Annotated in this window: 42 protein-coding genes, 1 tRNA gene and 2 pseudogenes; 27 read left to right on the top strand and 18 right to left on the bottom strand. The window is 62.5% G+C overall.

Annotated features, from left to right (window positions below; all coding sequences use genetic code 11):
• Positions 1-1,089, bottom strand: a protein-coding gene (locus tag AOQ71_RS04755) for an IS3 family transposase (RefSeq protein WP_157083384.1) whose coding sequence is annotated in 2 segments (ribosomal slippage) — positions 1-843 and positions 843-1,089 — 1,090 coding nt annotated over the 2 segments. Because the reading frame shifts where the segments join, the coding sequence is not laid out codon by codon here. This gene is flagged as partial in the annotation.
• Between the two features lie 728 nt (positions 1,090-1,817).
• Between AOQ71_RS04755 and AOQ71_RS04770 the strand changes: the two genes are divergently transcribed.
• Together AOQ71_RS04770 and AOQ71_RS04775 are read left to right on the top strand one after the other, a co-directional pair.
• A complete protein-coding gene (locus AOQ71_RS04770; protein ID WP_057742578.1) occupies positions 1,818-2,564 on the top strand; it encodes a DUF2971 domain-containing protein in 747 nt (248 codons plus the stop codon).
• 235 nt (positions 2,565-2,799) lie between these two features.
• Positions 2,800-3,984: a type IV secretory system conjugative DNA transfer family protein gene (locus tag AOQ71_RS04775; protein WP_057742581.1), complete on the top strand. Its 1,185-nt coding sequence runs from the start codon at positions 2,800-2,802 to the stop codon at positions 3,982-3,984.
• Positions 3,985-5,015: 1,031 nt separating this feature from the next.
• Here the strand turns inward: AOQ71_RS04775 and AOQ71_RS50145 are convergent.
• The 3 genes from AOQ71_RS50145 to AOQ71_RS42590 form a co-directional block, all read right to left on the bottom strand.
• Entirely contained in the window at positions 5,016-5,222 is a 207-nt protein-coding gene (locus tag AOQ71_RS50145; RefSeq protein WP_205668199.1) for a DUF3768 domain-containing protein, read from the bottom strand.
• Complete coding sequence (locus AOQ71_RS44795) at positions 5,209-6,813, bottom strand: DUF4145 domain-containing protein (protein ID WP_162268318.1); 1,605 nt, start codon at positions 6,811-6,813, stop codon at positions 5,209-5,211. Before AOQ71_RS44795 ends, AOQ71_RS50145 begins: the two co-directional genes overlap by 14 nt.
• Before the next feature lie 740 nt (positions 6,814-7,553).
• Positions 7,554-7,682 (bottom strand): DUF3606 domain-containing protein, encoded by a 129-nt coding sequence (locus AOQ71_RS42590; protein WP_430648604.1) that lies wholly within the window; start codon positions 7,680-7,682, stop codon positions 7,554-7,556.
• Positions 7,683-7,707: 25 nt separating this feature from the next.
• On the opposite strand from AOQ71_RS42590, the gene AOQ71_RS50150 reads away from it, so the two are divergent.
• Positions 7,708-8,022 (top strand): hypothetical protein, encoded by a 315-nt coding sequence (locus AOQ71_RS50150; RefSeq protein ID WP_430648605.1) that lies wholly within the window; start codon positions 7,708-7,710, stop codon positions 8,020-8,022.
• A gap of 58 nt (positions 8,023-8,080) precedes the next feature.
• On the opposite strand, the pseudogene AOQ71_RS50155 reads toward AOQ71_RS50150, so the two are convergent.
• The 4 genes and pseudogenes from AOQ71_RS50155 to AOQ71_RS47195 form a co-directional block, all read right to left on the bottom strand.
• Positions 8,081-8,443: pseudogene (locus AOQ71_RS50155) on the bottom strand (ATP-dependent DNA ligase); the annotation flags it as partial.
• Positions 8,355-8,543, bottom strand: coding sequence for a hypothetical protein (locus tag AOQ71_RS47190; protein ID WP_245316717.1), 189 nt, complete (start codon positions 8,541-8,543; stop codon positions 8,355-8,357). The gene AOQ71_RS47190 and the pseudogene AOQ71_RS50155, both read right to left, overlap by 89 nt.
• A 99-nt stretch (positions 8,544-8,642) precedes the next feature.
• A complete protein-coding gene (locus AOQ71_RS42605; RefSeq protein WP_083513943.1) occupies positions 8,643-8,849 on the bottom strand; it encodes a hypothetical protein in 207 nt (68 codons plus the stop codon).
• Positions 8,843-9,262 carry a hypothetical protein gene (locus tag AOQ71_RS47195; protein WP_245316718.1) on the bottom strand — a complete coding sequence of 140 codons (420 nt, stop codon included), beginning with the start codon at positions 9,260-9,262 and terminating at the stop codon, positions 8,843-8,845. The genes AOQ71_RS42605 and AOQ71_RS47195 overlap by 7 nt, the downstream gene beginning before the upstream one ends.
• A 220-nt stretch (positions 9,263-9,482) precedes the next feature.
• Between AOQ71_RS47195 and AOQ71_RS04805 the strand changes: the two genes are divergently transcribed.
• The 4 genes and pseudogenes from AOQ71_RS04805 (at position 9,483) to rpiB (ending at position 11,024) form a co-directional block, all read left to right on the top strand.
• Positions 9,483-9,869: a hypothetical protein gene (locus AOQ71_RS04805; RefSeq protein WP_157083382.1), complete on the top strand. Its 387-nt coding sequence runs from the start codon at positions 9,483-9,485 to the stop codon at positions 9,867-9,869.
• Between the two features lie 103 nt (positions 9,870-9,972).
• Positions 9,973-10,257, top strand: a pseudogene (locus AOQ71_RS04810) (transposase); the annotation flags it as partial.
• A 226-nt stretch (positions 10,258-10,483) separates the two neighbouring features.
• Positions 10,484-10,557 (top strand) — tRNA-Gly (locus tag AOQ71_RS04815).
• Between the two features lie 17 nt (positions 10,558-10,574).
• The gene (rpiB, locus tag AOQ71_RS04820) at positions 10,575-11,024 is read left to right on the top strand and encodes a ribose 5-phosphate isomerase B (protein WP_057742600.1); all 450 of its coding nucleotides are present in this window, start codon (positions 10,575-10,577) and stop codon (positions 11,022-11,024) included.
• 7 nt (positions 11,025-11,031) lie between these two features.
• Here rpiB and AOQ71_RS04825 read toward each other — a convergent pair whose 3' ends face one another.
• Positions 11,032-12,027, bottom strand: a complete 996-nt coding sequence (locus AOQ71_RS04825; RefSeq protein WP_057742653.1) for an alpha/beta fold hydrolase — start codon at positions 12,025-12,027, stop codon at positions 11,032-11,034.
• A 175-nt stretch (positions 12,028-12,202) separates the two neighbouring features.
• On the opposite strand from AOQ71_RS04825, the gene AOQ71_RS47205 reads away from it, so the two are divergent.
• The 11 genes from AOQ71_RS47205 to AOQ71_RS04880 form a co-directional block, all read left to right on the top strand.
• Positions 12,203-12,439 (top strand): helix-turn-helix domain-containing protein (locus AOQ71_RS47205; RefSeq protein WP_245316716.1); only part of this gene is annotated, 237 nt, incomplete at its 3' end.
• Between the two features lie 331 nt (positions 12,440-12,770).
• Positions 12,771-13,283: a GNAT family N-acetyltransferase gene (locus AOQ71_RS04835; protein WP_162268319.1), complete on the top strand. Its 513-nt coding sequence runs from the start codon at positions 12,771-12,773 to the stop codon at positions 13,281-13,283.
• 2 nt (positions 13,284-13,285) lie between these two features.
• On the top strand, positions 13,286-13,747 hold the full coding sequence (locus AOQ71_RS04840; RefSeq protein ID WP_057742659.1) for a GNAT family N-acetyltransferase: 462 nt from the start codon (positions 13,286-13,288) through the stop codon (positions 13,745-13,747).
• Positions 13,748-13,899: 152 nt separating this feature from the next.
• Positions 13,900-14,946: a LacI family DNA-binding transcriptional regulator gene (locus tag AOQ71_RS04845; RefSeq protein WP_057742603.1), complete on the top strand. Its 1,047-nt coding sequence runs from the start codon at positions 13,900-13,902 to the stop codon at positions 14,944-14,946.
• A 138-nt stretch (positions 14,947-15,084) separates the two neighbouring features.
• Positions 15,085-16,542: a xylulokinase gene (gene xylB / locus AOQ71_RS04850; protein ID WP_057742605.1), complete on the top strand. Its 1,458-nt coding sequence runs from the start codon at positions 15,085-15,087 to the stop codon at positions 16,540-16,542.
• Positions 16,539-17,861, top strand: a complete 1,323-nt coding sequence (gene xylA / locus AOQ71_RS04855) for a xylose isomerase (protein WP_057742607.1) — start codon at positions 16,539-16,541, stop codon at positions 17,859-17,861. Before xylB ends, xylA begins: the two co-directional genes overlap by 4 nt.
• A gap of 13 nt (positions 17,862-17,874) precedes the next feature.
• A complete protein-coding gene (locus tag AOQ71_RS04860) occupies positions 17,875-18,636 on the top strand; it encodes an ATP-binding cassette domain-containing protein (protein ID WP_057742609.1) in 762 nt (253 codons plus the stop codon).
• Entirely contained in the window at positions 18,636-19,706 is a 1,071-nt protein-coding gene (locus AOQ71_RS04865) for an ABC transporter permease (RefSeq protein WP_057742612.1), read from the top strand. Before AOQ71_RS04860 ends, AOQ71_RS04865 begins: the two co-directional genes overlap by 1 nt.
• A gap of 101 nt (positions 19,707-19,807) precedes the next feature.
• Positions 19,808-20,740 (top strand): sugar-binding protein, encoded by a 933-nt coding sequence (locus AOQ71_RS04870; RefSeq protein WP_057742614.1) that lies wholly within the window; start codon positions 19,808-19,810, stop codon positions 20,738-20,740.
• A 206-nt stretch (positions 20,741-20,946) separates the two neighbouring features.
• The gene (locus AOQ71_RS04875) at positions 20,947-21,927 is read left to right on the top strand and encodes an aldo/keto reductase (protein ID WP_057742661.1); all 981 of its coding nucleotides are present in this window, start codon (positions 20,947-20,949) and stop codon (positions 21,925-21,927) included.
• A 3-nt stretch (positions 21,928-21,930) separates the two neighbouring features.
• On the top strand, positions 21,931-22,776 hold the full coding sequence (locus AOQ71_RS04880; RefSeq protein ID WP_057742616.1) for an amidohydrolase family protein: 846 nt from the start codon (positions 21,931-21,933) through the stop codon (positions 22,774-22,776).
• A 101-nt stretch (positions 22,777-22,877) separates the two neighbouring features.
• On the opposite strand, the gene AOQ71_RS04885 is transcribed toward AOQ71_RS04880, so the two are convergent.
• The 3 genes from AOQ71_RS04885 to AOQ71_RS04895 all read right to left on the bottom strand — a co-directional run bounded on the left by AOQ71_RS04885 (position 22,878) and on the right by AOQ71_RS04895 (position 25,537).
• On the bottom strand, positions 22,878-23,243 hold the full coding sequence (locus AOQ71_RS04885) for a nuclear transport factor 2 family protein (RefSeq protein WP_057742618.1): 366 nt from the start codon (positions 23,241-23,243) through the stop codon (positions 22,878-22,880).
• 153 nt (positions 23,244-23,396) lie between these two features.
• Positions 23,397-23,747 (bottom strand): RidA family protein, encoded by a 351-nt coding sequence (locus tag AOQ71_RS04890; protein WP_057742620.1) that lies wholly within the window; start codon positions 23,745-23,747, stop codon positions 23,397-23,399.
• Between the two features lie 119 nt (positions 23,748-23,866).
• The gene (locus AOQ71_RS04895) at positions 23,867-25,537 is read right to left on the bottom strand and encodes an FAD-binding dehydrogenase (protein ID WP_057742622.1); all 1,671 of its coding nucleotides are present in this window, start codon (positions 25,535-25,537) and stop codon (positions 23,867-23,869) included.
• A gap of 251 nt (positions 25,538-25,788) precedes the next feature.
• On the opposite strand from AOQ71_RS04895, the gene AOQ71_RS04900 reads away from it, so the two are divergent.
• The 5 genes from AOQ71_RS04900 (at position 25,789) to AOQ71_RS04920 (ending at position 30,109) form a co-directional block, all read left to right on the top strand.
• The gene (locus tag AOQ71_RS04900) at positions 25,789-26,259 is read left to right on the top strand and encodes a hypothetical protein (protein ID WP_057742624.1); all 471 of its coding nucleotides are present in this window, start codon (positions 25,789-25,791) and stop codon (positions 26,257-26,259) included.
• Between the two features lie 206 nt (positions 26,260-26,465).
• Complete coding sequence (locus tag AOQ71_RS04905; RefSeq protein ID WP_057742626.1) at positions 26,466-26,660, top strand: hypothetical protein; 195 nt, start codon at positions 26,466-26,468, stop codon at positions 26,658-26,660.
• Positions 26,661-26,684: 24 nt separating this feature from the next.
• Positions 26,685-27,275, top strand: a complete 591-nt coding sequence (locus AOQ71_RS04910; RefSeq protein WP_057742628.1) for an SCO family protein — start codon at positions 26,685-26,687, stop codon at positions 27,273-27,275.
• 103 nt (positions 27,276-27,378) lie between these two features.
• Positions 27,379-28,314 (top strand): ABC transporter substrate-binding protein, encoded by a 936-nt coding sequence (locus AOQ71_RS04915; RefSeq protein WP_057742663.1) that lies wholly within the window; start codon positions 27,379-27,381, stop codon positions 28,312-28,314.
• A gap of 151 nt (positions 28,315-28,465) precedes the next feature.
• Positions 28,466-30,109 carry a lysine--tRNA ligase gene (locus AOQ71_RS04920; RefSeq protein ID WP_057742631.1) on the top strand — a complete coding sequence of 548 codons (1,644 nt, stop codon included), beginning with the start codon at positions 28,466-28,468 and terminating at the stop codon, positions 30,107-30,109.
• Between the two features lie 263 nt (positions 30,110-30,372).
• On the opposite strand, the gene AOQ71_RS04925 is transcribed toward AOQ71_RS04920, so the two are convergent.
• The gene (locus tag AOQ71_RS04925; protein WP_083513948.1) at positions 30,373-31,026 is read right to left on the bottom strand and encodes a S24 family peptidase; all 654 of its coding nucleotides are present in this window, start codon (positions 31,024-31,026) and stop codon (positions 30,373-30,375) included.
• Between the two features lie 307 nt (positions 31,027-31,333).
• Here AOQ71_RS04925 and AOQ71_RS04930 point away from each other — a divergent pair, with 307 nt between their 5' ends.
• Positions 31,334-31,678, top strand: coding sequence for a DUF952 domain-containing protein (locus tag AOQ71_RS04930; RefSeq protein ID WP_057742634.1), 345 nt, complete (start codon positions 31,334-31,336; stop codon positions 31,676-31,678).
• The gene (locus AOQ71_RS04935; protein ID WP_057742636.1) at positions 31,675-32,772 is read left to right on the top strand and encodes a quinone-dependent dihydroorotate dehydrogenase; all 1,098 of its coding nucleotides are present in this window, start codon (positions 31,675-31,677) and stop codon (positions 32,770-32,772) included. Before AOQ71_RS04930 ends, AOQ71_RS04935 begins: the two co-directional genes overlap by 4 nt.
• A gap of 17 nt (positions 32,773-32,789) precedes the next feature.
• Here the strand turns inward: AOQ71_RS04935 and AOQ71_RS04940 are convergent, their stop codons facing one another.
• The 4 genes from AOQ71_RS04940 to AOQ71_RS04955 form a co-directional block, all read right to left on the bottom strand.
• Entirely contained in the window at positions 32,790-34,115 is a 1,326-nt protein-coding gene (locus AOQ71_RS04940; protein WP_057742638.1) for an MATE family efflux transporter, read from the bottom strand.
• A gap of 84 nt (positions 34,116-34,199) precedes the next feature.
• Positions 34,200-34,502 (bottom strand): DUF6460 domain-containing protein, encoded by a 303-nt coding sequence (locus tag AOQ71_RS04945; RefSeq protein ID WP_057742640.1) that lies wholly within the window; start codon positions 34,500-34,502, stop codon positions 34,200-34,202.
• Positions 34,503-34,573: 71 nt separating this feature from the next.
• On the bottom strand, positions 34,574-36,262 hold the full coding sequence (locus AOQ71_RS04950; RefSeq protein ID WP_057742642.1) for an ATP-dependent DNA ligase: 1,689 nt from the start codon (positions 36,260-36,262) through the stop codon (positions 34,574-34,576).
• Positions 36,259-37,296 carry a ligase-associated DNA damage response exonuclease gene (locus AOQ71_RS04955; protein ID WP_057742668.1) on the bottom strand — a complete coding sequence of 346 codons (1,038 nt, stop codon included), beginning with the start codon at positions 37,294-37,296 and terminating at the stop codon, positions 36,259-36,261. Before AOQ71_RS04955 ends, AOQ71_RS04950 begins: the two co-directional genes overlap by 4 nt.
• A 133-nt stretch (positions 37,297-37,429) precedes the next feature.
• Between AOQ71_RS04955 and AOQ71_RS04960 the strand changes: the two genes are divergently transcribed.
• Together AOQ71_RS04960 and AOQ71_RS04965 are read left to right on the top strand one after the other, a co-directional pair.
• A complete protein-coding gene (locus AOQ71_RS04960; protein WP_057742645.1) occupies positions 37,430-38,356 on the top strand; it encodes a class I SAM-dependent DNA methyltransferase in 927 nt (308 codons plus the stop codon).
• A 114-nt stretch (positions 38,357-38,470) separates the two neighbouring features.
• On the top strand, positions 38,471-39,700 hold the full coding sequence (locus AOQ71_RS04965) for an ABC transporter substrate-binding protein (protein WP_057742648.1): 1,230 nt from the start codon (positions 38,471-38,473) through the stop codon (positions 39,698-39,700).
• Positions 39,701-39,828: 128 nt separating this feature from the next.
• Here AOQ71_RS04965 and AOQ71_RS04970 read toward each other — a convergent pair whose 3' ends face one another.
• Positions 39,829-41,160 carry an IS1182 family transposase gene (locus AOQ71_RS04970; RefSeq protein WP_057742559.1) on the bottom strand — a complete coding sequence of 444 codons (1,332 nt, stop codon included), beginning with the start codon at positions 41,158-41,160 and terminating at the stop codon, positions 39,829-39,831.
• Between the last annotated feature and the right edge of the window lie 79 nt (positions 41,161-41,239).

Raw genomic sequence — 41,239 nt, forward strand, 5'->3', positions numbered from 1 at the left:
CCCGCCGCGGATGGCAGGTGGTGGCGAACTCGGATGGCGTCCTCCATCCGAGCCGTGAGTGTGGTCGTGTGTCGTTGTAATCCGCGCGCCAGCATCCGAGCGCGACGCGGGCCTGGGCCAGCGAGGTGAACAACGTCTCGTTCAACAATTCATCTCGCAGCCGGCCGTTGAAGCTCTCGATGAAGGCGTTCTGCATGGGCTTGCCGGGCGCGATGTAGTGCCAAGCGACGCGGCTCTGATCGGCCCACGTCAGAATGGCGTTGCTGGTGAGTTCGGTGCCGTTGTCGCTGACCACCATCTTCGGCTTGCCGCGCTCAATCATCAGCCGGTCCAGCTCCCGCGCAACGCGGGTGCCCGAGAGCGAGGTGTCGGCCACCAGCGCCAGGCACTCGCGGGTGCAATCGTCGACCACGGTCAGAATGCGGAAGCGACGGCCGTCGGTGAGCTGATCCGACACGAAGTCGAGCGACCAACGATCGTTGAGGGCCATCGGCGCCATCATCGGTGCCCTGGTCCCGATTGCCCGCTTGCGGCCACCACGGCGGCGTACCGCGAGCCTCTCTTCCCGGTAGAGCCGGAAGAGCTTCTTGTGGTTGACCAGATAGCCCTCCCGCTTGAGCAGCACGTGCAGGCGTCGATAACCGAAGCGACGGCGCTCCTGGGCGATCGCCCTCATGCGCTGGCGAAGGTCGGCTTCGTCCGCCCGGGTCGTCTGGTATCTCATGGTCATGCGGCAGCAGCCGATGGCTTTACACGCCCGCCGTTCGCTCATCCCGTGGGCATCCACGAGATGCGCGACAGCTTTCCGCTTGGCCGCGGGCGTCACCATTTCTTTCCCAAGAGGTCCTTCAACGCCGCATTGTCCAGCATGGAGTCGGCCAGCAACCGTTTCAGCCGCGTGTTCTCGTCCTCCAGCGTCTTCAGCCGCTTGGCCTCCGACACCTCCAGCCCACCGAACTTGGCCTTCCATTTGTAGATGCTGGCGTCGCTGACGCCATGCTTGCGGCAAAGTTCGGCGACCGACACGCCGGCCTCATGTTCCCTCAAAATCCCGATGATCTGTTCTTCCGTAAAGCGGCTGCGCTTCATGCTCTGGTCCTTGTCGTGGGCCAGAACGAACTTCAAACTGGATTAAGCCCGTGGGGCAAGGCCATAGCCTACGACCGAAGCCGAAGAGGACGCACTACGTGACTGCTTCCTGCAAAAGGCGACTTCCATTTTAGGTCACATCCCCGGGCGCAACGAGGAGGAAAAGCAGCGAATTGAGCGAGCGAAGCAATTTACGATCTTCGCTTCAACTCACCCTGATACTGGCACAGATTTTATGGTCGTTCGAGAGACGAACGGCATGATCCTTCTCCGGCTTTATCACAACAGACTGGAACTCCTGCAGGAGGGAGCCGAACGGATTCTCGAACTGCTGGGCGCTGACCGAGTAAGGGGAAAGCTTGGTACCCTTAGTGTTTCTCGGGGAATCGAAGTTTACGAGCATGGACTTGCGACTCCTACGATAAAGGGCAAGGTGGTTGATAACAGACTCCGATACGCTCTCCGGCACGCACGCAAAGATCAATTTTTGTTAGTTGGAGCCGCAGTCCTTGCGACGGTTGCGCTGTCGTTGGACTATCAAGGCGTCTTCTCGCAGTATCATAGTCTACAAGGGCACGTCGACAGATTTACCACGGCGATGATAACGGCATGCGTAGTCTCGTCGTAGTCAATATTCCATCTAATGATGAGTGCAACTCCACCAATCGAATGGTCGTTGCATTACGACGCGAACTAGAATCGGCGGCCACGAATAGGAGGAAGCTTCAATGAAGCTGTACAAGTATGTTTCGATGGACGCAGCACTCCAAATTGCTCGGAGCAATACAATTGGTTTTTCACGTCCAGAATTCTTCAACGATCCTTTCGATCTTCCCTTGGTATCCCTGGAGCCTACCAGCAACCCCATCGAGGAAGCGTTCGCACGGGTTCGCGCCGACGCCAAAAGCTTCATCTGGGGGCAACACACCGCGATATTGTCTTTGACCAGAGCGGCAACTAATCCGTTGATGTGGGCCCACTATGCGGACGCGCATCGTGGCGTCGCGATTGGGATTGACACGAGTGTGGCCGGCCTCTGTGAGGTTGCCAGCAACATGATTCCGGCGCACTACGGCAGCGTAATCTACACGCGACATCGGCCAGGCGGCCCCTTTCAATCGGCCTTCCGAGAGCCGGTGATAGTCGGTGAGACGTTTCACTTCGTAGAAAGCCACTTTGAAAAATGGCAGCGATTGTTTTTGGTCAAACCTATCGATTGGGCGTATGAAGAGGAGGTTCGGGTCGTAAAATGTATTCGCGGAGCGAACGGCAACGAGTGTCAGATCAAAAGCGGCACGTTCTCGGTTATCAAGACGAGTGGTCGCGAACTACACGCTTTTCATCTTCCGCAAGACGCGATTGTCGAAATTTACATCGGGATACGAGCGGATGAGTCGAAGGTTTCGCAGCTTCGCCAATTCTGTCCAGGAATGGAAGTCTATCGTGGACGGGCAGACTCGGAGCGTTACGGATAGATCTGCTGATCTGTCCCGTGCCGTATCTCGGGGGAACAGAACGCATGCGATTGTCCGCCCGCCTCGTCACCCGAGACCCGGACATGCACGCAGGTCCCGGATCGCGGGGCGGAACGTCGAAAGAACAAAGGTCTGGGCCAATACTCGAGGCGATTTCCGCAAGCACGAATCATTCGACTCAGTGTGGCACGTCCACACCTCTCGGGTTGTTGAGTGATTGTCCGATGATAGAGAAATGCACTCGCCCAATCTCACGCACTTCGCACGCACCGATTTTCACGGCCACGAGAGGGTTTTCGGTATCAAGAACGAAGACCGCTTTTCACATATCTACATCATCGGCAAGACGGGCACCGGCAAATCAACATTGATGGAGACCATGGCGCTCCAGGATATAGTACGCGGACACGGGCTAGCGCTCATTGATCCGCACGGCGATCTGGTGGAACGCATCGTAGCTCAGGTGCCGGCGAGACGTGCTTCAGATGTGATCTATCTGAACGCTGGCGACCCATCGCAGCCATATGGATACAATCCACTACGTCGCGTTCGTGAAGATCGAATCGCTCTTGCCGCTTCCGGCTTCATCGAAGTCTTCAGGAAGATGTGGCCGGAGGCGTGGGGCGTACGCATGGAGCACATCCTGCGCAACGTGCTCATGGCGCTCCTAGAGCAACCTCACGCGACGATGCACGATGTTTTGCGCGTCTTGTCGGATCGAAAGTTCCGTACAGAGATTGCCCACAAGCTGAAGAACGAGACGGTTCGGGCCTTTTTCCTCAATGAATTCGAGCGCTTCTCCTTCGGTTACCGTGCCGATGGCACAGCGCCGATCCAGAATAAGGTGGGGGCCTTTCTCGCCGATCCCGTACTCAACCAGCTTCTGACCGCTCCCAAGCATGATCTCCACGTCCGCCAGATCATGGATGAGGGCAGGGTGCTGCTGGTAAACCTAGCCAAGGGACGGATCGGCGAGGACAGCTCGTCGCTTCTGGGCGGCTTGCTGGTCACGACGATTGGGCTTGCCGCCTTCAGCCGAGCAGAATTGCCAGCGCATGAGCGACGAGACTTCTACATCTACGTCGATGAGTTTCAAAATTTTACGACGCTCGCTGTCGCGAACATGTTCGCAGAGCTCCGCAAGTATCGGGTCGGCTTCACAGTCGCTCACCAATATCTTCATCAGCTTGAACCGGACGTGCGCCACGCTGTGCTCGGAAATGCTGGCACGATTATCAGTTTCCGAGTGGGTTCGGAGGATGCAACGTACCTGGCGCGGGAGTTTCAGGAGCGACTTGAGGAGATCGATGTGTTGCAACTTCCCAACTATCGCATCTACCTGAAACTCATGATCGACGGGACGCCGTCGCGCCCTTTCAGCGCTGTTACATTAGGTCGAGGCTATCGAGCAGAAATCTGAGCAACTGTCCATGATTGGTGCCGATCGCGTGGGCGCCGTCATGCCAGCAGTCCATGCTGCGCCGTCTCCAATGAAATAGCCTGGCGCGCGCCGCCACTTAGAAATTGAAAACACAAAAATTGAGAAAGAAAAGTTCGAGGCTTCTCGATTAGGCGCTCAATTTATCCGGACTGCGGCGCGCAAAGCTCACGCGCTCAACAACTGCTTGGCGAGGAAGATCAATTGCTTACAAGTCTTATAAGTCCCGTGAATGACGGTTCTCGCGTCCCCGCCGTCCTTCCCCCTCCCAAGGCCTTGGAAACCTATGAGCGGCAAAGGTTGTTTCATATTTGAGAAAATCGCGGGGCCGGGGTTCAAGTTGCCTTCCAGTGTGGGTTCAAGAACCCACCCCCTGCCTGTCGGACGGCTCTGCCGGACGACGGGCAGGGGGATAGTCGGGTTCGCCAGAACCCAGCTACCGAAGGACACAAACCCTTCGGGTCCCAACACCGACCCGGCCATCGCAGATGGAAGGAAGAAAAACAAACAACAAAAACCATCAAAGTCGTGCTGAAAATGGTGACGGAGCAAAGCAGGCAAAACCTTGAAATGCCGAGGCTGCTTCGACCGCAGCCCTGGATCGTATCCCTAGAGACGGTCTAAAGGGGTGTCTACAGGGATGTGTCTAGGGGCACGCCTGCGTAGAGGCCCGCATCAACATGCGCACTATTTCGTAGCCACCACAATAAGTTTCGCCTTCAACCATTCAAATGGCAGAAGTCGGGGAGCGGCTTGCAAATAGGAATGTTTGATAGAGGACCATTCACATGCGCGGAACTGGCGATCAAGAGGCCACTTAGTGTAGAGCCACTGCGCGGTTGCATCGTAGTTCGACCGTTTACAGGATTGATGAACGTTATCAGCCGGGTCAGGAACACGAAGGACTTGTTGGGCGTAAGGATCATTGGTTTTCCCGCTCTTTTTCATATTTTGGATGGTGAGCAGGGATGAGCCGCTGCGTCGAGTGGGAGGCGGTCACTTCTTGCTCAATATTATTCGTCAGCAAGAATAATGGTAAGAACGCGTGTAGTCTTTTCTGGATTTCCCGGATCGGCCGATCCGAACTCGCAGAGCACGTCGTAGAGTGTAGTAGTCGATCTTCCAAACGTCTCTCCCCGACTGTGAGGCTGCCAAACGCCTCTGGGCTTGACATTGGTCGGACCTAACATCGGCTTGCGTTCGCAGCTACTCAAACTCATTTGCTAATTTCTTCTGGATATCAGGAAATGCTGCATCAAAAAGGCTGCGGAGCCAGAGCGAGAAAAAACCGCGGCGTGGCGCAGGCAACTTCCCTTCTTCTTGAAGGACTTCATACGACACCCGTTCACGCGTTTCAGGATCCATGTCTTTCCAAAATATCCCGCCTCCCCGTAGCTCGACCTTATGTCTGAATTCTGCGTCGCGAATACGGCGACGCAGATCGTCGGTGTTGCCGATATGCGCTCCAATCACATTAACGGCTTCTATTTGAGCATCTTCGAGACTAAATACTCGTTCACCGACTTTGCGTACCTGCTTGGTACCAGTCGCTGCTTCAAGAGCGACTTCACGCTTCAAATCGAGATCGTTGGAAATCGTCGCTGCGAGTACGCTCATGATTTTTTCGCGGTTTTCATCGATCGCGTTGAGGACATTGGTCGATCGCTCGCCCGTGAGATTGTTTCTCGATTTCCACCGTTCGCTCCATCCTGGCGTGAGATATTCAAGCAGTTTCTTCTTTTCACTTTCGGATTTGTCCCGCAGCGACGGCACTTCATCAATCTGCTTTCCTATTTTTGCCTGCACCGACTCACGCAACTCGAGGTAATAATCGCTTTGTCGCACATCGTGATTGGCGCGACTCGCGTTTAATATTTTTGTGAGTTCCGCATCGCTCATGTGCATAAAGACTTTGTCCATATGGATCTTGATGACCTCAGCTGCTCTCGCAGGCGTCATGCTGTTGCCGAGGAACGTGAGCGCAGGATCGTTCTTCAAAAAATATTTGAGATCTTCTGGGGTCGTGCGATCTTGTATTTCTTTGAGAAAAAGCAAGCGCTGTTGGAATTCGAGCCGGTACTGACGAAGCTCCTGATGATCCTGGCCCGTCATAGAAGATGGATCGTACTGCCATTCCATGAATTTGTTCACGAGTTCACGGCCTCTCGTCCCGGCCGCCTCCACCATGATGCCGAATTGTTCCTGCATCTTGGGATCTGCTAGGATTTCCTGCATCGTGGGAGGCTCCCCCAAATCCGGGCGCGGCTGGGCGGTCAATCTCACCGTTTGGGGCGATTGCCATGCGAAAGGACTCTTCACATTGGATTTTCGATCGGATAGAGGGCGCTCCTCAATAGGTGGGGGGTCATTGGGCCGGTGCAACTCGCCGATTTCGCCTTCGGCGTATTGCTCGTAAACCCAATCCGCCAGCAGATGCGCATAGTCTTGTATTCTTTTTGCGTTGCTGGTCGTTACCAGATGCTTAGTCAGTGGATTTGGATGTGCTGCTGCGTTGCCTGATTCGCGAATCCTATGGAGCATTTCCAGGTGATGCTCAGAAACGTCTACTTTGAATTCGCGCAGTCGATCTATGCGGAACAGGAGTGGTCCTTTTCCCTCGTCCTCACCTGGACGCAGAGCCCGAATAAGGTGTCGCCGTTCCAAAAATGCTAAGAGATGCTCTACGAATTGTCGAAATTCGAGCAGGCAATATTTTGGACTGCCGTTGTTGAGCTGACACTCTGCGTCTTTTCCCGCCGTTGCCAAGTGTTCATCTAATGACGCCAGACGGTCAAAAACGTTGCCCGACATTGCAGCACACATTGCAGCACCGCGAGGCTGTGGTGATCAATAATCTGAGAGAATGGACGTTCCGTCAAGACGAATTGCCGCCAACTCAATCGTAACTCTTGAGTTCACGGCGGATGCGAAGGAAAACCCCCGGCGCGAAGTCGGGGGCTTTGATGCAGGACCGCTAACTACATCGTTCATAAAACTTCCGTCTCGCACGATCCAGTATCTCTTCGCCGAGAGTCTCCATAGACGACGTAATCGGATGGCGCCAAGGATACTGTCGGTTAGCAGACGCAAAAATTACCTTGAATAGTTCAGCAGCTATCCGATCAGCAATTTCGTCGGCCTGCCGATCTGAGATATCAAGAATGATGCGTGTCATGAGCCCTCCTGCTCGTCCAAACTCTCCGGACTATTCCGAAAAGCCTTTTTTTGGGTTGGTGAGCTAGGGGCCCCTTTCGAGCATAACGCTCATGGACGGGCATGTCGTGGAAGGAAGTCGGCTAAGTCAACTAGAGCGAGTGTATCATGGTACCACAATCTGTCAAGGTGGGTCGATTTGCGCCGAATTGCAGTTGGTCATGTGCGCCTGTGGAATCGGATTAAGCGCCGCACAATTGGCCTCCACCGATATGACGTGCGGCTATCCGGCGGTGTAGTCGAGAGCTGCCGATCGAGGCTCCAGAAATCGCGAGCATACTGCGCGCTCTCTGTTACACCGCCAATTCTTTGCGGACGGCAGCGGCCGAATGCCAACCTTATCGACAGCTCGTTGCAGCTCTTCCTTCGATACACCGAGTCTCCTTGGTCCAGTACTTGACCTCGTAGTCCTCGTGCATGTTGATCTTGCTGCGGTCGGCTCGGCCTTTCTTTGTCACACTATCCATGGCGCGTCTCCCGTAGAGGAAAAACGTGTTTTCGTTTCGTCTGCTGCTGGTAAGCGGCAATCGCTTGGTTGGCGAGCATCAACCTCCGATGTTCACCCCTGCGAAGCTGCTGCTGGATCGCGTCGAGGAGGATGCTCGCGGACGCATCTCGGTCCCCGAGCTCACCCGACCTTTCCAGGAAGCTCCACGCAATCAGGAAAGACTCTCCCACGTTGCCTTGGGCTTCTTGATCGGTCGAGTAAGTCTAGACGTCGCCGTGACGACCGTATCGAGTTGCTTGCGGATCTGGCTCGAGACCGTGCGGGACCAGCCGGTGCCGACTTTTCCCATGTATACGTGATGCCCTCGTATTTCAGTTTCGCAGCATGCTCAAAAAACTGCTGTCCGGGGCCGACCAGGTGTTCACTATAGATTGCGGGCGCTTCGAGCCCGTGGATATCGAACAGCTCTTTCAAGATCCGCTTGCGCTCGGCCTGCGGCAGTTTGCGAAGGTCTGTGCCGTCGAGCCAGAGGAGGTCGAACGCGCAATGCAGCAAACGGTCCTGGTCGCCCTTGGCGAGGTCTGCTTGCAGCTCTGAGAAGTTAGTGCGGCCTTCATGGACGACCACGACTTCTCCGTCGATGATCGCCTGACCGGGAATGGCGAAGGCGCCGGCAATGACAGAAAAGCGCTTAATCCAGTTTAACCCGGTGCGTGAAGGCCTTGGCTTGGTCGTAGTCGAGGTGAAGCTGAACACGATAGCCGTCGTACTTGATTTCATGGAGCCACTGGTCGCCCGAAGGTGCCTTGCTCTTGAGCGTGGCAAGCTGAGGTTTGATGAACCCCGGCATTGCCGAATGTGCTTTGGTACGCTTTACCACAACGCAACTCACAGAAGCCCGGCGCCTGGGTAACCTCGGACGGACCCGAGGCTTCCTGCCGTTTCGACCATCAACCTAGTTCATTGCACAAGGCAACTCCTAGCCGATACTATGCGGCTTGTTCCAGAAGAACTGCCGATTACCGAGAGCAGCTTCTGCGTATTGGTCGATTGCAACCGTGATGGCCTGAACGTGCATCGCGCACCAACCCTCAAACGGAGCGAGGCGGCGGACATGAGCCAACGCCTTCACGAACTCGGAATGATCCTCGCTGTCTGAAAAGTATGACGGTCGCTCGTTCACCATTTCCGGCCTCCCAACACCTTACCCTTTACTGGGCCGGGCTCGGCCTTTCTCAACTCATCGCGCTGGAGGCAAAGTCGCTCCACCTTCTCCAGCATGCGCTGCAGCAGGATCTCAGCCGAGGCGGTTGCTATACCTGCTCGCTGGAGCTGGAGGATTTCCTTGCGCTGGCGGCCTATCTGCGTGCGCATGTGCTCGATTTCCGAGCGGATGAATTCGAGGGTCGGCATTCTTGGCTCAGCAGGTGGCGTATCGTCATAAGAACAAAATGAGAACTTAGAGTCAATCGGATAGAAACCTATACCCATTGCGCCGAGTTTAAACATCGGAGCAGGTTCCACAGATGGATCGCCGCGATGCGTTGCCGTTTCAGACAAAAGATGTCGCTCAAGGCCCGACGTGACCTTGAAGCTCAACAGCTTCGCGACGAAGCCAAGTCGTGTCCGCCGGGGCACAAGCGAGACAGTCTGCTTAGACAGGGCCGGCAATATGAGGTCACGTCTCACATAACCGAGTGGCTACTGTCGCCAGGACTGCAACCGCCAAGGTGAGGCGATCTCGATGAGGCCAAACAGTTAATTTGCCATTTCGAAGATTCGACGAGCGTGACACACGTCGTGTGCGAGGGGCATACACATGCGCGCAAAATGGGTGCAATCCGTAGCAGGGCTAGTCTTCGATGCAGTGTTGGCAAGCGGCATACTTGCCTCGTTTATCGCGATCGTTGTCTTTATGGTTTCGGCACTAGACGCGCACAACGCTGATTTGAAGAAGGTTGCGGCGATCTTTCTGGTTTTTGCTGGAATTCTGTACGCACTCCGCCACTTCCGGCGCCGGGCATACGGCTTTGCCGAAGTTGGGTTCGCTCTCGGCTTCTTTGCGTATGCCCTCCTCACAATGACTAAGCCCACCGAACTCATGAACTTAATGTTTCAATGTGCCGCGGCGGTCTATGTAGTCGTCTGTGAACAAGGCCCTAAGCGATTGAGCGGGAGTCTGTTTTCCGGTTGTGGCGGCATCTGAGATTGCAGGGATTAGGGGCTCGAGCCTCCCAAACCCTGCAATTTCATTTGTGGATTCCCCTTCGCTGCGGACCATGATTCTGTGGCGCATCGGAGGGCGAACGATGCGGCCGAAGAAGCACAAGCCGACGGGCTCGAATGACCTGTTCCGGGCCAGGCTGGACCAGATCATCAATATGAAGCACGAGCTGGTTCAGCTCGCCGGCAAGGTCGATTGGGACTGGATCGACGGCGAGATCGCGCCGCTCTATAGCGAGAACGGTCGGCCGGGGATTGCGACCCGCTTCGTGATCGGGCTGCTGCTGCTCAAGCACATTTACGGCCTGTCCGATGAGGGGGTGTGCGAGCGTTGGGTCCACGACCCGTATTTCCAATTCTTCACCGGCGAGTATGTAGCTATCCGTGGCTTCGACAATGTCGCGCTCTTTCATAAGAACCGATCGGTGGCCAAAAAGGTGCCTGTCGCAGCCCAGCCGTGCACAGCCTCGGATGCTGATTGCAAAACGTGATCCGGTTTGCTCTAACTACTGCCACGCAGAGACCGACGATGACCGTGCCAAAACCGTGCCGCGGTAATTCGATCGAGGCGGAAAAGACAAGCAATCTCAAGGGATTGCGGGCGTAGTTCAATGGTAGAACGGCAGCTTCCCAAGCTGCATACGAGGGTTCGATTCCCTTCGCCCGCTCCAATCACCCGGGACAGCAAATGGCCGACGAGGACGAAAGCACGCGCTTGGTCGCGATTGCCTGTGATCACGGGGGCTTTGCTCTCAAGGAAGCGCTGAAGTCCGCGCTATCAGATGTGACGTGGCTGGACCTCGGCACCGACAGCGCGGCGTCCGTCGACTATCCCGATTTCGCCCACAAGCTGGCCGACGCGATCAGGGACGGCAAGGCCAGGCGCGGCGTCCTGATCTGCGGGTCGGGCATCGGCATTTCCATCGCCGCCAACCGGCACGCCCATATCCGTTGCGCGCTCGCGCATGATGTCACCGGCGCACGGCTCTGCCGACAGCATAATGACGCGAATGTTCTGGCGCTGGGCGGCCGCACGACCGGCGAGGTGGTCGCAAAGGAATGTGTCGAAGCGTTCCTGGGGACGGCGTTCGAGGGCGGGCGCCATCAAAAGCGCATCGACAAGCTCGGGACCTGCTAGCGACCGCTCAACCCGGCAAGCTGCGCAGGAAGTCGACCAGCGCCGCGTTCACTTCGGCGGGCCGCTCCTGCTGCGTCCAGTGTCCGCAGCCCGGCAGCATTTTGATCTCGCGCAGCTGTGGCACCCATTGCTTCATGTTGGCGAGATGCTCGGCCGCACCGGGGAAGGCGATCACCATGTCGAGGTCGCCGGCCATGAACAGCGTGGGCACTGTTACCTTGACGCCCTCGAACGCGCCCATCAGCTCCCAGTTGCGGTCGATGTTGCGGTAGTAGTTGAGCGGCCCGCGAAAACCGCTGCGGGCGAATTCGGCGGCGTAATAATCGAGGTCGGCGGCGCTCAGCCACGACGGCAACGGCACCGGCACTTTCGGCAGCATGCCGTCCTTGCGCGAGACCATGCCGACGCCTCTTGACGTCTGTCCGCTCGCGGCCGCCATGGCGCGAATGGCGGTGGCGCCCTCGCCGGAGCCGCCGAACAGCATCGCGGCGAGCGTCTTGCGCGTATCAGCCTCGAACTCCGCTTCGGCGACCCCGGGCTGCTGAAAGTACAGTTGATAGAACTGGGCTTCCTCGGTCTGCGGCATCACGCTGGTCGGTCGCACCTCGCTGCGCGGGCGATACGGCACGCTGAGAATGGCAGCGGCGCGAAAGCGGTCGGGGCGCAGCCGCGCCGCGTGCCAGGCGATCCCCGCACCCCAGTCATGGCCGACGATGATGGCGCTCTTTGCCGCGAACGCATCGAGCGCGCCGACGAGATCGCCGATCATGTGGAAGATCGTGTACTGGTCGATCGCCTCGGGCTTGTCGCTCTTGCCGTAACCGCGCATGTCGGGCGCGACGGCGTGGTAGCCGGCCGCCGCCACCGCCTCGAGCTGATGACGCCAGGAATACCAGCTTTCCGGAAAGCCGTGGCAGAGCAGCACCAGCGGCCCCTCGCCCTGTTCGGCGATGTTGAGGTTGATGCCGTTGGCCTTGATGATCCGCTGCGTCGGTCCGCTCATGTCGTCGCCTCCCCGCTGCATGGTTGTTGGGCGCATCCTAAACGTTACTGCCCGGCGCGCAAAGATTCCAATATATTAGCCTCTCGCCCGCGGCACGCCCCGCTCCTCCGCCCTAAGCTCTCCCCTGTCCGGCGGATGCGGTCCCTGTGCCGGGCGATGTTCGGATCGGAAGGCCATGGACCAGCAAAAACTCGATCGCGCGATCGGTCGCCGCTTGAAGACTCTGAGGATGCAGGCAGGGATGACGTTGAACGAGCTCGCCAGCCGAGCCGGCGTCAGCCGGGCCATGATCGGTCGGGTGGAGCGGGCGCAGAGCAGCGCGACGGCGGCGCTGCTCAACAAGCTTTGCGCGGCGCTCGATGTCTCGCTGAGCGACGTCGTTGCACTCTCGGAGAAGCCGCCGGAGCGGCTGNCCAGCCGCTATGGCGCGATCCCGATAGCGGCTACCGGCGCCGACATGCCTCGCCCGTCGATGCGGCGAGCGGCATCGAGATCATCGTCGTCGACATGCCGGCCGGCGCGCGGGTGCCGTACAGCCCCTGGGGCCGCAACGCCTTCACCCAGCAGCTCTTGATGCTGGAGGGCGCGGTCTGCGTGCATATCGACGCCAAGACGGTGCGCCTGCGCGAGGGCGACTGCCTCGACTTCGACGTCATGCGCGCGGTGACGTTCGAGAACGAAACCAAGCAGGATGCCCGCTACGTCATCATCACCAGGCGCGGCACATCTTACGGGAAAATGTGATGCCGCTGATCATACGGGACGCCACGCTGGAGGATGCCGCGGACATCCTCGCCATCTACAATTTCGCCGCGATCAACACCACGGCGGTCTGGACCGACGGGCCGGCCGATCTCTCTTCGCGGCGCGAATGGATCCGCGCAAGGCAGCAGGCGGGCTATCCCGTGCTGGTCGCGATGAAGGGCAGGGATGTCGTCGGCTTCGCCTCGTTCGGCGATTTCCGTCCCTTCCCCGGCTATCGCCACACCGTCGAGAATTCGGTCTATGTCGATGAGCGCCATCACCGCGCCGGCATTGGCCGCAGCCTGCTGGCCGCGCTGATCGAGCGCGCTGCGGCGATGAACAAGCACGCCATGATCGCCGGGATCGAGGCCCTCAATGCCGGCTCGATCGGCCTGCACGCCTCGCTCGGCTTTGTCGAGGTCGCCCGCATGCCGGAGGTCGGCTGCAAGTTCGGCCGCTGGCTCGATCTCGTCTTCATGCAGAAGACGCTTGCAACTGACGTGAGGCCATGACGATGCAGATCCGTACCGGCGATACTTTTGACCCGCGCGTCGTCGCATTGCTCGACCATCACGTTACGGCAGCGCGGGCGCAGACCGCTCCGGGCAGCGCGCACGCGCTCGATCTCGCCGGGCTTCGTGCCAACGACGTCGCGTTCTGGACCGGCTGGGACGGCGAGACGCTGGTTGCGACCGGCGCGCTGAAGACGCTCTCGGCAGAGCACGGCGAGGTGAAGTCGATGCATACGCTGCAGACCACGCGCCGCCGCGGCTTTGGTGGGGAGATGCTCCGCCACATCATCGCCGAGGCGCGCAGGCGCGGCATGACACGGCTGAGCCTGGAGACCGGCTCCTGGGACTATTTCAAGCCGGCGCACGCGCTCTACCGGGCCCACGGCTTCGTGCCTTGCGCCCCGTTCGAGGGCTATGTCGAGGACCGCAACAGTCTCTTCCTCGCGCTGGATCTCGGCGCATAGAACCTTCTCAAGCGAAATGGCTAACGGTTGGCGCAATAAGGCGCGTCAAAACAAAGAGCTAGGCGAAGTCCTGCGCAACCGGCGCTCGAAAATGGCGTCCTGCCCCTCAAAATGAGTTGCGCCCCTCAAAACGCCTCTGCTAGCCTTCAGCCATGGCTGAAGAGACCGCATCCGCCGCGCTGACGCTGAAGGACATCGCCCGCGAGGCCGGTGTCAGCCTCGCTACGGTCGACCGCGTCTTGCATAACCGTCCGGGCGTGCGGCCGGACACGGTCCGGCGCGTCCAGGAGATCATCGCGCGCAACGCCTTCCAGCCGCATGTGGCCGCGGCCGAGCTCGCCCGGGGCCGCGCCCGCCGGTTTGCCTTCGTGATGCCTGTCGGCGCCAACCCGTTCATGCTGCAGATCAAGGCCTATCTGGGCGAGATGTCGGCGTGGCTCTCTGCCCGCCGCCTCGCCGTTGAGATGGTCATCACCGACGTGTTCGACCCGTCGGTGCTGGCGGCCTCGCTGGAGGAGCTTGCCGGCAGCGAGTATGACGGCGTCGCGGTCGTCGCACTCGACCATCCGAGCGTGCGCGCCGCCATCAATGATCTCGTCGACGGTGGCATCAAGGTCGTGACGCTGGTGTCCGACGTGCCCTCGTCGCGCCGCCACCACTATGTCGGCATCGACAATATCGCCGCGGGCCGCACCGCGGGTGCGCTGATCGGAAGGCTGGTCGGCCAAAGATCCGGCAAGATCGCCATCATCGCGGGCTCGCAGGGCCTGCGCGACCATGCGGAGCGCATTTTCGGCTTCAATCAGGTGATGGCGTCGGAGTTTTCGCACCTCGACATCCTGCCTTTGCTCGAGGGGCGCGACGAGGACGACCGCTCTCAGCAGCTGATCTCGCGGCTGCTCGGCAGGCACCCCGATATCATCGGCCTCTACAATGTCGGCGCCGGCACGCAGGGCGTGGCCACCGCTCTGACCGAGGCAGGTCGCGACAAGCAGATCGTCTTTATCGCTCACGACCTCACGGCGATGACGCGCAGATTGTTGCTGCAGGGCACGCTGGATGTCGCGATCTCGCAGAATCCGGGGCACGAGGCGCGCGCCGCCGTGCGCGTGCTGCTGTCGCTGGCGCGGAACGAGCCGATCTTGAGTGAACAGGAGAAGATTCGCATCGACATCCTGATGCGGGACAATCTGCCGTAACCGAAAGGGCGCGGCGGTCGTGTGTTGAAATGAGTGATTGCGGCAAGCGCGACGTCAGATCGCGCACCGCGGCAGCGTGATCCGGAAAGCAATGGTTGTCCGGACGAAGCACGCTCAAAACGAAGAGGAGGGACGCGTTTGTTTATCGGATTGGACATCGGCACGTCCGGTGTGAAAGCGGTGCTTGTGAACGAGGCCGGCGCGGTTGTCGCGACGGCCGCGCGCGAGCTTGCGCTGTCGCATCCGCAGCCGCTGTGGTCCGAGCAGGATCCGGATTCCTGGGTCGAGGCCGCCATCGGCGCCGTCGACGATCTTGCCGCCGCTCGTCCCGGTGATGTCGCCGCCGCGCGCGGCATCGGCCTGTCAGGCCAGATGCATGGCGCCACGCTGCTTGACACCGATGGACGCCCGCTGCGGCCCGCGATCCTCTGGAACGATGGCCGTTCGCATGCTGAATGCGTCGAGCTCGAGCGCCGCTGCTCCTCGCTGCATGCTATCGCCGGAAATCTGGCGATGCCCGGCTTCACCGCGCCAAAGCTGCTCTGGGTCGCGCGGCACGAGCCGCAGGTCTTCAAGCGCGTTGCCAAGGTGCTGCTGCCGAAGGCCTATGTCCGCTACCGGCTGACCGGCGAGATGGTCGAGGACATGTCGGATGCATCAGGCACGCTCTGGCTCGATGTCGGCCAGCGCCGCTGGTCCGCGGAGCTGCTGCAGGCCACCGGGCTCGATCTGCACCACATGCCGCGCCTGGTCGAGGGCAGCGAGGCGAGCGCAACGCTCGCGGGCGAGTTCGCGCAGCGCTGGGGCATGGCAAAGAATGTCGTCGTTGCCGGTGGCGCCGGCGACAATGCTGCGAGTGCGATCGGGCTCGGCGCGATCGCACCAGGCGATGCCTTCCTGTCGCTCGGAACCTCCGGTGTCATCTTCCGCGTCACCGACAAATTTGCGCCGGCGCCGGCCCTCGCCGTGCACGCCTTCTGTCATGCGCTGCCCGGCCTCTGGCACCAGATGGGCGTGATGCTCTCGGCCGCCGCTTCGCTGGCCTGGCTCTCCGGCGTGATGGCGACACCGACAGCCTCGTTGCTCGCGCCGCTCGGCGACGCCGTAACCGGGCCAGGCCCGGTGAAGTTTCTGCCCTATCTCGATGGCGAGCGCACGCCGCACAATGATGCAGCCGCGGCCGGCGCTTTCATCGGTCTGCGCGGCGCCACCGGGCGCGACGCAATCGTGCAGGCGGTGCTCGAAGGCGTCGCCTTTGCCGCGCGCGACAATCTTGCCGCGCTCGGCAGTGCCAGCTCGGCGATCTCTGAAGTTGATCTCGTCGGCGGCGGCTCCCGCTCGGCGTTGTGGGCGCAGATCTGCGCCGACGTGCTCGGCATTGCCGTGCATCGCGTCGAGGAGGGTGAGGTCGGCGCCGCGCTCGGCGCTGCCCGGCTCGGCCGGCTCGCCGCTAGGGGCGAAAATCCCGCGCAGGTCTGCACGCGTCCGCGGCGCCTTGCGACGTCAACACCCAACCCGTCGCGCGCTGCGGCCTATGACGAGGCCTATCAGCAGTGGCGCAAGCTCTACCCCGCGTTGAAGGAGTTTTCACTGTGAACGCGTTACCAAAATTCTTCGGCGCCGCCGACCCCGTCGCCTATGGCGGCAAGGACGCCAAGAACCCTATGGCCTTCCGCTGGTATGACAAGGACCGCGTCGTCCGCGGCAAGCGGCTCGAGGATCATCTGCGCTTTGCGGTCTGCTATTGGCATTCGTTCTGCTGGCCCGGCGGCGATCCCTTCGGCGGCGAGACCTTCCTGCGTCCATGGCATCACGGCTCCGACGCCATGGCGATGGCGCGCGCCAAGGCCGACATCGCCTTCGAGCTGTTCCGACTGCTCGACGTGCCCTTCTTCACGTTCCACGACGTCGATGCCGCGCCCGAAGGCTTAACGCTCGCCGAATCCGTCGCCAACCTCAATGCGATCGGCGACATCTTCGAGAAGAAGATGGCCTCGGCCAAGGTGCGGCTGCTGTGGGGCACCGCGAACCTGTTCACGCACCGCCGCTACATGGCGGGCGCGGCGACCAATCCCGATCCTGACGTCTTCACCTATGCCGCCGGACAGGTCCGCGCCGCGCTGGAGGTGACGAACCGGCTCGGCGGGCAGAACTACGTGCTGTGGGGCGGCCGCGAAGGCTACGAGACCCTGCTCAACACCGATCTCAGGCGCGAGCTCGACCAGCTGGGCCGCTTCGTCTCGCTTGTCGTCGAGCACAAGCACAAGATCGGCTTCAAGGGCCCGCTTCTGATCGAGCCCAAGCCGAAGGAGCCGACCAAGCATCAATATGATTTCGACGTCGCCACCTGCTACGGCTTCCTGCAGCGCTACGACTTGCTCAAGGACGTCAAGCTCAACATCGAGCAGAACCACGCCATCCTCGCCGGCCATTCCTTCCAGCACGAGGTGGCCCTGGCCCAGGCGCTCGGCGTGTTCGGCTCGCTCGACATCAACAGGGGCGACGATCTGCTCGGCTGGGATACCGACCAGTTCGCCATGAACGTGCCGGAGCTGGCACTGGTGTTCCACGACATGATCAGGGGCGGCGGCTTCACCACCGGCGGTCTCAATTTCGATGCAAAGATCAGGCGTCAATCGATCGACCCTGATGATCTCATCCACGCCCATCTCGGCTCGATGGACGCCTGCGCACGGGCGCTGCTCGCAGCAGTCGACATGCTCGACGCCGAGGCGCTCACCGGGCCGCTCGCCGAGCGTTATGCGGGATGGACCGATAGCGAAGGGCAGGCGATCATGGCAGGCAAGCGATCGCTGGCCGATCTCTCTGATCGCGCGCTTGCCCCCGGTTTCGATCCGCAGCCGCGGTCGGGCCGTCAGGAATATCTCGAATCTCTCGTCAACCGGTACGTCTGAGCGAGGCCCGAGCATGACAACTTCTTCGACAAGCCAGCCGGTGCTGGAATTGACCGGGATCGGCAAGGAGTTCGGCGCGATCCGCGCGCTGCATGGCGTCAACATGCATGTCCATCCCGGCGAAGTGGTCGGCCTGATGGGCGACAACGGCGCCGGCAAGTCGACGCTGGTCAAGATCATCGCCGGCAATTTCCGCCCGACTCATGGCGAGATCCGCTTCGACGGCCATCCCGTCCACTTCAGCCGCCCGGTCGATGCCCGCGCGGTGGGCATCGAGGTCGTCTATCAGGACCTCGCGCTCGCCGACAATCTGTCGGCCGCGGCGAACGTCTTTCTCGGCCGCGAGCTCAAGCGCAAATTCGGACCCATCGCGCTGCTCGATCACAAGGCGATGGCGTCGCGCGCGCTGGAGCTGTTCGGCGAGCTGCGCTCGGAAACCCGGCCGCATGATCTGGTCAAGCAGATGTCCGGCGGCCAGCGTCAGGCGGTGGCGATCGCGCGCACACGCCTCTCCAACGCCAAGCTGGTGATGATGGACGAGCCGACCGCCGCGATCTCCGTGCGCCAGGTCGAGCAAGTGCTGAGCCTGATCCACCGTCTGAAGGAGCAGGGCGTCGCGGTGATGCTGATCTCCCACCGCATGCCCGACGTGTTCGCCGTGTGCGATCGCGTGATCGTCATGCGCCGCGGCGAGAAGCGGGCCGACAAGCCGATCCACGACACGTCCCCCGAGGAAGTCACCGCCCTTATCACCGGCGCGAAGGAGGCGGCGTAATGTCCGTACCCATGGAAAACCCGATCTCCTTCACCAATGTCGGCCGCAGCAAATGGTGGCACCGGGGCATCTTTGCCTCGCAGACCGGCTACGTGCTGCTGGCGCTGGTGGTGCTGATGATCGTGATGCGTTTTGCCAGCCCTTACTTCTTTACCGAGGGCAACATGCAGAACGTGGCGAAGAACTTTTCCTTCATCGCCATCGCCACGCTCGGAATCACCTTCGTCATCATCACCGGCGGCATTGATCTCTCCGTCGGCTCGATGATGTGTTTTTCCGCGATGATCACCTCCATGGTCATGGTCGAGCTGTCGGCGCCGGGATCGTATTTCGTCCACATGGCAGCCGATGGCAAGACGGTCGTCGCCAATGTGCCCGGATTGATCCTGCTGATCTCGGTGCTTGCCGGGCTGTTCACCGCGTTCATAGTCGGGATTTTCAACGGCTTCTGCATTGCGGTGCTCGGGCTGTCGCCCTTCGTCACCACGCTCGGCATGCTCTCGATCGTGCGAGGGCTGGCTTATGTCGTCTCGAACGGCCGTGGCAGCTTTCCGGGCGGGCCCGATGCCGATTTGTTCTACGCGTTGACCTCGGGTGACGTGTACGGCGTGCCCGCGCCCTTCATCTACCTGGTGATCCTCGCGGTCGTGATGGCGGTTGTGCTGCATCACACGAGTTTCGGCCGCCACGTCTTCGCGCTCGGCGGCAACGAGAAGGCGGCGGAGTTGACTGGTATTCCGGTCGTGCGCGTGAAGATCCAGGTCTATGTGATCTGCGCGCTCGCCGCCGGTCTGCAAGGCATCATCATCTCGGGCTGGCTGGGATCCGCGCCCGCGAACATGGCGACGTCCTACGAGCTCAACGTCATCGCCGCCGCCGTTATCGGTGGCGCCAATCTTGCCGGCGGCCTCGGCGGACCGCTCGGCGCCATCGTCGGCTGCGTGCTGCTGGAGGTGATCCGCAACGGCCTCGTGCTCGCGCAGGTCAACTCCTACTGGCAGCAGACGCTGGTGGGCGTGATCATCATTCTTGCCGTGCTGGTCGATCGCATCCGCTCGCGCATGACTTAACACTTAACCAGTTACTCCGGCAGGACAACGAAAGATCGTCTATCCGCCTGCCGGGGCATCACATCACAAATGGATAGGCATCAAAGTGTGGAGGGAATGGTATGAAGAAGCTTCTGTTGGCTGGCGTGACCATCGCGATGATGGCGACCCCGGCAATTGCCCAGACCTACAAGTTCGCCGTCGTTCCCAAGGCGATGAACAACCCGTTCTTCGACGTGGCGCGTGACGGCTGCCTGAAGCGCGCCAAGGAACTCGGCAATGTCGAGTGCATCTACAAGGGGCCGATCGAGCACGAGCCGGCGACGCAGGCGCAGATCATCCAGGACTTCATCACCCAGAAGGTGGATGGGCTCGCGATCTCGGTTGCCGACGTCGCGTCGATGACCAAGTCGATTGAGGCTGCGACCGCGGCAGGCATCCCCGTCATCACGTTTGACGCGGACGCGCCGGGCTCCAAGCGCATCGCCTATATCGGCACCAACAACAAGGACTTCGGGTTGGCGCTCGGCAAGCAATTGCTGCAGCTTCGGCCCGAGGGCGGCAAATATGCCATGGTCTCCGGTGGTCCGGGCGCCAAGAACCTCGCCGAACGTGTCGATGGTGTCCGCGAGGCGTTGAAGGGCTCGAAGTGGGTCGAGGTGCAGGGTTCGCCGACCTTCTGCAACGACGATTCCACGCTCGCGGTCCAGCAGATGTCCGACCTGCGCACCGCGACGCCCGATCTCGCCGCGATCGTTCCGGTCGGCGGCTGGCCGATGTTCGCGCCTGAGGGCTTCAAGGCCTTCGTTAACAAGAACAAGAAGGACATCGACAGCGGCAAGCTGACGCTCGTCGTTGCCGATACGCTGAAGATGCAGCTCGAGTTGCTGCGCGACGGCTACTCCAACGCGCTCACCGGCCAGCGCCCGTTCGAAATGGGCGAGAAGTCGATGGACACGTTGCTCGCGATCAAGAAGGGCCAGAAGGTTCCGGAAGTGATCTACACCGGCCTCGACCTCGTGACCAAGGATAACGTCGCTCAATTGTTGAAGTAGGAACGTTACCAGCCCAACGTTCCTGCGCTGACCACCCTCTCTCCTTGTGGGAGAGGGTGGCTTCGCGTAGCGAAGCCGGGTGAGGGGTTCTCTCCGCGAGTCCCGCTCGTGTGATATGCGCCGAGAGAACCCCTCGTCCGCCTTGCCTTCGGCAAGGCACCTTCTCCCACAGGGGGAGAAGGAAGGGAGCCCGCAAGGTGAATAAGATGAAAAAAGCGCGGCTAGCTGACAATCTCGAAGTCACGTCAATCGGCCTTGGCTCGGCGCCGCTCGGCGGCCTGTTCTCGGCGGTCAGCGATGCGGACGCGGAGGCCACCGTCGCAAAGGCCTGGTCGCTCGGTGTCCGCTTCTTCGATACCGCGCCGCTTTATGGCTTCGGCCTCGCGGAACGCCGTTTGGGTGCTTTCCTGCGGCAACAGCAGCGCGAGTCCTATGTGATCTCGACCAAGGTCGGCCGCCTGCTGCGCGCGTCTGACAGTACGACCGTCGAGGACGATCATTTCAAGGACGCACCCAGCTTGCGGCCGCGATTTGATTTCAGCTATGACGGCGTGATGCGCTCGGTGGAGGAAAGCCTAGAGCGCCTCGGGCTCGATCGCGTCGACGTCCTGCTCGTGCACGATCCCGACGATCACTATGATGCCGCCGTCAGCGGCGCCTTCCGCGCGCTGATACGTCTGCGCGGCGACGGCACCGTGAAAGCGATCGGTTCCGGCATGAACCAGTGCGAGATGCTGACGCGTTTTGCCGAAGCCGTCCCGGTCGATTGCTTCCTGCTCGCCGGCCGCTACACGCTGCTCGACCAGGGCGCGCTGGATGCGCTGTTCCCGATCTGCACTGCGAAGAATATCCGCATCCTGCTCGGCGGCATCTACAACAGCGGCATTCTGGCCAATCCGCACACGGGCGCGAAGTTCAACTATGAGGACGCCGACGCGGCCCTCGTGGCGCGCGCGCTCGAGCTCGACCAGCTCTGCCGCAAGCATGGCACCGAGCTGAAGGCCGCCGCGCTCCAGTTCGGCATGGCCCATCCGGCCGTGACCGTTGCCGTGATGGGCGCGCGCAACGCGAGCGAGGTCGCCGACAATATCGCGATGTCGGAGCGCACGGTGCCGCAGGCCTTCTGGCGGGAGCTGCGCGCCAGGAATCTCGTCGACCCGCGGGCGCCACTGCCGGGCGGAGCGTGAGTCATGGTCATCGACGCCCACCAGCATTTCTGGGATCCCGCGCGCGCCGACTATCCCTGGATGATGGCGCCTGAGCTGGCGCCGATCCGCCGCGCCTTCGGTCCCGCCGATCTCGCGCCGCTGCTGCAGGCGAACGGCATCGATGCAAGCATCGTGGTGCAGTGCCGCTCGTCGCTCGCGGAGACCGAGGAATTCTTGGCGACCGCGCATGCCACGCCCTCCGTCATCGGCGTCGTCGGCTGGGCCGACCTGACCGACGCCGCGCTCGGCGATGCGCTCGATCGCCTGCGCACCTTGCCGGGCGGCGCCAAGCTGGTCGGCATCCGCCACCAGGTTCATGACGAGGCCGATCCCGAATGGCTGCTCCGCACTGAGGTCCAGCGCGGATTGGCGGAAATCTTCGCCCGTGATCTCGCCTACGACTTCCTCGTCCGCACCCGCGAGCTGCCCGCCGCGATCGCAACCGCAAAAGCCTTTCCGCAAGCCCGCTTCGTGCTCGACCACGCTGCAAAGCCGCCGATCGCAGCTGGCGGCAGCGCCGAATGGTCCGAGCGCATCGCGCAGCTCGCAGCCTGCGACAATGTCTGGTGCAAGGTCTCGGGTCTCGCGACCGAAGCAAAGTGGGACGATTGGGACGCCGAGCGGCTGTTTCCGTATCTCCGGCACGTCGCGAATTGTTTTGGCGAGGATCGCCTGATCTTCGGCTCGGATTGGCCGGTGTGCCTGCTCGCCGGCAGCTACAGCGAGATCAAGAGCGCGCTGGAAGCGTGCTTGGCGAAGCTCGGGCCAAGCGTGCGCGAGAAGGCGTTCGGGGTGAATGCCAAGGCTGCGTATCGGCTCGCAGGATAAGCCGAGCGCAAGCCAAACAGCAGGTGTCGTCCCGGCCTGGTGCGCAATTGCGCAACTAGGCCGGGACGACCACTGAGTTTGAGGCGGCGCTTACATCCCCTTCACGCCCCCGCGGGCACCTGATCCAGGAATCCCGTGATGCTCTTGATCCGCCCGTCCTTCAGCACGGCGAAATCCGTCCCCTTGATCGGGCTGTCGACGCCGTCAGGGCCGAGCCCCCACGAAAATCGGACATGGTCGCCGTAGCCGTTGGGCTCGCCGATCAGGCTGAACTTGAAGTCAGGAAAGCGCTGCTGCACGCCTGATATCAAGGCGTCGATGCCGTCCCTGCCATCGCCCTTCATCAGCGGATCGACATAGCTCGCATCCGCCGTCCAGTTTTCACTGAGCAATTCGCGCCGGCGATTTTGCCCGCGCTCGTTCCAGAGATCGATATAGCGGCGGGCGATGGTGATGGGGTCGGTCATGGTGCTCTCCTGCGATGGGGCCGCTTGGTTCGGCTGACCTGACTATCGAAGGTTCGCGCGCAGGGATCGATTACCTCGGAGATCATGTGCCCGTAAAAAAAAAGAGCGCGATGGGTCTCATCGCGCTCCTGTCGCATGTTGGGGCCGCGAAAATTACTTCGCCGCCGTCACCATGATCTCGACGGTGTACTGCGGCGCCGCGAGCTTGGCTTCGACGGTGGCGCGGGCCGGGGTGTTGCCGGGCGACACCCAGCCGTCCCACACCGCGTTCATTTCCTGGAACGTCTTCATGTCGGTGATGTAGATCGTGGCCGACAGCAGCTTCGACTTGTCGGTGCCGGCCTTGGCAAGGTGGCCGTCGATGGTCTTCAGGATGTCCTGGGTCTGCTTGGTCACGCTTTCGCCGGCCGCATTGCTGGCGACGACGCCGGCGAGATAGACGGTGTCGCCGTGCACGACCACCTGGCTCATGCGCGGGCCGGTTTCAAAACGCTGGATGCTCATTTGCGGAATCTCCTTCAGGGAATGGCGGCCCTGTCTAGCCCAGCCCCTCAAGCTGAGCCACCCCGGGCACGCATGCGTTGCCGGCGGCGCATGCATCCTCGATGACGCATGCGTCCTGCCTATCCCAGCGCTTTCGCTGCCGCACGCCCGGCATTGCGGCCGGAGAACAGGCAGCCGCCGAGGAAGGTGCCTTCCAGCGAGCGATAGCCGTGCACGCCGCCGCCGCCGAAGCCTGCGGCTTCGCCGACCGCATACAATCCGGGAATGACGCTGCCCTCGGCGCCGAACACGCGCGAGTCGAGGTCGGTCTCGAAGCCGCCCAGTGTCTTGCGGGTGAGAATGTTGAGCTTCACCGCGATCAGCGGTCCCTGCGCGGGATCGAGAATCCGGTGCGGGGGCGCGGTGCGAATCAGCCTGTCGCCGATGTAGCGCCGCGCATTGTGGATGTTCATCACCTGCGCGTCCTTGACGTAAGGGTTGGCGATCTCGCGGTCGCGCGCCTCGATCTGCATCCTGACGTGCGCGAGCTTGAGCAGATCGTTGCCGGCGAGCTTGTTCATGGCGGCGACGAGGTCCTCGATTCGGTCGCGCACGATGAAGTCGACACCGTGGCTCTTGAACGCCTCCACCGGTGCCGGCGCGCCCTTGTTGGTGGCGCGGCGCAAGGTCATGCGCCAGCTTTTGCCCGTGAGGTCGGGGTTCTGCTCCGAGCCCGACAGCGCAAATTCCTTCTTGATGATGGCCTGCGTCAGGACGAACCAGGAATAATCATACCCCGTCGACATGATGTATTTGAGCTGGCCGAGCGTATCCGAGCCGGGAAACAGCGGCGCCGGCAGTCGCGTGCCGGTGGCGTCGAACCACATCGAGGAGGGCCCGGGCAGGATGCGGATGCCGTGGCGCGGCCAGATTGGTGACCAGTTCTGGATGCCCTCGACGTAGTGCCACATGCGGTCGCGGTTGATCAGCCGCGCGCCTGTCTTCTCGGTGATGCCGATCATGCGGCCGTCGACATGCTCCGGCACCCCTGAAATCATGAACTTCGGGGGATCGCCGAGCCGCCTGGGCCAGTTCGCCCGCACCAGATCATGATTGCCGCCGATGCCGCCGGAGGCGACGATCACGGCCTGCGCCTTCAACGCGAATTCGCCGACGATAGCGCGCGACGAGCTCTTGCCGCGCTCGACATTGGTCGCTTCGAGGATCGCGCCGCTGACGCCGTCAACGGTACCGTTGGTGATCGACAGCGCATCGACGCGATGGCGGAACCTGAAGATCAGCCGCCCGCTCTTGGCGGCCTCGCGCGCGCGGCGCTCGAACGGCTCGACGATGCCGGGGCCCGTGCCCCAGGTGACGTGAAAGCGCGGCACCGAATTGCCGTGGCCCATCGCGTCATAGCCGCCGCGCTCGGCCCAGCCGACCACGGGAAAGATGCGATGACCCATCGCGCGCAGCCAGTCACGCTTCTCGCCGGCGGCGAACGCGACATAGGCCTCCGCCCATTGGCGCGGCCAAAAGTCCTCGTCGCGGTCGAAGCCGGCGGTGCCGAGCCAGTCCTGCATGGCGAGATCAAAGGAGTCCTTGATGCCGAGCCGGCGCTGCTCCGGCGAATCGACCAGGAACAACCCGCCGAACGACCAGAACGCCTGGCCGCCGAGTGACTGCTCGCCTTCCTGATCGAGGACGATCACGCGCTTGCCGGCATCGGCAATCTCGGTCGCTGCGACCAGCCCGGATAGTCCTGCGCCGACGACAATGACGTCCGCCTGGTCAGCCCGAAGGTCGGTCATGAGTTCCCCCCCTGTAGTTGTCCGGAATTGAAGCCCGTTGCCGTAACTGAGATCAAGGACGTGTCGCGTAAGGCATCGTTAACTTGTTCCACTTTGGGATTGAGCCAGGCGGAGTGCAGCGCGGACGCAACACTGGATTTGAATTTGTTTTGAGCGAGCCGGCCTGCCTAGACAAAACCACGGTAACGACCGACGCTAGGCGCGCATCACCACCTGACACGCAGATTCGAAAACGACTGGGGCGGGGGCCAATGAAGTTTCTGACGGGGTTGCTTGCGGCGGCTTGCCTGATCGCTTGCATGGGGGCGTCTCACGCGGTGGTTCGGATCGCGGATGATCGTGGCGGCCGGATCGGAACCTACGTCGACAAATACCAGGACCTCAGGCAGTCAGGCGATACCGTCATCATCGACGGTCTCTGCGCCTCCGCCTGCACCATCGTCCTCGGCGCCATCCCGCACGACCGTATCTGCGTCACCTCGCACGCCACGCTCGGCTTCCACGCCGCCTGGGACTTCGGCAGCAACGGCCGCGCCATCACCAATCCCGAAGCCACCCAGATGCTCTATGCGATGTATCCCTCGCAGGTGAAGCGCTGGATCTCACAGCGTGGTGGCCTCACGCCGCACATGCTGTTCCTGCGGGGCAAGCAGCTCCAGGCCATGTACAAGCCCTGCTACATGGACGCGCAAGCCTCGGCCAACAAGCCATCGGCGAGGTAGTCCCTCGCTTCTCACGCTCACCTTCGTCATGGCCGGGNGTCCCGGCCATCCACGTTTTTTGGCCACGCAAAGGAGGTTCGTGGATGCCCGGGACAAGCGCGGGCATGACGGGAGAACTCATCACCAATTGATCTCCGCCAGCCCCGTTCCGCTTGTCCGGCCACGCCCGAGCGCCTATTTCAAAGGCAGGGAACCCGATCCTTGTCATGGCTCAACCACTGCATCAGGCGCATCCGCTAAGGGACAATTCGCCCACTGCCGGGCGCGCGCCGTCTGTGCTGCTGTGGACAGGGGCTGGCGTCGGTGGGCTTCTCGTGATCGGCGCGCTCGCGCTCTGGTTCCACTATGGCACCCAGGTGTTCTTCGAAATGATCAGGACTGGCTTTGCCGCCTGCTTCTGACCCGCGACAGGAAGTTTCCCGCTCATGAGCTCCACTGCCCGTCCGCTGGTGATCGCGACCGCTTTCGCCGCAAGTCTCGTCCTCGGGCTCCTCATCATATTCTGGGCCATGGGCGGGGTCAGCAAGGTGGCGCAGCCGGCCGCGATCGGCGGCCCGTTCCAGCTCACCGACCAGAACGGCAAGACCGTCACCGAGGCGAGCCTCAAGGGCAAGCCGACCCTCATCTTCTTCGGCTACACCCATTGCCCTGACGTCTGCCCCACCTCGCTGTTCGAGATGTCGGAAGTGCTGCGCGCGATGGGCAAGGATGCCGACAAGGTCAACGCCGTCTTCATCTCGGTTGATCCGGAGCGCGACACGCCCGCGACCATGAAGGACTATCTCTCCAGCTTCGATCCGCATCTCGAAGGCCTGTCCGGCGATCCCGCCGAGACCGCCAAGGTGATCACCTCCTACCGGGTCTATGCCAAGAAGGTCCCGACCAAGGACGGCGACTACACCATGGACCACACCGCGCTGATCTACCTGATCGATCGCGACGGCCGCTTCGTCTCGCCGTTCAACCTGAAGCGGACCCCGGAAGAGGCGGCGGCGGATCTGAAGAAGTACCTGTAGGGACACCCCGCAGGCGGGGGGAGGAGTGCATTTCGGCTCGCGTTCCCGGCCGGATGGTCTATAAGGCCTTCCGATCCCAACGAAATTCATGCATCTCCGGCCGATGGCTCCATCGCAACAGGCGAAATCGTCGAAATCTGCCCGTGGCTTGCTGACGGGGCTGGCCGTCACGGCCTGCCTGCTCGCAGGTTTGTCCTCGGCAAGGGCCCAGGCCCCCGCCAAGCAACCTGCCGCGGCGCCTCAGGCCACCACCCCGGTCGCACCCCAAGCCGCTCCCCAGGCGGTGCCGGGCTTCTGGGACCCGCGGCGGCGGCCGGAGCGGCCGGACCTGTCGCGCCTGACCGTGATCCGCTTCCTGACCGAGACCGACTATCCGCCGTTCAACTTCACCGGTGCCGACGGCAATCCGGCCGGCTTCAATGTCGATCTCGCCCGCAGCCTGTGCGAGGAGATCAAGGTCAGCTGCACCGTGCAAATGCGCCGCTTCGAGACGCTGGTCGATGCGCTCAGCTCCAACCGGGGCGATGCCATCATCGCCTCCATGGCGGTGAGCCCACAGCTGCGCGCGCGCGTCGACTTCACTGATCCGTATTACCGTGTGCCGGCGCGCTTCGTCTCGCGCAAGGATGCGGTGATGCCGGAGATTCGCCCCGAATATCTCGAAGGCAAGAAGGTTGGCGTCATCGCGGGCTCCGCGCATGAAGCCTATCTGAAGGCGATGTTCACCGACGCCGAGCTGCACCCCTATCCGAACGACGACGCGCTCCGCGCCGCGCTTCGCAAGGGCGAGGTCGATTTCATCTTCGGCGACGCCATCTCGCTGGCGTTCTGGATCAACGGCACCGACTCAGGCGATTGCTGCGCCTTCTCCGGCGGTCCCTTCGTGGAGAGCCGCTTCTTCGGCGAAGGCATCGGCATTGCCGTGCGCAAGGGCAATGACGTGCTGCGCCAGGCCCTGAACTGGGCCCTGTTCCGCGTCTGGGAAAAAGGCCGCTACACCGATCTGTGGCTGAAGTATTTTTCGGTGAGCCCGTTCTAGCCAACCATCGTCATTCCGGAGCGCGCGAAGCGCGAAGCCGGAATCTCGAGATTCCGGGTTCGATGCTGACGCATCGCCCCGGAATGACGACCGAGACCATTTTTGCATTCTGCCCGGAAATCGCTATTTTCCGCGGCCCGGAGGCCCCTTGATGTCCGTTATCGACCCGAACATGAGCCCGAGCGATCTTCGTGCGCTCGCCGAACAATCCAACGCCTGGCCGTTCGAGCAGGCGAAGGCCATTGTCGCGCGACTGAAGAAAAGCCCGAAGGACGAGGTGCTCTTCGAGACCGGCTACGGACCCTCCGGCCTGCCGCATATCGGCACGTTCGGCGAGGTCGCGCGCACCTCGATGGTGCGCCATGCCTTCCGCGTGCTGACCGAGGACAAGATCAAGACGCGGCTCCTCGCCTTCTCCGACGACATGGACGGCTTCCGCAAGGTGCCTGACAACGTGCCGAACAAGGATCTGCTGGCGCAATATCTGGGACGGCCGCTCACCGCGGTGCCGGACCCGTTCTCGAACGAGCACCCGTCGTTCGGCGATGCCAACAACGCGCGCCTGCGCGCATTTCTGGATCATTTCGGCTTTGACTACGAATTCGCGAGCTCGACCGTCTATTACAAGTCGGGCCGCTTCGACGCGACGCTGCTGAAGATGCTCGCCGCCTACGACAAGATCATGGACATCATCCTGCCGACGCTCGGGCCGGATCGCCGTGCAACCTATTCGCCGTTCCTGCCGATCAGCAAGACGACAGGTGTCGTGCTGCAGGTGCCGATGATCCGCCGCGACGTCGCGGCCGGTACGGTGACCTATGTCGACCCTGATACCAACGAGGAGGTCGAAACATCAGTCACGGGCGGTAACGTCAAGTGTCAGTGGAAGGCCGACTGGGCGATGCGCTGGGTCGCGCTCGGCGTCGACTACGAGATGGCCGGCAAGGATCTGATCGATTCCGTAAAGCTCTCCGGCGCCATCGCCAGGGCGCTCGGCGCCATGCCGCCCGAAGGCTTCAATTACGAGCTCTTCCTCGACGAGAAGGGTCAGAAGATCTCGAAGTCGAAGGGCAATGGCCTCACCATCGACGAGTGGCTGCGCTACGCCTCGCCGGAATCGCTGTCGCTGTTCATGTATCGCGAGCCGAAGGCGGCGAAGCGGCTGTTCTTCGACGTGATCCCGCGCCAGGTCGACGATTATCAGCAATTCATTGATGGCTTCCCCAGGCAGGACGCCAAGCAGCAGCTCGGCAATCCGGTCTGGCACATCCATGGCGGCCATCCGCCGCAAGGCGACATGCCCGTCACGTTCCAGCTGCTGCTGACGCTGGTGTCGTCGTCGAATGCGGAGAACGCCGAGACGCTGTGGGGCTTCATCGGCCGCTATCGTCCCGGCGTGTCGCCGCAGACGCATCCGAAGCTGGATGCAATGGTCGGCTACGCCATCAACTATTACCGCGACTTCGTCGCACCGACCAAGCAGTTCCGCGTGCCCACGGACAGCGAGCGCGCCGCGTTGCAGGACCTGCGCGATGCGCTGTCGCAGTTGCCGGCGGATGCATCGGCCGAAGACATCCAGAACGTCGTCTACGAGATCGGCCGCCGCGAGCCGTTCCTCGATCAGGCCAAGAAGGGCAAGGACGGCCGTCCCGGCGTCACGCTCGACTGGTTCAACATGCTCTACCAGGTGCTGCTCGGCCAGGAGAAGGGCCCGCGCTTTGGCTCCTTCGTCGCGGTCTACGGCGTGCAGAACGCGGTCAACATGATCGATGGCGCGCTGGCACGGAGTGCGTGAGGGCACTTGTAGCCCGGATGGAGCGAAGCGAAATCCGGGGTTCTCGCAACATGCACGACCTGTCCCGGATCGCGCTTCGCTCCATGCGGGCTGCCTACCTGCGCTGGAGGCGCAACCACTTTTCCCAACGTCGTCCTGGCAAAAGCCAGGATCCATAACCACCGAATCTGGCTTGGCGAAGACTCGGAGTGAACAGTTGGGCGCTGCATTTGCCTCTTGGGGTAATGGGTCCTGCCCTTCGCCAGGACGACATTGAGTTTGACTCACTGGCTCGCCCAAACAATCCTCGCCACCCACGCGACATCCCCCGCCGGCATCGTCCGCTCGCCTAGCGTCGCGTCGAGCGGCTGCAGCTCCAGCGCCTTTGCCGTGCGGCGCTTCAGCGTCGCGAGCATGACCTCGCCCGCCCTGGTCTTCACCACCACACGGTCGCCTTTGCGAACCGGCGCGCCGGGCGAGACCAGGATCACATCGCCGTTGCGATAGGCCGGCAGCAGCGAATCCCCGGAGATCTCCAGGGCAAAGGCGCTGACGTCGTCAGTGATCGGCAGCGCGATTTCGCTCCAGCCCTTGCCGGACGGCGAGCCTTGCTCGTCGAACGCGCTGCTCGCAGGCGCCTGTGCGAAGCCGAGCAGCGGTATCGTGCGGCCGTCGCCGGATTCGTCGTCGATGAGCCTGGCAAAGATCTCGATCGACGAGTCCGCTGCCGCCAGCGCCTTCGCAATCGATTCGGTCGAGGGCCAGCGCTCGCGGCCGTCGGTGGTGACGCGCTTGGACTTGTTGAAGGTGGTGGGATCGAGCCCGGCCCGCTTGGCAAGGCCAGATGGCGACAATCCGGCGCGCGCGGCCAATCGGTCCAGTGCGGCCCAGATCTGGTCGTGGGTCAGCATCCTCTGCGCTTTGGCCTGTTTGACCATGGAAGGTCCAGCCCGTCGCAACTCAGGAAAACTATCCTCAAATCAACCGGTTTTCCGTTTTTCGCGCAAGAGGGCGGCGGAAGCGTTTTCAAGCGAAGTGGTGGGTACCGGTTCGCGTCAAGAAAACGCGTCAAAACAAGAATCTAGAGCCCCGTTCCGATGAAATCGGAAGGGAAAAGGCTCTAGGACTTGAGTTCGGAAGGGGCCGCCTTTACGGTCGCGCCGGGTTTTGAAGACCCGTTCGGGACGAAAAAAACCAAGAGACTCAAAGAGCTGAGTCGAAGAGCAAACAGGGCTCCGGCAATCTGTGGTCAAGATCTACAAAATCTGTCCGGCCTCGGCCTGGCGCGAGGCGGAACGGCAGGGCGTGTACCGGGGCAGCGCGGACGACGCGCGCGATGGATTCATCCATTTCTCGACCGCGAGCCAGGTGCCTGAGACGCTGCGCAAGCACTATTCCGGCCAGCGCGCGCTGTTCCTGGTCGAGGTCGACGGCGATGCGCTCGGCAGCGAATTGCGCTGGGAGCGCTCGCGCAATGACGAGCTGTTTCCGCATCTGTATGGCGAGCTCGATCTCGGCGCCGTGCTCTCGGTGATGAACCTCAACATACGCTCCGATGGTGGCCACGATACACCGGAGCTCGCCCCGTGATCCGCGCCTTCGATGCATTCTCGCTGCCGGTGTTGCGCTGGCTCGATCCGGAGGACGCCCACCGCCTCGCCATCCAGGGCCTGCGCTTCCTGCCGCCGGTGAAGCCACGCACCGATGATCACAAGCTGGCCGTGCGCGCCTTCGGGCTCAACTTCCCCAACCCGATCGGCATGGCCGCAGGTTTCGACAAGAGCGCCGAGGTGCCCGACGCGCTGCTGCGGCTCGGCTTCGGCTTTGTCGAGATCGGGTCGGTGACGCCGAAGCCGCAGGCGGGCAATCCGCGGCCGCGGCTGTTTCGGCTCGAGCGCGACGAGGCTGTCATCAACCGCATGGGCTTCAACAACGACGGCGCGGAAGTCGCATTGCGCCGGCTCGCCGCGCGCGCGGCCAATGGCGGCATCGTCGGCGTCAATGTCGGTGCCAACAAGGATTCGCCCGATCGCGTCGCTGACTACGTCAAGCTGATCGAGACCTTTGCACCCGTCGCAAGCTATTTCACCGTCAACGTCTCCTCGCCGAACACGCCGGGCCTGCGCAATCTGCAGGAAGGCGCGTTGCTCGACGATCTGCTCGGACGCGTCATCGATGCGCGCGAGCGTGTCAGGCAGAAGGCCGGCGACACGCCAGTGCTGCTGAAGATCGCGCCCGACCTCAGCCTCGCCCAGCTCGACGACGTCGTCCAGGTCGCGCGCTCGCGCAAGGTCGACGGGATGATCGTGTCGAATACGACGATTGCGCGGCCGAGCACGTTGCGCGAGCAGACGCGGGCGAAAGAGCAGGGCGGCCTGTCCGGCCGGCCGCTGTTCCGGCTGTCGACGCGCATGGTCGCGGAGACCTACGTCCGGGTCGAGGGCGCCTTCCCGCTGATCGGGGTCGGTGGCGTCGACTCCGGCGGTGCGGCGCTGACAAAAATTCGCGCCGGCGCGAGCCTGATCCAGCTTTATTCGTCGCTGGTCTATAAGGGCCTCGGCCTCGTCGACGAGATCAAGCGCGATCTGACCTCGACATTGCTGCGCACGGGCCGGGATTCGCTGTCCGAGATCGTCGGCGCCGATGCGGCCACGCTGACGGCGGAAGACTGGCCTGGGATGTAAGCACCGCTGCATCCGGGCTACGACTTCGCGAACGTCGCTCGATACAGCGCCGGATACCGTGCGCCCTGCAAGCCGCCGCGCGCGACATAGAACGCGAGCAGTGCGCCCCACAGCCCGGCATTGCCGAACGATTGCAGCGCCCACCACACGCCCAAGAAGATCGCCAGCGAAGCCAGCATCAGATTGCGCATCTCGCGCGCCCAGGTGGCGCCGACATAGATGCCGTCGAAACCGAAGGCGAACACGCCGGGGATCGGCGCTATCACGATGAACGGCAGGAACTCGCGTGCGGCGCGGCGGACGTCCTCGCTCGCCGTCATGAAGCTGATGATATCGGGCCCAAACAGCGCGAACAGCACCGCGACCACAAGCGCAAAGCCGAGCCCCCACAGCAGCACCAGCCGGGTCGAATCCGCAAAGCCCTTGGCGTCGCGCGCGCCAAAGCTGCGGCCGCAGAGCTGCTGCGCGGCATTGGCGAGGCCGTCGAGGAAGAAGGCGCTGACCAGGAGAAAATTGTTCAGCACGGAGTTCGCGGCCAACGTGACGTCGCCGGCCCGCGCGCTCTTGGCGGTGAAGAACAGGAACACGGCGATCAGTGCCGCGGTGCGGATCATGATGTCGGAATTGACAGCCAACAGCCGCATCAGCCTGGCGCGGTCGAACAGCATCGCGCGGGGCACGGCGAAGCCGCCATGCGCATAGCGGCGGCAGACGATAACGCCGAGCACGAAGCCGATGCCCTCCGACAGCAGCGCGGCGATCGCCGCGCCCGCAATGCCGGTGTCGTAGACCAGCACCAGCAAAATCGTCGCCGCCATGTTGATGAGGTTGATGACGACTTGCAGCGCGAGCGCCGGATTGGCGCGGGCCAGCCCGACCAGCCAGCCGAGGATGACATAGTTGGCGAACGCGAAGGGCGACGACCAGATCCGGATCATGAAATAGGTTTTTGCGGCGTGCGTCACGCCCGCGCTGCCGCCCATCACATCGAACAGCACGCCGGCCAGCGGCAGTTGCAGCAGGATCAGTCCGCCGCCGATCAGGCCGGCGACGATCAAGCCGCGCACCAGGATCACGGTCTCCTCGCGCGTCTCGCCGGCGCCGAGCGCCTGCGCGGTGAAGGCGAGCGTGCTCATGCGCAGGAAGCCGAACAGCCAGAACAAGCAGTCGAAGATCACCGACGCCATCGCGACACCGCCGAGCAGCGCGGCATCGTCGAGCCGGCCGATCGCGGTGGTCGAGACCACGCCGATCAGCGGCGTCGTCAGGTTCGCGACCATCGCGGGACCCGCGATGGCGAAGACCTGACGGCTGCCGACTTTGGGATGAACCGGGGCGTGCATCAGGTGCGTGTATCCGAGCCCTGCGCCGAATGCACCATCGCGGCCGGCATGGCGTGCTTGCGCCGGCCGCGCATTCAGAGCGCCTCAGCGGCGCGGCGAGCCGAAGATGCGCGACAACAGCCAGATCGGGATCACGATAACGGCGCCGAGCAGGAAGTAGCGCCACAGCCAGTTCACGGCGTCGAAGCCGAGATCCCAGAGACGCTGGAACAGCAGGCGAATGCTGTAAATGATATTCCAGGGGTCGAAGCCGATCGCCGCCAGCACGACGCCGACCAGGATCGAGAGCAGCACCAGGCGAAACGCGACCGCCAGCGGCGAGCCGCCGAGAAAGCGGTGCAGGCCATCGCTGTGGCCGGCCGGCAAATCTCTGACGTCGTGGGCCATCTCAAACTCCTCGTGGGGCTAGCCCCGATTATAGGTCACGGCGGGGGACATGGGGAACCCACAACAGGCCGTCAATGGCCGTCTGCGGACGCAGCGACCTTAATTGTTGGTAGGGATTCGTCCGCTTTCAGCATCTTCTCCAGCGTCTCCAGCCGGTCGGCCTCCCGCGGCGGCTTGTCCCAGCGCAGGCGGCTGATGCGGGGGAAGCGCATGGCGACGCCGGATTTGTGCCGCGGCGAGCGCTGCAGGCCCTCGAACGCCACCTCCAGCACCAGCCCCTTGTCGCCTTCGTGCACGACATGGCGGACGGGGCCGAACTTTTCCGTGGTGTTGCGGCGGACGAAACGGTCGATCTGCAGCAGTTCCTCGTCGGTGAAGCCGAAATAGGCTTTCCCCACCGGCACCAGTTCCTCGCCATTGTCGGTTTCGGTCCAGACCCCAAACGTGTAGTCGGAGTAATAGGACGAGCGCTTGCCGTGGCCGCGCTGCGCATACATCAGCACGGCATCGATGATGTGCGGATCGCGCTTCCACTTCCACCACTGCCCCTTCGGCCGTCCCGGCAGATAGGGCGCATCGCGCCGCTTCAGCATCACGCCTTCGACGGCGTCGGCATCCTCGCCGGCGCCGGCGCTTGCGGGATCGGCGCGCGCGGCGGTGAGCGCATCCCAGCTCGCGAAGGGGATGGTGGGCGAGAGATCGAGGCGGGGATCGTCGAGCTTGCCGATAAAGGTCTCAAGTCGCTCGCGCCGCTCGGCGAAGGGCAATTCGCGCAGATCGTTCTCGTCATCCCCGAGCAGATCGTAGGCGCGCAAGTGAATCGGAAAATCCTTGATCAGCTTCGGCGAGACAATTTTGCGGTTGAGCCGCTGCTGCAGGACGTTGAAACTCTGCACGCGGCCTTCGCGCAGGATCAAGAGCTCGCCGTCGATCGCGCCGGGCAGGCGCAGCGACGGCACGAGATCCGGAAAGCTTCCCGTGATGTCCTCGCCGGTGCGCGAATACAGCCGCGCGGTGATCTGCCCGTGCTCATCGCGGCCGGCGACCGCCTGCACGCGGATGCCGTCCCATTTCCATTCGGCGATGTAATCGGCGGGATCGAGTGAAGCAAAATCACTATCCTCGATCGCATGCGCCAGCATCACGGGCCGGAACGGCGCGGGATCGCGATTGACTGGCTTTTCGGCGCGACCTTCCAGCCAGGCGAACAGGTCGAGATAGGGCGGGCTGAGGCCCGGCCAGAGCAGCTCGACCTCATGGGGATCCTTATCCCCAAGCGCCGCGGCTGCCGTCTTCGCCAGCCGCGCGGAGATACCGATGCGCATGGCGCCGGTGACAAGTTTCAACAGCGCCCAGCGGCCGGTCTCATCGAGCTCGTCCAGCCAGCGCTCGAGCTGCTTCGGCAGCTCGGTCTTGCCGAGCGTGCGCAGCGTGGTGACGACCTCGGTCAGGGTCGGGGGCGGCGGGTTGTTGTGGGCGGGCAGCACCGCCTTCGGCCACATCAACGCCACCGTTTCCGAGAGATCGCCGACATAGTCGTAACTCAAGCCGAACAGCACCTCATCGGTGCGCGATGCGATGAGATCGCGGATCAGCACAGGCTTGGCATGCTTGAAGCTGAGCGCGCCGGTGAGCGCAGCGAGCGCGTAGCCGCGGTCGGGATCGCCGACCTCGCGGAAATAGCCTTGCAGCAAACGCAGCTTGTTGTTGCGGCCGGGCTCGTAGGCGAGGCGGTCCAGCAGTTCGGCGAAGCGGTTCATGCCTCGGCCTCGCTTCGAGGCTGCGGCTCGCTCTCTTCCTCGTCGCCATAGCCGACGAGATCGAGCGGCCGGGCGCGCAGGCCTTGCGTCTTGCACCAATGTACCAGCGCATCTTCCTGGCCGTGGGTGACCCAGATCTCGCCGGCGCCGGTCGCCGCGATGGTCGCGGTGAGGCCGTCCCAATCGGCGTGATCGGAAATCACCAGCGGCAGCTCGACACCGCCCTGCCGCGCGCGGGCGCGCACGCGCATCCAGCCCGAGGCGAAGGCGGTGACGGGATCGGGGAAGCGCCGGGCCCAGATATCCGATGTCGCCGAAGGCGGCGCGAGCGTGATGGTGCCGGCGAGTGCCGCCTTTTTCATGCCCATCGCCGGCCGCAGCTCGCCGAGGTCGATGCCGCGGCTTTGATAGTACGCGGTGATCTTCTCCATCGCGCCATGCAGATAGATCGGCGCGTCATAGCCTGCCTTGCGCAGCAGCGCGATCACACGCTGGGCCTTGCCGAGCGAATAGGCGCCGACGAGATGGGCGCGCTCGGGAAACAGCGCGACCGAGGCCAGCAGCTTCTTCACCTCGAGGGCCGCATCGCCGTGCCGAAACACCGGCAGGCCGAACGTCGCCTCGGTGATGAAGACATCGCAAGGCACCAGCTCGAACGGGGCGCAGGTCGGGTCGGGCGCATCCTTGTAATCGCCTGATGCGACGATGCAGGTGTCCTTGGCTGTCACCGCGATCTGCGCCGAGCCCAGCACATGACCGGCCGGGCGAAACTTGACCTTGACGTCGCCGAGCCGGAGCTCTTCGCCATAGCTGATGACTTGCGTCGAGCCGGCAAAATTCTCGCCGTAGCGCAGCCGCATCATGTCGAGCGTTTCCTGCGTCGCCAGCACGGCGCCATGGCCGGCGCGGGCGTGGTCGGAATGGCCGTGGGTGATCAATGCCCGCTCGACCGGGCGGATCGGATCGATATGGAAGCCGCCGGGCTTGCAGCACAGGCCGTCAGCAGTTGGCAGCAGGATGTCTTGCGGGCGCATGATCGTCATATAGGAACATCGTGCTCCAAATTAACCCGTCATGCGCGGGCTTGACCCGCGCATCCATCCTCTTAAAGAGGTCTTTTTTGATGGATTGCCGGGTCAAGCCCGGCAATGACAATCGGTTCCTGCAATGCCGCTCCGCCTGTTCCTGACCTCCGGCGATCTCATGGCCGACCGCCGTTTCGAGTTCGCGCGCGACCTCCAGCTCAAGGGCGACCTGCCCGCCGCCGCCGATCTCTTGGAGCAGGCGATCGAGCTCGCCCCTGACTTCACCTCGGCCTGGTTCACGCTTGGCGAGATCCGCCAGCAGCTCGGCGAGCGCGACAAGGCCATCGCAGCGTTCCGGGAAGCGCGGCGATCCGACCCCGAGGATCAGCACGGGGCCGGTCTCCATCTGATGCGGCTGGGCGATACTGAAATGGCGGAAATGCCCAAGGCCTATGTGCAGGCGCTGTTCGACCAATACGCTCCGCGCTTCGAGCATGCGCTGATCAACGATCTCGGCTATCGCGCTCCTAGCGTGATCTTCAAGGCGGTGCTGGCCGCGCACGTCGCGGCGAAGAAGCCGGCCTTCTTCAAGCGCACCATCGATCTTGGCTGCGGCACCGGGCTTGCCGCGGCAGCCTTTGCCAAGCAGGTCGACTATTTCATCGGCATCGATCTGTCATCAGGCATGATCAAGGAGGCACGCGCCACCAACCTCTATGCCGAGCTCGAAGTCGCCGACATGGTCGAGGGCCTGCGCACCAAGCCCGATGCCAGCGCGAACCTCGTCGTCGCCGCGGATGCGTTCGTCTATCTCTCCGATCTCGCGCCTGTGCTCACCGAGACCAGGCGCGTGCTCGTATCAGGCGGAGTGCTCGCCTTCACGCTGGAGACGCATGACGGCGATGGCATCGTGCTCGGCGAAGGCCTGCGCTATGCCCATTCGGCGGAATATGTGCGGGGTGCGATTGCGAAGGCCACCCTGAAGCTCGTCACGCTTGAGCCGTGCTCGCCGCGCAACGAGAACAACGAGCCGGTGAGCGGCCTCGTCATCGTCGCCGAGAAAACTTGAGTCTAGGCGCTAAACACCCTGCAATTCAGCGTCATTGCGTTGCAAAGCGGCGTCTTCGGACTTGCGAGCTGCGCTGCGTTCCCAGCACAATGCGCAGAACCAGGGAGAGAAACAATGACCAGGAATCCATCGCGGCGCGATGTCAGCGCCGCCGCGTTCGCCACCATCGCCGCATCCGTTCTGCCCGCGCCCTATGTCCGGGCCGCCGAGAAGAAATACGATGCCGGCGCCAGTGATACCGAGATCAAGATCGGCCAGACCGTGCCGCATTCCGGTCCCGGCTCGCTCTACGGCGTGCTGGGGCGCGTCGGCGAGGCCTATTTCCAGATGCTAAACGAGGGCGGCGGCATCAACGGACGCAAGGTCAACTTCCTCACGCTCGACGATGCCTACAGCGCGCCGAAATGCGTCGAGGCGACGCGGCGCCTGGTCGAGCAGGAGGAGGTGCTGGCGCTCTACGGCTCGCTTGGCACGGCGCCGCAGACCGCCGTGCACAAATATCTGAACTCCAAGGGCGTGCCGCAGCTGCTGCTCAACACCGGCGCCTCGAAGTGGAACAATCCGAAAGAGTTCAAATGGACGATGGCGGGGTTGCCGCTCTATCCGACCGAAGCGCGCATCCTAGCGCGACACGTCATCAACGTGAAGCCGAATGCCAGGATCGGCATCCTCTACCAGAACGACGATTTCGGCCGCGATTTCCTTGGGCCCTTCAAGAAGGTGCTGGCGGATGCCGGCGGCACGGCGCAGGTGATCATGGAGCAGACCTACGATCTCACCGATCCGACGGTCGATTCCCAGCTGATCAACCTGTCGAAATCGGGCGCGGACGTTTTCTACAACATCTCCACCGGCAAGGCGTCGTCGCAGTCGATCCGGAAAGTGGCCGAGCTCGGCTGGAAGCCGCTGCAGCTGCTCTCGGCCGGCTCGACCGGCAAATCCATCCTCAGCGCCGCGGGCTTCGAGAATGCCAAGGACATCGTCTCGATCAGCTATGCGAAGGATGCCGGGCCTGGCCGTTGGGAAAAGGACCCGGGGCCCATGGCATTCGAGGAGCTGCGCAAGAAATATCTGCCGAACGTCGCTCCTGACAACACCATCGCCTATGCCGGCTACGGCCAGGCCGTGACCATGGGTGAGATCCTGCGCCGCTGCGGCGATGAGCTGACGCGGGCCAATGTGCTGAAGCAGGCCTCAAACCTCAATGGCTTCCACTCGCCCTTCTTCCTCGATGGCGTCACCTACAGCTACACACCGGACGACTACACGCCGATGAAGACGCTGTTCATCCAGGTCTTCAACGGCAAGGATTGGGAGGTCTCCGACAAGCCGGTGGTGGAGTAGCGGGTCTCCACAATCGCGATGCCGTAGAGCCTGTGAGTCATTTCCGCATTCGATATTAAAGAGTGGGTAGCGCCCGCGCTGATGTCGGGGGCCGTCGATGTCGAACCGCCGGGGGATGGCTGTGCTGTCTATGCTTTTGCCAGTTGGTGTCCTTGCAGGATGTTGTTGGTGAGGGCGTACCAGAGCACGACGGCACGGACCTTCTCGATGCCGCGCACGGTCAATTGCCTGAGGTCCCAGTTCCGCCACCGGGCATGGATGCATTCGCAGATCGTGCGGGCTTTGTACTGTGCCTTGCCGGCTTCGCTGGCCATGCGGGCCCGCCAGGCCGCGACGCCAGGACCGTCGCTGCTCCGAGGTAAAAAGGGATCGACACCGCTCCTGGAGTTGGGCGGAGGACAGTAGACCTCGACGCCTTCACCGTGCGCCCATTCGATGTCCTCGCCGCTGCAGAACCCGCCATCGGCGAGGTAGCGACGCGGCAAGCGCTTCAGCCGAGTGCGCGTTCGCTCCAGCATCGGCCGCATCAAGCCGCGATCTGATCCGTTGTTGTCGATGTCGACCGTGACCACGATCAGTTCGCCGGCCGCGCTGGCCACCTGCACATTGTAGGCGGGGCGGAAGCCGGCATCTGCCATCTTCATCACCCTTGCCTGCGGGTCGGTGGTGGAGGCCCGGGGCTCCTTCGGCTTTTTGCCATTGCCGCCTTTTTCGTCGAGTTGCTTGCGCTTCCGCTTGATCTCGTCCAAAGCCCTCTGCGCAGCCTGCACCCGCTCACTGCGTTCGCGTGCCGCGCGCTCTCTGGCCGCCCTGATACGCCGGCTGCTGGCTTCCGGATCCGCATCGACCTCGCGCTTGAGCTCTTCCACCACAGCCTTCGCTTGGGCCATCTGCCGGCCGAGCGTTGCCTCCCGCCGGAACGAGCCGGCCCCCGCATTCGCCCGTATCCGCACCCCGTCCTGGGTCAGCTTCTCCAGATCAATCAGCCCTGCCTCATTCAGAGCCACCAGATGTTCGACCAGCAAACGGTCCAGCAGGTCCGCGCAGCCGACCCGGAAATCCGACAGTGTGTGATAGTTCAAAGACACGCCGCCGCAGAGCCAGCGGTAGACGTCGTGACTGTCGCAGAGCCGATCCAACGCCCGCGCGCTGCCAACGCCATCGCTCGTGGCGTACAGCCAAAGCGCCAGCAGCAGCCGGGGTGATGGCGCCGGATGGCCCGGCCTGTTTTCCCGTGCCTTAACCCGATCTTCCAGCTCGCTCAGGTCGAGCCCCTCGACATAAGCCCAGATCACCCGGGCCAGATGATCCTGCCCGATCAGGCTGTCGATATCGACCGCCCGCAATTCGACCTGATTGCGCACGGGCTCGCGCAGCCGAGGTGCACCCCGCGGCACCGCTTCGGTTCGTGGCGCCGACTGATCCGGCAATTCGCCAAAAAGTCCCTCGTCAGCCATCATCCTCTCCAGCAGATCAGTCTGCCTAGAGAATCACATTCGCCCGACACGCGGTACAAAAGATTCACAGTCTCGTAGGGTG

It is taken from the genome of Bradyrhizobium manausense, from assembly GCF_001440035.1.
GTDB classification, from domain to species: domain Bacteria; phylum Pseudomonadota; class Alphaproteobacteria; order Rhizobiales; family Xanthobacteraceae; genus Bradyrhizobium; species Bradyrhizobium manausense.

Excerpts from the sequence above, each read along its gene's own strand:
- rpiB (WP_057742600.1), top strand. The coding sequence starts at position 10,575 with ATGGCCGACGAGGACGAAAGCACGCGCTTGGTCGCGATTGCCTGTGAT.
- AOQ71_RS04835 (WP_162268319.1), top strand. The coding sequence starts at position 12,771 with ATGCCGCTGATCATACGGGACGCCACGCTGGAGGATGCCGCGGACATC.
- AOQ71_RS44795 (WP_162268318.1), bottom strand. The coding sequence starts at position 6,813 with ATGTCGGGCAACGTTTTTGACCGTCTGGCGTCATTAGATGAACACTTG.
- AOQ71_RS04960 (WP_057742645.1), top strand. The coding sequence starts at position 37,430 with ATGCCGCTCCGCCTGTTCCTGACCTCCGGCGATCTCATGGCCGACCGC.
- AOQ71_RS04880 (WP_057742616.1), top strand. The coding sequence starts at position 21,931 with ATGGTCATCGACGCCCACCAGCATTTCTGGGATCCCGCGCGCGCCGAC.
- AOQ71_RS50145 (WP_205668199.1), bottom strand. The coding sequence starts at position 5,222 with ATGAGTTTGAGTAGCTGCGAACGCAAGCCGATGTTAGGTCCGACCAAT.
- AOQ71_RS04860 (WP_057742609.1), top strand. The coding sequence starts at position 17,875 with ATGACAACTTCTTCGACAAGCCAGCCGGTGCTGGAATTGACCGGGATC.
- AOQ71_RS04910 (WP_057742628.1), top strand. The coding sequence starts at position 26,685 with ATGAGCTCCACTGCCCGTCCGCTGGTGATCGCGACCGCTTTCGCCGCA.
- AOQ71_RS04950 (WP_057742642.1), bottom strand. The coding sequence starts at position 36,262 with ATGAACCGCTTCGCCGAACTGCTGGACCGCCTCGCCTACGAGCCCGGC.
- AOQ71_RS04905 (WP_057742626.1), top strand. The coding sequence starts at position 26,466 with ATGGCTCAACCACTGCATCAGGCGCATCCGCTAAGGGACAATTCGCCC.
- AOQ71_RS04805 (WP_157083382.1), top strand. The coding sequence starts at position 9,483 with ATGCGCGCAAAATGGGTGCAATCCGTAGCAGGGCTAGTCTTCGATGCA.
- AOQ71_RS42590 (WP_430648604.1), bottom strand. The coding sequence starts at position 7,682 with ATGGATAGTGTGACAAAGAAAGGCCGAGCCGACCGCAGCAAGATCAAC.
- AOQ71_RS04875 (WP_057742661.1), top strand. The coding sequence starts at position 20,947 with ATGAAAAAAGCGCGGCTAGCTGACAATCTCGAAGTCACGTCAATCGGC.
- AOQ71_RS04900 (WP_057742624.1), top strand. The coding sequence starts at position 25,789 with ATGAAGTTTCTGACGGGGTTGCTTGCGGCGGCTTGCCTGATCGCTTGC.
- AOQ71_RS04955 (WP_057742668.1), bottom strand. The coding sequence starts at position 37,296 with ATGCGCCCGCAAGACATCCTGCTGCCAACTGCTGACGGCCTGTGCTGC.
- AOQ71_RS04890 (WP_057742620.1), bottom strand. The coding sequence starts at position 23,747 with ATGAGCATCCAGCGTTTTGAAACCGGCCCGCGCATGAGCCAGGTGGTC.
- AOQ71_RS04845 (WP_057742603.1), top strand. The coding sequence starts at position 13,900 with ATGGCTGAAGAGACCGCATCCGCCGCGCTGACGCTGAAGGACATCGCC.
- AOQ71_RS04965 (WP_057742648.1), top strand. The coding sequence starts at position 38,471 with ATGACCAGGAATCCATCGCGGCGCGATGTCAGCGCCGCCGCGTTCGCC.
- AOQ71_RS04915 (WP_057742663.1), top strand. The coding sequence starts at position 27,379 with ATGGCTCCATCGCAACAGGCGAAATCGTCGAAATCTGCCCGTGGCTTG.
- AOQ71_RS04970 (WP_057742559.1), bottom strand. The coding sequence starts at position 41,160 with ATGATGGCTGACGAGGGACTTTTTGGCGAATTGCCGGATCAGTCGGCG.
- AOQ71_RS04770 (WP_057742578.1), top strand. The coding sequence starts at position 1,818 with ATGAAGCTGTACAAGTATGTTTCGATGGACGCAGCACTCCAAATTGCT.
- AOQ71_RS04870 (WP_057742614.1), top strand. The coding sequence starts at position 19,808 with ATGAAGAAGCTTCTGTTGGCTGGCGTGACCATCGCGATGATGGCGACC.
- AOQ71_RS04825 (WP_057742653.1), bottom strand. The coding sequence starts at position 12,027 with ATGAGCGGACCGACGCAGCGGATCATCAAGGCCAACGGCATCAACCTC.
- AOQ71_RS04895 (WP_057742622.1), bottom strand. The coding sequence starts at position 25,537 with ATGACCGACCTTCGGGCTGACCAGGCGGACGTCATTGTCGTCGGCGCA.
- AOQ71_RS04775 (WP_057742581.1), top strand. The coding sequence starts at position 2,800 with ATGCACTCGCCCAATCTCACGCACTTCGCACGCACCGATTTTCACGGC.
- AOQ71_RS42605 (WP_083513943.1), bottom strand. The coding sequence starts at position 8,849 with ATGGTGAACGAGCGACCGTCATACTTTTCAGACAGCGAGGATCATTCC.
- AOQ71_RS04840 (WP_057742659.1), top strand. The coding sequence starts at position 13,286 with ATGCAGATCCGTACCGGCGATACTTTTGACCCGCGCGTCGTCGCATTG.
- AOQ71_RS04940 (WP_057742638.1), bottom strand. The coding sequence starts at position 34,115 with ATGCACGCCCCGGTTCATCCCAAAGTCGGCAGCCGTCAGGTCTTCGCC.
- AOQ71_RS04920 (WP_057742631.1), top strand. The coding sequence starts at position 28,466 with ATGTCCGTTATCGACCCGAACATGAGCCCGAGCGATCTTCGTGCGCTC.
- AOQ71_RS04885 (WP_057742618.1), bottom strand. The coding sequence starts at position 23,243 with ATGACCGACCCCATCACCATCGCCCGCCGCTATATCGATCTCTGGAAC.
- AOQ71_RS04925 (WP_083513948.1), bottom strand. The coding sequence starts at position 31,026 with ATGGTCAAACAGGCCAAAGCGCAGAGGATGCTGACCCACGACCAGATC.
- AOQ71_RS04865 (WP_057742612.1), top strand. The coding sequence starts at position 18,636 with ATGTCCGTACCCATGGAAAACCCGATCTCCTTCACCAATGTCGGCCGC.
- AOQ71_RS04945 (WP_057742640.1), bottom strand. The coding sequence starts at position 34,502 with ATGGCCCACGACGTCAGAGATTTGCCGGCCGGCCACAGCGATGGCCTG.